The sequence below is a fragment of the Nocardia sp. NPDC059764 genome (assembly GCF_042732555.1).
GTDB lineage: Bacteria > Actinomycetota > Actinomycetes > Mycobacteriales > Mycobacteriaceae > Nocardia.
This window is the reverse complement of record NZ_JBHWHH010000015.1, coordinates 1-54,489: the sequence shown is the minus strand read 5'-3', so window position 1 is coordinate 54,489 and position 54,489 is coordinate 1. Positions and strand designations below refer to the sequence as shown.

Annotated in this window: 54 protein-coding genes, 1 tRNA gene and 1 pseudogene (1 of these 56 only partly in view); 29 read left to right on the top strand and 27 right to left on the bottom strand. The window is 69.3% G+C overall.

Annotated features, from left to right (window positions below; all coding sequences use genetic code 11):
* Positions 1–402 carry the 3' portion of a response regulator transcription factor gene (locus ACFV4K_RS05490; protein WP_357097661.1) on the top strand. 291 nt of this gene lie to the left of the window's left edge, so 402 of the gene's 693 nt are visible here — the last part of the coding sequence; its start codon lies beyond the left edge, outside the window; it ends in the stop codon at positions 400–402.
* Between the two features lie 143 nt (positions 403–545).
* Positions 546–1,775: a sensor histidine kinase gene (locus ACFV4K_RS05485; RefSeq protein ID WP_379272315.1), complete on the top strand. Its 1,230-nt coding sequence runs from the start codon at positions 546–548 to the stop codon at positions 1,773–1,775.
* Here the strand turns inward: ACFV4K_RS05485 and ACFV4K_RS05480 are convergent.
* Positions 1,765–2,289: pseudogene (locus ACFV4K_RS05480) on the bottom strand (GtrA family protein); the annotation flags it as partial. The gene ACFV4K_RS05485 and the pseudogene ACFV4K_RS05480 sit on opposite strands and share 11 nt — an antisense overlap.
* Before the next feature lie 138 nt (positions 2,290–2,427).
* On the opposite strand from ACFV4K_RS05480, the gene ACFV4K_RS05475 reads away from it, so the two are divergent.
* The 5 genes from ACFV4K_RS05475 to ACFV4K_RS05455 all read left to right on the top strand — a co-directional run bounded on the left by ACFV4K_RS05475 (position 2,428) and on the right by ACFV4K_RS05455 (position 6,906).
* Entirely contained in the window at positions 2,428–3,633 is a 1,206-nt protein-coding gene (locus ACFV4K_RS05475) for a 5-(carboxyamino)imidazole ribonucleotide synthase (protein ID WP_379272297.1), read from the top strand.
* Complete coding sequence (purE, locus tag ACFV4K_RS05470; RefSeq protein ID WP_357097664.1) at positions 3,626–4,129, top strand: 5-(carboxyamino)imidazole ribonucleotide mutase; 504 nt, start codon at positions 3,626–3,628, stop codon at positions 4,127–4,129. Before ACFV4K_RS05475 ends, purE begins: the two co-directional genes overlap by 8 nt.
* Positions 4,130–4,164: 35 nt before the next feature.
* On the top strand, positions 4,165–4,860 hold the full coding sequence (locus ACFV4K_RS05465) for a TetR family transcriptional regulator (RefSeq protein WP_379272295.1): 696 nt from the start codon (positions 4,165–4,167) through the stop codon (positions 4,858–4,860).
* Between the two features lie 142 nt (positions 4,861–5,002).
* Complete coding sequence (locus tag ACFV4K_RS05460; RefSeq protein ID WP_357097668.1) at positions 5,003–6,160, top strand: acyl-CoA dehydrogenase; 1,158 nt, start codon at positions 5,003–5,005, stop codon at positions 6,158–6,160.
* Positions 6,161–6,585: 425 nt separating this feature from the next.
* Positions 6,586–6,906: a hypothetical protein gene (locus ACFV4K_RS05455; protein ID WP_379272293.1), complete on the top strand. Its 321-nt coding sequence runs from the start codon at positions 6,586–6,588 to the stop codon at positions 6,904–6,906.
* Between the two features lie 4 nt (positions 6,907–6,910).
* On the opposite strand, the gene ACFV4K_RS05450 is transcribed toward ACFV4K_RS05455, so the two are convergent.
* Both ACFV4K_RS05450 and ACFV4K_RS05445 read right to left on the bottom strand, forming a co-directional pair.
* On the bottom strand, positions 6,911–7,201 hold the full coding sequence (locus tag ACFV4K_RS05450; RefSeq protein WP_379272292.1) for a GNAT family N-acetyltransferase: 291 nt from the start codon (positions 7,199–7,201) through the stop codon (positions 6,911–6,913).
* A gap of 46 nt (positions 7,202–7,247) precedes the next feature.
* Positions 7,248–8,567, bottom strand: coding sequence for an FAD-binding oxidoreductase (locus tag ACFV4K_RS05445; protein ID WP_379272314.1), 1,320 nt, complete (start codon positions 8,565–8,567; stop codon positions 7,248–7,250).
* Between the two features lie 124 nt (positions 8,568–8,691).
* On the opposite strand from ACFV4K_RS05445, the gene ACFV4K_RS05440 reads away from it, so the two are divergent.
* Positions 8,692–9,012 carry a co-chaperone GroES gene (locus tag ACFV4K_RS05440; protein ID WP_357203119.1) on the top strand — a complete coding sequence of 107 codons (321 nt, stop codon included), beginning with the start codon at positions 8,692–8,694 and terminating at the stop codon, positions 9,010–9,012.
* On the opposite strand, the gene ACFV4K_RS05435 is transcribed toward ACFV4K_RS05440, so the two are convergent.
* On the bottom strand, positions 9,013–9,801 hold the full coding sequence (locus ACFV4K_RS05435; RefSeq protein ID WP_379272290.1) for an SDR family oxidoreductase: 789 nt from the start codon (positions 9,799–9,801) through the stop codon (positions 9,013–9,015).
* A gap of 72 nt (positions 9,802–9,873) precedes the next feature.
* Positions 9,874–10,449 (bottom strand): TetR/AcrR family transcriptional regulator, encoded by a 576-nt coding sequence (locus ACFV4K_RS05430; protein ID WP_379272289.1) that lies wholly within the window; start codon positions 10,447–10,449, stop codon positions 9,874–9,876.
* A 41-nt stretch (positions 10,450–10,490) separates the two neighbouring features.
* Between ACFV4K_RS05430 and ACFV4K_RS05425 the strand changes: the two genes are divergently transcribed.
* A complete protein-coding gene (locus tag ACFV4K_RS05425) occupies positions 10,491–11,198 on the top strand; it encodes a polysaccharide deacetylase family protein (RefSeq protein WP_379272287.1) in 708 nt (235 codons plus the stop codon).
* 55 nt (positions 11,199–11,253) lie between these two features.
* Here ACFV4K_RS05425 and ACFV4K_RS05420 read toward each other — a convergent pair whose 3' ends face one another.
* Genes ACFV4K_RS05420 through ACFV4K_RS05410 form a run of 3 tightly spaced genes read right to left on the bottom strand, consistent with a single transcriptional unit; the run spans position 11,254 to position 14,133 of the window.
* Entirely contained in the window at positions 11,254–12,669 is a 1,416-nt protein-coding gene (locus ACFV4K_RS05420; protein ID WP_379272285.1) for an NAD(P)(+) transhydrogenase (Re/Si-specific) subunit beta, read from the bottom strand.
* 4 nt (positions 12,670–12,673) lie between these two features.
* Positions 12,674–12,991, bottom strand: a complete 318-nt coding sequence (locus ACFV4K_RS05415; protein WP_357097688.1) for an NAD(P) transhydrogenase subunit alpha — start codon at positions 12,989–12,991, stop codon at positions 12,674–12,676.
* Positions 12,991–14,133, bottom strand: coding sequence for a Re/Si-specific NAD(P)(+) transhydrogenase subunit alpha (locus tag ACFV4K_RS05410; RefSeq protein WP_379272283.1), 1,143 nt, complete (start codon positions 14,131–14,133; stop codon positions 12,991–12,993). The genes ACFV4K_RS05415 and ACFV4K_RS05410 overlap by 1 nt, the downstream gene beginning before the upstream one ends.
* A 325-nt stretch (positions 14,134–14,458) precedes the next feature.
* On the opposite strand from ACFV4K_RS05410, the gene ACFV4K_RS05405 reads away from it, so the two are divergent.
* Genes ACFV4K_RS05405 through ACFV4K_RS05395 form a run of 3 tightly spaced genes read left to right on the top strand, consistent with a single transcriptional unit; the run spans position 14,459 to position 16,363 of the window.
* The gene (locus ACFV4K_RS05405; RefSeq protein WP_379272282.1) at positions 14,459–14,908 is read left to right on the top strand and encodes an HIT family protein; all 450 of its coding nucleotides are present in this window, start codon (positions 14,459–14,461) and stop codon (positions 14,906–14,908) included.
* Positions 14,905–15,723 (top strand): maleylpyruvate isomerase family mycothiol-dependent enzyme, encoded by an 819-nt coding sequence (locus tag ACFV4K_RS05400; protein ID WP_379272280.1) that lies wholly within the window; start codon positions 14,905–14,907, stop codon positions 15,721–15,723. Before ACFV4K_RS05405 ends, ACFV4K_RS05400 begins: the two co-directional genes overlap by 4 nt.
* A 1-nt stretch (position 15,724) precedes the next feature.
* The gene (locus ACFV4K_RS05395; RefSeq protein WP_379272278.1) at positions 15,725–16,363 is read left to right on the top strand and encodes a Type 1 glutamine amidotransferase-like domain-containing protein; all 639 of its coding nucleotides are present in this window, start codon (positions 15,725–15,727) and stop codon (positions 16,361–16,363) included.
* A 99-nt stretch (positions 16,364–16,462) separates the two neighbouring features.
* Here ACFV4K_RS05395 and ACFV4K_RS05390 read toward each other — a convergent pair whose 3' ends face one another.
* Positions 16,463–17,902 (bottom strand): MFS transporter, encoded by a 1,440-nt coding sequence (locus ACFV4K_RS05390; protein ID WP_379272277.1) that lies wholly within the window; start codon positions 17,900–17,902, stop codon positions 16,463–16,465.
* Positions 17,903–17,962: 60 nt separating this feature from the next.
* Between ACFV4K_RS05390 and ACFV4K_RS05385 the strand changes: the two genes are divergently transcribed.
* Positions 17,963–18,493, top strand: a complete 531-nt coding sequence (locus ACFV4K_RS05385) for a MarR family winged helix-turn-helix transcriptional regulator (protein WP_379272276.1) — start codon at positions 17,963–17,965, stop codon at positions 18,491–18,493.
* Between the two features lie 3 nt (positions 18,494–18,496).
* Here ACFV4K_RS05385 and ACFV4K_RS05380 read toward each other — a convergent pair whose 3' ends face one another.
* The gene (locus ACFV4K_RS05380; protein ID WP_379272275.1) at positions 18,497–19,738 is read right to left on the bottom strand and encodes an MFS transporter; all 1,242 of its coding nucleotides are present in this window, start codon (positions 19,736–19,738) and stop codon (positions 18,497–18,499) included.
* 184 nt (positions 19,739–19,922) lie between these two features.
* Between ACFV4K_RS05380 and ACFV4K_RS05375 the strand changes: the two genes are divergently transcribed.
* Both ACFV4K_RS05375 and ACFV4K_RS05370 read left to right on the top strand, forming a co-directional pair.
* On the top strand, positions 19,923–20,879 hold the full coding sequence (locus ACFV4K_RS05375) for a cupin domain-containing protein (RefSeq protein WP_379272274.1): 957 nt from the start codon (positions 19,923–19,925) through the stop codon (positions 20,877–20,879).
* 200 nt (positions 20,880–21,079) lie between these two features.
* The gene (locus tag ACFV4K_RS05370; RefSeq protein ID WP_379272272.1) at positions 21,080–21,514 is read left to right on the top strand and encodes an acyl-CoA thioesterase; all 435 of its coding nucleotides are present in this window, start codon (positions 21,080–21,082) and stop codon (positions 21,512–21,514) included.
* On the opposite strand, the gene ACFV4K_RS05365 is transcribed toward ACFV4K_RS05370, so the two are convergent.
* The 3 genes from ACFV4K_RS05365 to pdhA form a co-directional block, all read right to left on the bottom strand.
* Positions 21,511–22,902: a dihydrolipoamide acetyltransferase family protein gene (locus ACFV4K_RS05365; RefSeq protein WP_379272313.1), complete on the bottom strand. Its 1,392-nt coding sequence runs from the start codon at positions 22,900–22,902 to the stop codon at positions 21,511–21,513. The genes ACFV4K_RS05370 and ACFV4K_RS05365 overlap by 4 nt on opposite strands.
* A 62-nt stretch (positions 22,903–22,964) precedes the next feature.
* On the bottom strand, positions 22,965–23,948 hold the full coding sequence (locus ACFV4K_RS05360) for an alpha-ketoacid dehydrogenase subunit beta (protein WP_357097707.1): 984 nt from the start codon (positions 23,946–23,948) through the stop codon (positions 22,965–22,967).
* Positions 23,945–25,024, bottom strand: coding sequence for a pyruvate dehydrogenase (acetyl-transferring) E1 component subunit alpha (gene pdhA / locus ACFV4K_RS05355; protein WP_379272271.1), 1,080 nt, complete (start codon positions 25,022–25,024; stop codon positions 23,945–23,947). Before pdhA ends, ACFV4K_RS05360 begins: the two co-directional genes overlap by 4 nt.
* Positions 25,025–25,203: 179 nt before the next feature.
* Between pdhA and ACFV4K_RS05350 the strand changes: the two genes are divergently transcribed.
* The 3 genes from ACFV4K_RS05350 (at position 25,204) to ACFV4K_RS05340 (ending at position 28,016) form a co-directional block, all read left to right on the top strand.
* A complete protein-coding gene (locus tag ACFV4K_RS05350; protein ID WP_379272270.1) occupies positions 25,204–25,704 on the top strand; it encodes an Lrp/AsnC family transcriptional regulator in 501 nt (166 codons plus the stop codon).
* A 63-nt stretch (positions 25,705–25,767) separates the two neighbouring features.
* Complete coding sequence (locus tag ACFV4K_RS05345; RefSeq protein WP_379272269.1) at positions 25,768–26,976, top strand: benzoate/H(+) symporter BenE family transporter; 1,209 nt, start codon at positions 25,768–25,770, stop codon at positions 26,974–26,976.
* 218 nt (positions 26,977–27,194) lie between these two features.
* Complete coding sequence (locus ACFV4K_RS05340) at positions 27,195–28,016, top strand: sulfurtransferase (RefSeq protein WP_379272312.1); 822 nt, start codon at positions 27,195–27,197, stop codon at positions 28,014–28,016.
* A gap of 121 nt (positions 28,017–28,137) precedes the next feature.
* On the opposite strand, the gene ACFV4K_RS05335 is transcribed toward ACFV4K_RS05340, so the two are convergent.
* Positions 28,138–28,854: a class I SAM-dependent methyltransferase gene (locus ACFV4K_RS05335; RefSeq protein ID WP_379272268.1), complete on the bottom strand. Its 717-nt coding sequence runs from the start codon at positions 28,852–28,854 to the stop codon at positions 28,138–28,140.
* 54 nt (positions 28,855–28,908) lie between these two features.
* On the opposite strand from ACFV4K_RS05335, the gene ACFV4K_RS05330 reads away from it, so the two are divergent.
* Complete coding sequence (locus ACFV4K_RS05330) at positions 28,909–29,541, top strand: TetR/AcrR family transcriptional regulator (RefSeq protein ID WP_379272266.1); 633 nt, start codon at positions 28,909–28,911, stop codon at positions 29,539–29,541.
* On the opposite strand, the gene ACFV4K_RS05325 is transcribed toward ACFV4K_RS05330, so the two are convergent.
* Positions 29,482–30,180 carry an HNH endonuclease family protein gene (locus ACFV4K_RS05325; protein WP_379272265.1) on the bottom strand — a complete coding sequence of 233 codons (699 nt, stop codon included), beginning with the start codon at positions 30,178–30,180 and terminating at the stop codon, positions 29,482–29,484. The genes ACFV4K_RS05330 and ACFV4K_RS05325 overlap by 60 nt on opposite strands.
* A 69-nt stretch (positions 30,181–30,249) precedes the next feature.
* Entirely contained in the window at positions 30,250–30,612 is a 363-nt protein-coding gene (locus ACFV4K_RS05320) for a hypothetical protein (RefSeq protein WP_357097719.1), read from the bottom strand.
* Between the two features lie 198 nt (positions 30,613–30,810).
* Here ACFV4K_RS05320 and ACFV4K_RS05315 point away from each other — a divergent pair, with 198 nt between their 5' ends.
* Positions 30,811–33,645 carry a DEAD/DEAH box helicase gene (locus ACFV4K_RS05315; RefSeq protein ID WP_379272264.1) on the top strand — a complete coding sequence of 945 codons (2,835 nt, stop codon included), beginning with the start codon at positions 30,811–30,813 and terminating at the stop codon, positions 33,643–33,645.
* Positions 33,642–34,409: an SWIM zinc finger family protein gene (locus ACFV4K_RS05310; RefSeq protein WP_379272262.1), complete on the top strand. Its 768-nt coding sequence runs from the start codon at positions 33,642–33,644 to the stop codon at positions 34,407–34,409. The genes ACFV4K_RS05315 and ACFV4K_RS05310 overlap by 4 nt, the downstream gene beginning before the upstream one ends.
* 25 nt (positions 34,410–34,434) lie before the next feature.
* Here ACFV4K_RS05310 and ACFV4K_RS05305 read toward each other — a convergent pair whose 3' ends face one another.
* From ACFV4K_RS05305 to ACFV4K_RS05290, 4 genes are read right to left on the bottom strand one after another with little or no spacing between them, the layout of a single operon-like run.
* Positions 34,435–35,973 (bottom strand): flavin-containing monooxygenase, encoded by a 1,539-nt coding sequence (locus tag ACFV4K_RS05305; RefSeq protein WP_379272311.1) that lies wholly within the window; start codon positions 35,971–35,973, stop codon positions 34,435–34,437.
* Positions 35,967–36,500, bottom strand: coding sequence for a hypothetical protein (locus ACFV4K_RS05300; protein WP_379272261.1), 534 nt, complete (start codon positions 36,498–36,500; stop codon positions 35,967–35,969). Before ACFV4K_RS05300 ends, ACFV4K_RS05305 begins: the two co-directional genes overlap by 7 nt.
* A complete protein-coding gene (locus ACFV4K_RS05295; RefSeq protein WP_379272259.1) occupies positions 36,497–37,423 on the bottom strand; it encodes a ferritin-like domain-containing protein in 927 nt (308 codons plus the stop codon). Before ACFV4K_RS05295 ends, ACFV4K_RS05300 begins: the two co-directional genes overlap by 4 nt.
* 22 nt (positions 37,424–37,445) lie before the next feature.
* Positions 37,446–38,282, bottom strand: coding sequence for an SDR family NAD(P)-dependent oxidoreductase (locus ACFV4K_RS05290; protein ID WP_379272258.1), 837 nt, complete (start codon positions 38,280–38,282; stop codon positions 37,446–37,448).
* Between the two features lie 104 nt (positions 38,283–38,386).
* Between ACFV4K_RS05290 and ACFV4K_RS05285 the strand changes: the two genes are divergently transcribed.
* The gene (locus ACFV4K_RS05285) at positions 38,387–39,055 is read left to right on the top strand and encodes a TetR/AcrR family transcriptional regulator (RefSeq protein ID WP_379272257.1); all 669 of its coding nucleotides are present in this window, start codon (positions 38,387–38,389) and stop codon (positions 39,053–39,055) included.
* Positions 39,056–39,072: 17 nt separating this feature from the next.
* Here the strand turns inward: ACFV4K_RS05285 and ACFV4K_RS05280 are convergent, their stop codons facing one another.
* The 4 genes from ACFV4K_RS05280 to icmF all read right to left on the bottom strand — a co-directional run bounded on the left by ACFV4K_RS05280 (position 39,073) and on the right by icmF (position 45,113).
* The gene (locus ACFV4K_RS05280; protein ID WP_379272256.1) at positions 39,073–40,059 is read right to left on the bottom strand and encodes a methyltransferase; all 987 of its coding nucleotides are present in this window, start codon (positions 40,057–40,059) and stop codon (positions 39,073–39,075) included.
* Between the two features lie 71 nt (positions 40,060–40,130).
* Positions 40,131–41,207, bottom strand: a complete 1,077-nt coding sequence (locus ACFV4K_RS05275; protein WP_379272254.1) for an amidohydrolase family protein — start codon at positions 41,205–41,207, stop codon at positions 40,131–40,133.
* A 111-nt stretch (positions 41,208–41,318) separates the two neighbouring features.
* Positions 41,319–41,696, bottom strand: a complete 378-nt coding sequence (locus tag ACFV4K_RS05270) for a hypothetical protein (protein WP_379272252.1) — start codon at positions 41,694–41,696, stop codon at positions 41,319–41,321.
* A 192-nt stretch (positions 41,697–41,888) separates the two neighbouring features.
* Positions 41,889–45,113 (bottom strand): fused isobutyryl-CoA mutase/GTPase IcmF, encoded by a 3,225-nt coding sequence (icmF, locus tag ACFV4K_RS05265; protein ID WP_379272251.1) that lies wholly within the window; start codon positions 45,111–45,113, stop codon positions 41,889–41,891.
* A 124-nt stretch (positions 45,114–45,237) separates the two neighbouring features.
* Here icmF and ACFV4K_RS05260 point away from each other — a divergent pair, with 124 nt between their 5' ends.
* The 5 genes from ACFV4K_RS05260 to ACFV4K_RS05240 are packed head-to-tail and all read left to right on the top strand — an operon-like array spanning position 45,238 to position 50,651.
* Entirely contained in the window at positions 45,238–46,737 is a 1,500-nt protein-coding gene (locus ACFV4K_RS05260) for a CoA-acylating methylmalonate-semialdehyde dehydrogenase (RefSeq protein ID WP_379272249.1), read from the top strand.
* 5 nt (positions 46,738–46,742) lie between these two features.
* Positions 46,743–47,882 (top strand): acyl-CoA dehydrogenase family protein, encoded by a 1,140-nt coding sequence (locus ACFV4K_RS05255; protein WP_379272247.1) that lies wholly within the window; start codon positions 46,743–46,745, stop codon positions 47,880–47,882.
* Complete coding sequence (locus ACFV4K_RS05250) at positions 47,879–48,979, top strand: enoyl-CoA hydratase/isomerase family protein (protein WP_379272246.1); 1,101 nt, start codon at positions 47,879–47,881, stop codon at positions 48,977–48,979. The genes ACFV4K_RS05255 and ACFV4K_RS05250 overlap by 4 nt, the downstream gene beginning before the upstream one ends.
* Positions 48,976–49,878 carry a 3-hydroxyisobutyrate dehydrogenase gene (mmsB, locus tag ACFV4K_RS05245; protein ID WP_379272244.1) on the top strand — a complete coding sequence of 301 codons (903 nt, stop codon included), beginning with the start codon at positions 48,976–48,978 and terminating at the stop codon, positions 49,876–49,878. Before ACFV4K_RS05250 ends, mmsB begins: the two co-directional genes overlap by 4 nt.
* Positions 49,875–50,651: an enoyl-CoA hydratase gene (locus ACFV4K_RS05240; RefSeq protein WP_379272242.1), complete on the top strand. Its 777-nt coding sequence runs from the start codon at positions 49,875–49,877 to the stop codon at positions 50,649–50,651. Before mmsB ends, ACFV4K_RS05240 begins: the two co-directional genes overlap by 4 nt.
* A 196-nt stretch (positions 50,652–50,847) precedes the next feature.
* On the opposite strand, the gene ACFV4K_RS05235 is transcribed toward ACFV4K_RS05240, so the two are convergent.
* Complete coding sequence (locus tag ACFV4K_RS05235; protein ID WP_379272241.1) at positions 50,848–51,900, bottom strand: hypothetical protein; 1,053 nt, start codon at positions 51,898–51,900, stop codon at positions 50,848–50,850.
* 76 nt (positions 51,901–51,976) lie between these two features.
* Positions 51,977–52,519, bottom strand: a complete 543-nt coding sequence (locus ACFV4K_RS05230; RefSeq protein WP_379272240.1) for a MarR family winged helix-turn-helix transcriptional regulator — start codon at positions 52,517–52,519, stop codon at positions 51,977–51,979.
* A gap of 107 nt (positions 52,520–52,626) precedes the next feature.
* Here ACFV4K_RS05230 and ACFV4K_RS05225 point away from each other — a divergent pair.
* A tRNA-Cys gene (locus tag ACFV4K_RS05225) sits at positions 52,627–52,700 on the top strand.
* Positions 52,701–52,744: 44 nt separating this feature from the next.
* Here the strand turns inward: ACFV4K_RS05225 and ACFV4K_RS05220 are convergent.
* Positions 52,745–53,188 carry a hypothetical protein gene (locus ACFV4K_RS05220; protein WP_379272239.1) on the bottom strand — a complete coding sequence of 148 codons (444 nt, stop codon included), beginning with the start codon at positions 53,186–53,188 and terminating at the stop codon, positions 52,745–52,747.
* Between the two features lie 110 nt (positions 53,189–53,298).
* Between ACFV4K_RS05220 and ACFV4K_RS05215 the strand changes: the two genes are divergently transcribed.
* Complete coding sequence (locus ACFV4K_RS05215) at positions 53,299–54,321, top strand: iron ABC transporter substrate-binding protein (protein ID WP_379272237.1); 1,023 nt, start codon at positions 53,299–53,301, stop codon at positions 54,319–54,321.
* Positions 54,322–54,489: the final 168 nt, after the last annotated feature.

The following is a 54,489-nucleotide window of genomic DNA, read 5'->3' as shown; positions in this document are numbered from 1 at the left end:
GCCGACGACTACCTCACCAAACCCTTCGACCTCGGTGAGCTGGTGGCCCGGTTGCGCGCCATGCTGCGCCGGGCGCCCGCGCCCGCGCACGTCGCCGACGATCGGATCGTGGTGGGCCCGTTGACCGTGCTGCCGGGCGCGCGGCGGGCCTCCATCGACGGCCGTCCCCTCGACCTGACCAAACGCGAATTCGATCTGCTCGCCGCGCTGGCCTCGGCGCCCGGGCAGGTCTTCTCGCGGGCCCAGCTGCTGGATCGAGTGTGGGGCTACGACTTCGAAACCCAGACCAAGGTGGTCGATGTGTTCGTCTCCTACCTGCGCCGCAAGCTCGAGGACACCGGCTGCCCGCGCCTGATCCACACCGTGCGCGGCGTCGGATTCGTCCTGCGGACCGAGCCGTGATCCGCAGACCGCGGCTGCGCGGCCGGGTGGCACTGTCCCTGCGCGGTCGGGTGGCACTGTCCCTGCGCGGTCGGGTGGCACTGTCCCTGCGCGCCCGGGTGGCGCTGGCCAGTGCGGCGACGGCCGCGGTGGTGGTGGCGGTCATGTCGGTGGTGCTGTTCGCGTTCGCGCCCGCCGAGGCGTCGAATCAGGTGGGCCGCATCGTGAGTGCGATCGCGCTGGCCCCCGCCGACACCGTGCACCCGCCGGAACCGGGTGTTCCCGCGCAACCGCTCCCGGGCACTCCGGCGCGAATGCCGACCGCCTTGCCCGCGCTGCCGACCTCCCCGTCGCCGGGCCTGCTCATCACCCGCATCGATCCGGGCAATCCGAATGCGGAGTTCTCGCGCACCGTGGCCTTGAACGGCGAGCCGGTCGCGCTGACCGTCCCCACCGCGGTCGCCTCGGATTCGGCCACCCGGCAACGCATCCGGATCGTGCTGATCGGCGTCGCCGGGGTGGCGCTGGCGGCGGTGCTGGGCTGGCTGGCCGCGCATCGCGCGGTGGTCCCGCTGCGCCGGTTGACCGCCGCGACGGCCGGGCTCGGCGAGGGCCTGGCGGTGCAGACCCCGCGCCACCCGGTGGCCAGTGAGACAACGGAATTGGCGCAGGCCATGAACACCATGCTGGGCCGCATCGCCACCGAGCGCCGGCACACCGACGAGGCATTGGTCACCGCCCGCGATTTCGCCGCCACCGCCGCCCACGAACTACGCACCCCGCTGACCGCCATGCGCACCGATCTCCAGGTGCTGCGGTCCATGCCGCTCTCGGAGAGCGAACGCGCGGAGATCCTCGACGACGTGCTGAGTGCGCAGAGTTCGGTCGAGGCCACGCTGCACGCGCTGGAACGACTCGCGGTGGGCGATCTCACCACCGAATCCGATTGGGCGGATCTCGATCTGGGGGAGGTGGTCGACCAGGTGGTGGACGATGCCCGGCGGCAGTATCCCGGGGTGACCATCGTGGCCGACGCGGTCGAGCCGATCCGCCTGCGCGGCCTGGCCGCGGGCCTGCGCTCGGTCGTCGACAATGCCGTCACCAATGCGGTCCGGCACGGCGCGGCCGATCGCGTCGAGATCGCGGCGCGCTCCGAGGGCGATGTCGCGATCCTCACCATCGACGACAATGGCGGCGGCATCCCCGTCGCGGATCGCGAGCGTGTTTTCGAACGCTTCTATCGGTCGAGTGTGACCCCGGGCAGTGGGCTGGGTCTCGCGCTGGTCCTTCAGCAGGCCCGCTTACACGGTGGAACCGCGACAATCGGGGAAAGTCCGGCAGGCGGCGTCCGCCTGACCGTCACGCTCAGCTGTGACCCAGCTGCTCTTCGTTGACCAGGTCCTCGAATTCGTCCTGGAGTTCCTGCATTTCGTCCGGGAAGACCCACTTCTTCATGGACCAGAATCGGAATGCCATTTGCAGCAGGTTGCCGACGATGAAGGCGCTGAAGAAGTCCGCGATGTTCTCGACGGTGAAACTCACATTGGGCTGGCGGAGGTCGAACACGTAGCTCGACACCCACAGCGGTAGCGCGGCCAGGCCGACGCCGATACCGCTGACCAGGAAGAACAACAGCGCTTCGTGGTGCTTCTCGCGACCACCGCGCTTGTCGAACGTCCATTCCCGGTTGAGGATGTAGGACACGATGACCGCGACGATGCCCGACATGATGCGGGCCACCGTGGGCTTGGTGTCCATGATCGTCCATTTCAGGACGTAGAAGATTCCGAGGTCGATGACGAACGTGGTCGCACCGACAATCGCGAACTTCAGGAGTTCGTAATGGCGGTCCGCGAGGTCCCGCAGCGGCGCGGGCAGGCGATTGACCACTTCATCGACAAATGACACGGTGCGAGTCTACGTCTCTGGACTCGGCTGTGTCGGGCCGGTACAAATCGGGGCAGCGACCCTTCGGGAGACTCGCCGATACCTGTCCCGCGACCCGCGGGGGAGCCGCCGGTGGGTGTCATGACAACATAGTGCAGCGTGAGCGCCCGTTCCTTCGATACCTCCGCGATGCCCACCGTCACCATGATCGGCGGCGGCCAGCTCGCGCGCATGACCCACCAGGCGGCCATCGCGCTGGGCCAGCGGCTGCGCGTGCTCGCCGAACGGCCCGACGACCCGGCCGCGCAGGTCACCCCGGACGTCGTGCTCGGCAGCCACCACGATCTGGCCGCGCTGCGCAAGGCCGCGGTCGGCTCGCACGCGCTGACCTTCGACCATGAGCACGTGCCCACCGAGCACCTCGAGGCGCTGATCGCCGAGGGCGTGAACGTGCAGCCGCGGCCGCAGGCGCTGATCTTCGCGCAGGACAAGCTGCGCATGCGTCGCAGGCTCGCCGAGCTGGATGTGCCGATCCCGGCCTACACCGAGGTGAACTCGGTCGCCGACGCCGTCGCCTTCGCCGACGAGCACGGCTGGCCCTTCGTGCTGAAGGCGGTGCGCGGCGGCTACGACGGCCGCGGCGTCTGGATGCCCGCCGACGCCGCCGAGGCCACCCCGATTATCGAGGACCAGCTGGCGCACGGGGTCGCGCTGATGGCCGAGGCCAAGGTGGATCTGAAGCGTGAACTGTCGGCCATGGTGGCGCGGTCCCCGTTCGGCCAGGCCGCGGCCTGGCCGGTGGTCGAGACCGTGCAGCGCGACGGCCAGTGCGCGGTCGTGATCGCGCCCGCCCAGAACCTGTCGTCGGCGAAGGCCACCGAGGCCGAGGCGCTGGCCCTGCGGCTGGCCGCCGAGCTAGGCGTCACCGGCGCCATGGCGGTGGAGCTGTTCGAGACCCACTCCGGCGAGCTGCTCGTCAACGAGCTGGCCATGCGTCCGCACAACTCCGGCCACTGGGGCATGGACGGCGCCTGCACCGGCCAGTTCGAGCAGCACGTGCGCGCGGTCCTGGACTACCCGCTGGGCAGCACCAAGCCGCTGGCCCCGGTCACCGTGATGGCGAACATCCTGGGCGCGCCCGAAGCCCCCGAGATGTCGATGGACGAACGCCTGCACCATCTTTCGGCCCGCCTCCCCGAGGCCAAGGTGCACCTCTACGGCAAGGGCGAACGCCCCGACCGCAAGATCGGCCACATCAATGTCCTCGGCGACGACGTCGCCGAGGCCCGGGAGAAAGCCGAGCGCGCGGCGCACTGGATGTCGCACGCGATCTGGACCGACGGATGGGATCCGCACCATGACTGACACCGCCCAGGTTGGCCTCATCATGGGGTCGGACTCCGACTGGCCCACCATGGAAGCCGCCGCGGAAGCGCTGGCCGAGTTCGGGATCCGCTTCGAGGTGGGCGTGGTCTCCGCGCACCGCACCCCGCAGCGCATGCTCGACTACGCCAAGACCGCCGCGGACCGCGGCATCAAGGTGATCATCGCCGGCGCGGGCGGCGCGGCGCACCTGCCGGGCATGGTCGCCTCGGCCACCCCGCTGCCGGTGATCGGCGTCCCGGTGCCGCTGAAGTACCTCGACGGCATGGACTCGCTGCTGTCGATCGTGCAGATGCCGGCCGGCGTGCCGGTCGCCACCGTCTCCATCGGCGGTGCGCGCAACGCGGGCCTGCTGGCGGCGCGCATCCTGGCCACCGCGAACCCCGAATTGCGTTCGCGCATGGAGCGATTCCAGGCCAATCTGGAAACCCTGGTCCTGGAGAAGGACGAAGCGCTGCGGACCAAACTGCTGGGCTGAGCCACCGGGCTCCCGCGCCGGGCTACCGTTGGCGGATGCCCAACGACCAGCCCGCGCGGCCGCGCGCCGACGCGGATTCGACCGAACGCCGATTGACGGTGGTGGACCAGGCGCTGCGGTTGTTCGCCGAGAAGGGTTACGAGGCAACGACGGTCGACGAGATCGCGGAGGCCGCGGGGATCTCGCGGCGCACCTTCTTCCGGCAGTTCCGGTCCAAGGAGGATGTGGTCTTCGCCGATCACGAGTCGCAGCTGGCGCAGGCGCGGGCCTTTCTGGAGGCCGCGCGCGGGGATGCCTGGGATGCCGTGTGCGAGGCCGTGGTCGAGGTGTTCGAGCGGTTCACGCAGTGGCGTGACCTCGCGGCCCGCCGCTACGGGGTGGTGCGGCAGGTGCCGACCCTGCGCGAGCGCGAGATCGTGACGGTGTTCCGCTACGAGCGGTTGTTCACCGATTACCTGCGCCGGACGCTGCCCGGGACTTCGGATCTGGCGCTGGTGCAGTTCACCGCCGCGGTGACGGCGACCCACAACTATCTGCTGCGCCGCATGGTGCGCGGCGAGTCCGCGGCCAGTCCGGAGGATCTGCGGTCGGCCCTGGCGGCGATCCCGCGTGGGGGAGCGGGCCGCGAGGCCGCGGCGGGTTCGGATCAGATGGTGGTGGCGGTGTTCCCCCGCGATCTGGCGCCTCGGCAGGTCGCGGACCTGCTGGCCCGTCGTCTCGATACGCTGTGAAGTAACCGCTGTGGGGTATTTGACACTGCGTGCCACAGTTTTGTGAGGAAGTACCCGCACGTGGCCGCGATATCGCGGCGTATACTCGGCTTCAAATGGCACTGAGTGCCGCATAAGTTGGCGACGACCAGGAGACAACCCCATGGCGGGCAACCCCGATTTCAACCTGTTCCAGCTCGAGGACTTCCACCATGAGCTGCGCGAGGCCATCCGCGGCCTGTGTGAGAAGGAGATCGCCCCCTACGCGAAGGACGTGGACGGCAACGCCCGCTTCCCCGAGGAGGCGCTGACCGCCCTCAACGCGGCCGGCTTCAACGCCGTGCACGTGCCCGAGGCGTACGGCGGCCAGGGCGCCGACTCGGTCGCCACCTGCATCGTGATCGAGGAAGTGGCCCGCGTCTGCGGTTCCTCCTCGCTGATCCCCGCCGTCAACAAGCTCGGCACCATGGGCCTGATCCTGAACGGTTCCGAGGAGCTCAAGACCAAGGTGCTCGCCGACATCGTCGCGGGCAAGATGGCCTCCTACGCGCTGTCCGAGCGTGAGGCCGGCTCCGACGCCGCCTCCATGCGCACCCGCGCCCGTCAGGACGGCGACGGCTGGATCATCAACGGCTCCAAGTGCTGGATCACCAACGGCGGCAAGTCCGACTGGTACACCGTCATGGCCGTGACCGACGCCGACAAGGGCGCCAACGGCATCTCCTCGTTCATGGTCCACAAGGACGACGAGGGCTTCGTGGTCGGCCCGCTCGAGCACAAGCTGGGCATCAAGGGTTCCCCGACCGCCGAGCTGTACTTCGAGAACTGCAAGGTTCCGGGCGACCGCATCGTCGGCGAGCCGGGCACCGGTTTCAAGACCGCGCTGCAGACCCTGGACCACACCCGCCCGACCATCGGCGCGCAGGCCGTGGGTCTGGCGCAGGGCGCGCTGGACGCCGCGATCGCCTACACCAAGGACCGCAAGCAGTTCGGCAAGGCCATCGCCGACTTCCAGAACACCCAGTTCATGCTGGCCGACATGGCCATGAAGGTCGAGGCCGCCCGCCTGATGGTCTACACCTCGGCCGCGCGCGCCGAGCGTGGCGAGAAGAACCTGGGCTTCATCTCCGCGGCCGCCAAGTGCTTCGCCTCGGATGTGGCCATGGAGGTCACCACCAACGCCGTCCAGCTCTTCGGTGGCGCCGGCTACACCACCGACTTCCCGGTGGAGCGCATGATGCGCGACGCCAAGATCACCCAGATCTACGAGGGCACCAACCAGATCCAGCGTCTGGTCATGTCCCGCCAGATCCTGCGCTGATTCCTTTTCCGGACGGCGTGACGAACACCCGGAGGCGGCACCGACTTTCGTTCGGGCCGCCTCCGGTCGCTTCGGTCCAGGGTTGGGCTGGACCGAAGTTCGCGTCTGGAGGATTGTGTCTCCCGAGTTGTCGAAAACCCCTGTATCGAGGGGGTTCCGGGACATTGACCCGCCTGGTGAAAGTAAATACTTCACACAGCATGGAATCTGCTGTGAATCGCTGTGGACGAATCAGCGGTTGCCCGGATGACGCGCGGGATCGCGGCACGTCGAAAACTCTTCAATAGCTGCAGAATTGCTCCGGGAAACGGTTCGCCCTCGATGTGCGGCAGGGGGGTTCGCCAGGGCTTTTCTTTCCCGCTTCCTCAGGTGAAGCACGGATTCGGGGGCTGTTCGGGCCGGGATGCTGGGGGCACTATGGAGCCATGTCCGGAGTCGAAATCAACGACACCTTCGTGCGGCGGACACTGGCCGATGGGCGGGTGGAAGAGGTCGCGTGGACGGAACTGGCGGAAGTGCGCATCATCACCGCGGCGGACGGGCCGTTCGCCGGGGACGTGTTCTTCGTCCTCATCGGGTCGACCGGTAAGGGGTGCGTGGTGCCCTACTCGGCCGCCGACACCGTGTTCCTGACGAAGTTGCAGTCGTTGCCGGGGTTCGACGACGCGAAGGTGGGGGAGGCGATGGTGGGCAGCGCCGACCGGCATTTCCGGGTCTGGCAGCGGCGGCACCATCGCGCCAACTAGCGAATCAGGCCACCAGGTCGGCGTATTCGGGGTGCTCGCCGATGTACTTCTCCACATACCAGCAGGTGGGGATGATCGAGAAGCCCTCGGTGCGGGCGTCCCGCAACGCGTACTCCACCACCTGCGCGGCCACGCCGCGGCCCCGGAACTCGGGAAAGGTCATGGTGTGCTGGATATCGCGGACCTTGACGTCGCCGTCGACCCGCTCCGCGTAGTCGGCGTAGCCCGCGAGCGTGCCGTCGAGGTAGATCTCGTAGCGGGTCGCGTCGGCATTGTGTTCCAGCGTGGTGCTCATGACCTGTGTGAACTCCCTTGTGATGCGGATTGTTCCGGCGGGGCGGTCACAGCACCGCACCCGGATTGAGTATCCCGTTCGGATCCAGCGCATCCTTGATCCGCCGGGTGAGACCCATCACATCGGGGCCGAGCTGGTCGGGCAGCCACGGTTTCTTCAGGCGGCCGACACCGTGTTCACCGGTGATGGTGCCGCCCAGGGCGATGGCCAGATCCATGATCTCGCCGAATGCCAGATACGCCCGTTCGGATTCTTCCGGGTCCGCCGGGTCGTGCACGATCAACGGATGGGTGTTGCCGTCGCCCGCGTGCGCGATGACGGAGATCAGAACCCGGCGGTTTGCCGCGATCTCCGCGATCCCGTTCACCAGGTCCCCCAGCCGGGGCAGCGGCACCCCGACATCCTCGAGCAGCAGCGGCCCCTTGCGCTCCACGGCGGGGATGGCGAATCGCCGTGCCGCGCAGAAGGCTTCGCCCTCCTCCTGGTCGTCGGTGCGGAAAGCCTCGGTGGCCCCGGCCTTCTCGCACGCCGCCAGCATGAGGTCGGCCTCGTGCCCGGCGTGCTCGCCCGGGGCGTCGGAGCGCGCCACCAGCAGCCCGGCCGCCTGCCGGTCGAGTCCCATCCGCAGCTCGTCCTCGACGGCGTTGATGGCCACCGAATCCATGAATTCCAGCATGGAGGGCCGCAATTGGCCGGTGATGGCCAGGATGGCGTCGGTGGCGGCGGTGAGTGTCGGGAAGCTCGCCACCACCGTGGACTGCGGCGGTTGCGCGGGCAGCAGCCGCAGGGTCAGTTCGGTGATGACGCCTAGCGTCCCCTCGCTGCCCACGAACAGTTTGGTCAGCGACAGGCCCGCGGAGTCCTTGAGTCGCGGCCCGCCCAGCCGCACCGCGGTCCCGTCGGCCAGCACCACCTCCATGCCGAGCACGTAATCGGTTGTGACCCCGTACTTCACGCAGCACAGGCCGCCCGCGTTGGTGGCCGCGTTGCCGCCGATGGTGCAGATCTCGAAGGAGGAGGGGTCCGGCGGATACCAGAGCCCCTTCGCGGCGACGGCCCGCTTCACCTCGGCATTGAGCAGTCCCGGCTGCACCACCGCGGTCCGCGTCACGGTGTCGACGCTGATCTCGCGCATCTTCTCGGTGCTCAGCAGCAGCGCCCCGTCCTGGGCGGTGGCCCCGCCGGAGAGCCCGGTGCCGGCCCCGCGCGGCACGATCGGCACCCGATGCTCGGCGGCCCACCGCACGGTGGCCGCGACCTGCGCGGTGGTGAGCGGTCGCACCAGCGCGAGCGCTGTCCCGGCATCCGGATCCAGCGCCCGGTCCTGCCGATAACCGCCCAGCACATCCGGATCGGTCACCACCATGCCCGCGGGAAGGAGAGCCCGGAGACCGTCGATATCGGAGATTTGGCCCGTCACGGTTCCGAACCTACGCGGTCGGGCGGGCACCGGGGCGGAACCGGACATTCCCGCGCAGTACACTGCCGCGGTGTCCGATGCCAAGCTCGAAATCCACATGCTGCACGACCGCGTCATGGTCAAACTCAGCCCCGAGGCGGGCGAGCGGCGCAGCAGTGGCGGCATCCTCATTCCCGCCACCGCCCAGGTCGCCAAGCGCCTGTCCTGGGGTGAGGTGTGCGGCGTCGGGTCGCACGTGCGCGCGGTGAGCGTGGGCGATCAGGTGCTGTTCAGCGCCGATGACCAGTTCGAGGTGGAGATCCAGGCGCAGGCGTATTACGTACTGCGCGAACGTGATCTGCATGCCGTCGCCAACACCCACCCCGAACACGGCACCGGCCTGTATCTCTGATCAGACCGTTTTGACGATGCCGCCGTCGATGACGTAGTCGGCGCCGTTGATGATGGCGGCTTGCTCGGAGGCCAGGAAGGTCACCAGCGCGGCGACTTCCCGGGCTTCGGCGATCCGCCCCGCGGCGATATTGAACTGGGTGGGCATGGCCGCCAGGAAGTCTTCCTGCGCAAGGCCGTTGGCCGCGGAGAGGCGGGCTCCGAGGCTGTCGGGTCCGCGCCAGATGTCGGTGCCGACCGGTCCCGGTGAGACGGTGTTGACGCGGACGCCCTGCGGGCCGAACTCCTCGCTGAGTCGCTTGCCGAACGTGGTGAGCGCGGCTTTGGCCTCGCTGTAGCCGGCCGGTCCGACCGCGGGCAGGCGGGAGTTGATCGAGGAGACGGTGACGATCGCGCCCCGCCGTTCGATGATGCTGGGCAATGCCGCACGGGTGGTGGCGACGACACCGAACAGGTTGAGGTCGAACAGTTTGCGCCACTGGTCTTCCGGAATGTCGAGGAAGCCGCCCAGAGTCAGCTGATCGGCGTCACCGCCGCCGACATTGTTGACCAGGATATCGATTCCGCCGAGCTCGGCCAGCGCCGTCTCGACGGCGGCCAGTGCGCCCGCGGTGGTGCTCAGATCCGCGGAAACCGTGGCCGCCGCAACCTTTTCGAGTTCCGGGGTGATGGTGCGGGCGACGCCGGCGACCCGAACGCCTTCCTCGGCCAGTGCTTCGGCGACGGCGAGGCCGATGCCCCGGCTGGCGCCGGTGACGAGTGCGGTCTTGCCGTTCAGTCCGAGATCCATGATCGGTACCTTTCTTGAACTGTGGGTCAAAAACTGGGGTAAAAGAAAAGGCCGCAGGGCTGCGGCCCGGGGTCAGAGGGTGGACAGGGCGGTGTCGATGATCCGGTACAGCGTCTCCGCGTCCGAGACCTTCGTGGTGATGCGGAGTCCGCCAACGGTATTCATCAGGAACTCGCTGTACGCGCGGGCGTCGATCTCGGCCCGGACGTCGCCGTCGCGCTGCCCCTGCTCGATGCGGGCGATGAACGCCTCGACCATGTGCTCGACCGCGACGGCCACCGCGGTGGTCGCCTCGGTGTCGTGCCCGCCGAGTTCCATGGCGGTATTGGCCACCAGGCAGCCCCGTCGTACCGGTCGCCCCAGGTCGCTGTCCACGACCAGCCGCATCCAGGCCCGCAACCGTTCCTTGGTGGTGCCGGGCTGGTTCAGCACGTCGTTGGCGAGTTCGGTGCCCATCCGGTCGTAGCGGGCCACGCACAGGTCGAACAGTTCCCGTTTGCTTCCGAAGGCGTTGTAGAGACTGCCTTTCGCGACTCCGGTAGCGTCGGCGAGCTGTGCGGGCGAGGTGTTCGCGTACCCATGGGTCCAGAACGCGTCCATGGCGCGGTCCACCACTGTGTCCGCGTCGAAGCCGCGTGGTCTGCCCATGCGATCGAACCTAGCCGTTTTGAACCTGGAGGTCAATAACTATGGGACGCAAGCTGCTCGTCCGGGGCGCGCTCATCCTGGCCGGGCTGGTGCTGATCTCGACCGGTCTGTACGTGCTCATGAACTCCCGCACCTACCAGGTGGCCGGACGCCTGGTCTCCCGAGTCGACACCACCGAGAAGGTCGTCGCCCTCACCCTCGACGACGGCCCCACCGAGCGCACCCCCGAGATCCTTCAGGCGCTGTCCGACGCGGGCATCTCCGCCACCTTCTATCTCATCGGCAGTGAACTGGCCGCCCATCCGGACGAGGGTCGCGCCATCGCCGATTCCGGCCACGAGATCGGCAACCACACCTACCACCACGAACGCATGATCTTCGTGACCCCCGGGTTCGTCCGCGACGAGGTTGAGCGCACCGACGCTGAGATCGCGAAAACCGGCTACCGCGGCCCGATCACCTTCCGCCCGCCCAACGGCAAGAAACTGATCGCCCTCCCGTGGTACCTGGCCAAACACAGCCGCACCACCGTCACCTGGGACGTCGAACCCGACTCCGGCAAGACCCCTACCACCGACGAGATCGTCACCGAAACCCTGGCGACCGTCCGCCCCGGCTCGATCATTCTGCTGCACACCATGTATCCGGCGGGCGACCCCTCCCTCGCCGCGATCCCCCTGATCGCCCAGGCCCTGCACGATCGGGGCTACCGCTTCGTCACCGTCTCCCAGCTGATCGACAAGTCCTGAAACGTCAACGGCCCGCATTCCTTCCGGGATGCGGGCCGTCGCGATGGAGTCGCGGTTACAGCGCCTTCAGTTCCTCGGTGACCGCACCGACGGACTTCTTGGCGTCGCCGAACAGCATGGAGGTGTGGTCGGCGTAGAACAGCGGGTTGTCGATGCCGGCGAAGCCGGAGTTCATCGAGCGCTTGAGCACGATGACCGACTTGGCCTGGTCGACGTTGAGCACCGGCATGCCGTAGATCGGGGACGTGGAGTCCTCGCGGGCGGCCGGGTTGGTGACGTCGTTGGCGCCGATGACCAGGGCGACATCGGTGCGGCTGAATTCGCCGTTGATGTCGTCCATTTCCTTCATGGCGTCGTAGGAGACCTCGGCCTCGGCCAGCAGCACGTTCATGTGGCCGGGCATACGACCGGCGACCGGGTGGATGGCGTACTTGACCTCGACGCCCTTGGCCTCGAGCAGGGCCGCCATCTCCTTGACCGCGTGCTGGGCCTGGGCCACGGCCATGCCGTAACCCGGGACCACGATGACCTGGTTGGCGTAGGCCATCTGGATCGCGGCGTCGGCGGCGGAGGTGGCCTTGGCCTGCTTCTGCTCGCCGCTGCCGGACGCGCCGGGAGCCGTTCCGCCGCCACCGAATCCACCGGCGACGATCGCGGGGATGGACCGGTTCATGGCCTTGGCCATCAGGTTGGTCAGGATGGTGCCGGACGCGCCGACGATCATGCCCGCCACGATCATGGCGGTGTTGTTCAGCGCCAGACCCGCGGCCGCGGCCGACAGACCGGTGAGGGCGTTGAGCAGCGAGATCACCACGGGCATGTCCGCGCCGCCGATGGGCAGCACGACCATCAGGCCGAGGATGCCGGCCAGCACCAGCAGGCCGATCATCCAGTACTGCGGCACACCGTCATTGGTGGCGCCGATGCCGATGACCACGGCCGCGGCGATGGCGCCCGCGAGCAGCAGCAGGTTCAGCGGCTGCTGCAGGCGGCCCACGGTGATCGGGCGGCCGGACAGCAGTTCCTGCAGCTTCGCGAACGCGATGCAGGAGCCCCAGAACGAGACCGAGCCGATGATGGCGGCGAACAGCGAGGCGATCACGATGTGCACCGACGGCTGCTCGTGCACCTGGGAGAAGCCCTTGGTGTCGAGGAACTCGGCCCACGCGATGAGCGCGACCGTGCCACCGCCGACGCCGTTGAACGCGGCGACGAGCTGCGGCATGGCGGTCATCTTGGTGAACTTGGCGGGCGGCACGCCCAGGCCGATGCCGACCACCAGACCGGCGACGATCAGGATCCAGTTGTTGGTGTGCCGGATGGAGATGAGCGTCGCGACGACCGCGATGCCCATGCCGACCGCGGCGATCCAGTTGCCGCGCACCGCGGTCTTGGGGCCGGTGAGGCCCATCAGACCGTAGATGAACAGCGCGAACGCGGCGATGTAGAGAACGTTGACCAGATTGTCCATGGGGTTACTCGCCCGCCTTCTCTTGCGCAGCAGGCTTCTTCGCCTTGAACATGCCCAGCATGCGGTCGGTCACGACGAAACCGCCGATGACGTTCAGGGTTCCGAACACCACGGCCACGAACAGGATGATCTGCATCAGGACCGAGGGGTGCTCGATCTTGCCGAAGACCACCAGCGCGCCGAGCACCACGATGCCGTGAATGGCGTTGGTGCCCGACATCAGTGGCGTGTGCAGGGTATTGGGCACCTTGGAGATCACGGCGAAGCCGACGAACCCGGACAGCACCAGGATCGCGATGTTCGCCAACAATTCGGTGTACATCAGGCTTCCACCTTCTGAGGGCTCTGCTCGCTGCGCTCGCGCGTGACGCAGGAGTCCGCCAGCACCTGATCCTCGAAATCGGGTGCCAGCGCACCGTCCTTCAGCATCAGTTCGAGCAGGGCGGCAATGTTCTTGGAGTACAGCTCGCTGGCGTGCTCCGGCATGGTGGCCGGCAGGTTCAGCGGCGAGGCGATGGTGACGCCGTGGCGCACAACGGTTTTGCCGGGTTCGGTCAACTCGCAGTTACCGCCGGTCTCGCCGGCCAGGTCCACGATCACGCTGCCGGGCTTCATGCCCTCGACGGCGGCGGCGGTGACCAGGCGCGGGGCCGGGCGGCCGGGCACCAGCGCGGTGGTGATGACCACGTCGAAGCCCTTGATGGCGTCCTCGAGGGCCTGCTGCTGCTGAGCCTTCTCGTCGTCGGTGAGCTCGCGGGCGTACCCGCCCTCGCCGGCGGCGTCGATGCCGAGGTCGAGCCACTGCGCGCCGACCGAGCGCACCTGGTCGGCGACCTCGGGGCGAACGTCGTAACCGGTGGTACGGCCGCCGAGGCGCTTGGCGGTGGCCAGGGCCTGCAGACCGGCGACACCGACACCGAGGACCAGCACGGTGGCCGGCTTCACGGTGCCCGCGGCGGTGGTCAGCATGGGGAAGAATCGGGTGGATTCCGACGCGGCGAGCAGCACGGCCTTGTAGCCGGCGACATTCGCCTGGGAGGACAGCGCGTCCATGACCTGGGCGCGGGAGATGCGCGGAATCGCTTCCACGGCAAAGGCCTGCACGCCCGCGGTCTTCAGCGCACCGATCTTGGTGTCGGCGTTGCGGGGCGCGAGGAACCCGATGAGGGTCTGGCCCGGCGCGAGCTTGCCGATCTCGCCGTCATTGGGCGGCGCGACCTTCACGACGACGTCGGCGCTGTACGGATCGCCCAGCGTCGCACCGGCTTCGGTGTACGCCTCGTCCGGAATCAACGCGCCCAGACCGGCACCGGCCTCGACGATCACCTCGACACCCTGCTTCAGCAGGGCCGGAATGATCTTCGGCACCAATGCGACGCGTCGTTCGTCCGGGTTCGTCTCGCGAACCACTCCGACGCGCGCACCGCGGGGCGCAGCGGTCTGTGCGCTCTGCGTTGTGTCCACTTGTCAAACTTCCTTCTCGTGGTGAGTCCAGGCCACCTGTCGGTTCCAAGCCGTGTCACCGGTTGAACGGTGGTCCGAACTTACTGTGCAGTAAGTTCGTGAGAATTCTCGCAACTGTACCTGGTTCGCGGTGAGCGTAGCGGAGATGCCCATCACATGGTGTGGCGAGAAAACCGGACAACTCCGTGCTCGGCCGGGGTTCTCCCGGCGTCGAACACGATCGAATCCCTGATGCTACTGGTCAGTAGCTCTGGGTCCGGTTGTGCCCGTATCGAGGTCGAGTAGGGGGTGTCGCACATCACCTGTACGCCGTAATGTCTGCATGGTGAGTGGCTGCATCTTCTGCCGGATCGTCGCGGGCGACGCACCCGCGACCAAGATCTTCGAGGACGACCATCTGGTCGCCTTCCTCGACGTCCGGCCGATCACCCGGGGGCACACCCTGGTGATCCCCAAGCGGCACGCGACCGATCTCGACGAGCTCGACCCGGAGATGGGCGCCCACCTGTTCGGCTTCGGCCACCGCCTGGCCAAGTCCATGCGCCGAGCCGGCCTCACGGCCGACGGTGCGAATCTACTCATCAATGACGGCAAGGCCGCCTTCCAGACCGTTCATCACGTGCACCTGCACGTGATTCCCCGCCATCACGGCGACACCCTGCGCTTCGCGAAGGGCTTCGTGCTGCGCCGCCCACACGACACCGAGCGCACCGCCGCGGCACTGCGAGCCGGATTGGACCGGCTCGCCGACGAGGAGAGGGAGACCACCGCATGACCGACACGGTGCCGGACCGCGCCGAGATCACCGCGCTTTTATCCGACCAGTGGGACGCCCTCACCCGGCTGGTGGACGGGCTGGACGAAAACCGGTGGCGCACGCCGTCGCCGCTGCCCGGCTGGACGGTCTTCGACGTCCTGGCCCACGTGATCGGCACCGAATCGATGCTGCTGGGCGAGCCGACCCCCGACGCCGAGGTGTCCGGGGCGCACATCCGCAACGAGATCGGCACGCTGAACGAGAGGTGGATCGAGTCCCTGCGCCCGCTGGCCGGCGCGCAACTGCTGGACCGCTTCCTCGACGTGACCGGTCGCCGGGTGAAGGCGCTCGAGCAGACCACCGACGAGATGTGGGGCGGATTCGTCCCGACGCCGGTGGGCATGGCGCCCTACGGCCGGTTCATGCGCATCCGCCTGTTCGACTGCTGGATGCATGAGCACGACATCGCCGACGCCCTGGGCGTGGCGGTCGAGGAGGGCGGCAGCCGCGGCGCGGTCGCCTATACCGAACTGCTGACCACACTCGGCCGGGCCGCGGTGAAAGGCGCGGGCGCGCCGGACGGTTCGCGCATCACCTTCGAGCTGACCGGTCCGGTGCCGCAGACCTTGCATGTGGCGGTCGTAGTCGGGCGGGCGAGCCTGGTCGGGACCCTGGACGGTCCGGCCACGACCGTGGTGACCATGGACTCCGGCCTGTTCGCCCGCTTGCGCGGGGGCCGCACCACCGCGGACGCGCACGCGGGGGAGATCTCCATCGCCGGTGACATCGACCTCGGCAACCGCCTGGTCCGCACTCTCGCCTTCACCATCTGACGTGCGACTGTTCCTGTCCAGCTACCGTTTCGGCGCACACCAGCAGCGGTTGCTCGAACTGACCGGTGCGCCCGGCCGGGTGGCCGTCATCGCCAATGCCTGCGATGCCTGGCCCTCGGCCTGGCAGAGCGCCGTCACCAGCGATCTGGTTCCGCTGCGCCGCTTGGGTTTCCAGCCCGAAGTCGTCGACCTGCGCCAGTATGTCGGCCGCCCGGCCGAGGTAGAGCAGCGGCTGCGCGACTATCCGATGGTGTGGGTGCGCGGCGGCAATACCTTCGTGCTGCGCGCCCAATTCGCGCGCAGCGGAGCCGATCTCGCCCTGATGAAACTGCTCGCGGAGGATGCCCTGGTCTACGCGGGCTACAGCGCGGGGGCCTGCGTCATGACCCCCGACCTGCACGGCATCGAAGCCATGGACGACCCGGAGGAAGTCCGCACCGCCTGCGGTGTGGAAGCTCGCTGGGACGGCCTCGGTTTGGTCGATCACCGCATCGTCCCGCACCTGGACTCACCGACCGACCCGCAGGGGTTGTCCCGGAAACTGGTGCGCGACTACGTCTCCGACGGCGTCCCGCACTGGGCGCTCACCGACGATCACGTGGTGGTCGTCGACGGCGAACGCACCACCGTTCTGACTTAGATACGAAAAAGCCTGCGCACAACGAGGAATGCGCAGGCTTCTTCGGCTACCAGGGCGAAGCCGGCCGCGGGGAGGCGGAGGCCCGAGCTACGAGAGTTGTCAATTCCCCTTGTGGCGCAGCCCGTGGCCGAGAGCCACGGCCGCCGCGCCGAACGCGCCGACGGCCAGCGTCGCGAAGCTCGCGACGTACGCGCCCTCGGTCGGCACGGCGTGTGCGCCCAGCTTCAGCACGTGGGCGGTCAGGATCGAGCCGGTGATCGCGCCCGCGATCGAGCCGCCCGCGGTCCGCACCAGTGAGTTGATGCCCGACGCGATGCCGCTCTCGCTCATCGGCACGTGCTGCACGGCGAGGGTGCCCAGCGCCGCGTAGCCGATGCCGAAACCGATGCCCTGCAGCGCGTTCGCGATGACCATGTCGTAGCCGTGGCCGTGCGAGAAGGCCAGCCAGCCCATCGAGAGTCCGGCGAAGGTCGCGCCGATGGCGAGGGTGTAGGCGGGTCCGATCCTGGCGGAGATGCGGCCGGTGTTGAAGGAGAAGAAGGTCATCAGCGCCGCGCTCGGGATGCCGTAGAGGCCGACCGACAGCACGGTCCCGGACAGGCCGTAGCCGACCTTGTCCGCGGGCGTCTGAATGAAGTTGGAGACCAGCGAGAACGCGCCGAACATGGAGAAGCCGAGCAGCGCGGAGGCCACGTTCGCCGACAGCGACTGCGGGCCGACGAGCAGCTGCAGGCGCACCAGCGGCTGTTCGACCTTCAGCTCCACGAACACCCAGACGGCCGTGAGCACCGCGGCGGCCGCGAACATGCCGATGACCGAGGCGGAGCCCCAGCCCCAGCGCGGGCCCTCGCTGATGCCGAGCAGCAGGCAGATCAGCAGCGCGGCCAGCAGGGCCGCGCCGATGAAGTCGGGCTTGCCGCCGTGGCGCACGCCATTGTTCTTGGCGCTCACCTGGATCAGCACGGTGGCGACGACGCCGAGACCCGCGGTCAGCCAGAAGACCGGGTGCGGGTTGGTGGTGTGGTCGGCGATGACACCGGTGGCCAGCAGGCCGATGGTGCCGCCGACGCCCATGGTGCCGGACACGACTCCGATTGCGCGGACCAGTCTTTCGCGCGGGAAGGTGTCGCGGATGATGCCGATGGCGAGCGGGATCATGGCCGAGGAGATGCCTTGCAGCGCCCGGCCGATGATGTAGACGGGCAGCGTGGTGGCGAAGGCGCACACCACCGAGCCGACGATGAGCACGCCCATGGTGACCATGACCATCGGCTTCTTGCCGTACATGTCGCCGAAGCGGGAGAGCAGCGGCGTGGCGACCGCGCCGGAGAGCAGCGCGGCGGTGAACAGCCAGGTGACCCCGGCGACGTCGGTGTGCAGCTGCACGATGAAGCGCGGCAGCAGCGGAATCACGACGGTCTGCTGCAAGGACACGACCAGACCGGCCGCAGACAATGCGAGCAGGGTGAGGCCGAGGTGGGCCTTCGAGGGTTCGACGGGTTTCGACACGTCGACCTGACCGACAGCGGTCGTAGTCATGGGAATGGTCCTTTGGTTTACTTACCAAAATTAAGTAAATGGGTTTCGTAAGATAACCACATGCCGCGACCGGAAGCCATTCCCGCCATCGAAGTTGACGCAGCTCACATCGTCGAACTGGAACGCGCGCTGGCCCGTGTCGCCTACCTGCTGACCCGGGTCCGCCGCCACGACAAGGCCATGGTGCAGTGCGGGCTGACCATGGACCGGGCCAGCGTTCCGCTGCTGCGCCTGCTCGCCGACGCCCCCGAACCCATGCGGCTGGGCGAACTCGCCGCACGACTGGATGTGGAGGCCCCGCACGTGAGCCGCCAGATCCAGCGGCTGGAGAAGGCCGGGTACGTGGAACGCGTCCAGGACCCGGACGACCGCCGCGCCCAGCGGGTCGGGCCGACCGCGTCGGGCCGCCGGGCCGTGGAGGCGGTGCGCGAGGTGATGCGCGGCTGGATGGCCGAAGCCCTCGCCGACTGGACGCCCGAGGACATCAAGGCCGTCGCCGTCCTCAATCACCGCATGGTGGACGCCTTCCTCGATCACGCCGAGGCGATCGGCGACCTGGGCGCCACTGCCCGCGACCGTCCGTCGGCCTGAGCCTTAGTCGCTCGCCGGCGCCGGAACCGGCGCGGCGACCGCGCGGGCACCCCACGCGCACAATGCCATCGCGACCAGCGGCACCGTCATGGCCGCGGTCAGCGGCACCAGCTTGTCGAGCCAGCCGATGACGGCCGGACCGGCCAGCAGGCCCACATAGCCGAGCCCGAAGACCCGCGACATATCGGTCGCGGCCGTCGCCGAGCCCAGATTGCCCGCGGCCGTGAACACCTGCGGGACGCCGCCGGACAGACCGATCCCGCACAAGGCCCACCCGGCCACGGTCAGCGGCAGCCACCCGGACAGCACGACGACCCCGAAACCGATGGCCGCCAAGGCCGTTCCCCAGCGCAGCACGCCCACCCGGCCGAGGCGGCCGCTCACCCGGTCCGCGCCGAACCGGCCGATGGTCATGGTCAGGGAGAACGCGGTGAAGGCCAGCGCGGCGGCGCCCGCGTCGACCCCGAGCCGATCGCGGACCTGCAGCGCGCTCCAGTCCGCGGCGACGCCCTCGGCCATCAGCAGCGCGAACGCGATCAGACCCAGGGCCACGACCTTCCGTCCCAGCCGCCGGGAGGGCTTGCCGTCCGAGGGCGTCGCATCGGTGGCCGGAAGATGCTGGGCCGCCGCCGGATCCACGTACGTGCCCGGCACGTCGTTCGCCGCCGGAGCGGTGTGCGGGAGCAGGGCGGGGATCGCCACAACCGTGACGGCGAGGCCGACCGCCGTGGTGAGGGTGAACGTGGCGGGCAGGGACCAGTGCGCGTGCTGAGCGGCCGCCCCGAAGGCCGAGCCGAGGAATCCGCCGCAGGAGAAGAAGGCGTGGAACGCGGACATGATGGGCCGGGCGTAGGCCCGCTCGATATGGACCGCTTGCGCGTTCATGGACACGTCCAGCGCGCCGTTGGCGAAACCGAAGGCGCACAGGAACAGTCCGAGGGCGACGGGGGAGGCGGCGTGGGCCGGGCCGAGCAGGGTCAGGGCCAGCAGCGTGACGGCCGCCGCGGTGAGCGTGCGGCTGCCCACCCGGTCCGCCGGCGGCCCCGCGGTCTGCATGCCCACGATGGCGCAGGCCGCCATGAGCAGGATCAGCATGCCCAGCACGGTCGGGGAGACGCCGGTGCGCGCGGTGACGGCGGGGATGTGCACTATCCATACGGCCGAGAGCATCCCGTTGAGCCCGAACACCGCGAACAGTGCCAGGCGCGCCTTGCGGAGGCGGGGAGTGGGCGTCGCAGCGGCCATCGGTACGACGCTACCGGGTGCACACCCGGCGTCTCACCGGTTCTCGCGGCTGTCCGATATCACCTCCGGACGTCCATTCTGACCGGATTGCCCAGACTCCTCGGATCATCCGGATCCTGGATTCGGACCTGCCTGCGGCCGAACATGGTTGAGAAGCGCGCGGGCATTTGCCATCGTCTTTGTCATGGATGCGTTGGCCAGTCTGCTCGAAGGACCACGGGCGCGAGCGGCATTCGTGATGCGCTCGTCGTTCGACCCACCCTGGTCGCTACGGATCCGGGACGAGGCCCCGCTGACCGTGGTGGCGGTGGTGCGGGGCGGCGGCTGGGCGATGCCGGAACCCAAGGGCGGCAAGCACGCTCCGCCGCGACAGCTGCGCGCGGGCGATATCGCCATCTTCCGGGGGCCCGATCACTACACGATGGCCGACGACCCGGGCACGCCGCCGCAGGTGCTCATCGAACCCGGCAATGTCACCACCACGATGGACGGCGAAGTCCTGTGCGAGGCATTGAGTCTGGGCGTGCGCAGCTGGGGCACCAACGCCGACGCCCAGACCGTGCTGGTGACCGGCACCTATGAGCACGAGTCCGCGGCCAGTCGCCGGCTGCTGCGCGCGCTGCCACCGGTGGCGGTGCTGAGCCGCAGCGAAATCGATTCCCGGGTGCTGGATCTGCTGGTCGACGAGGCCGCCAAGGATCTGCCCGCGCAAGGGGTCATGCTGGACCGACTATTGGACCTGCTGCTGATCGCCGCGCTGCGCGCCTGGTTCTCCCGCTCCGACGCCCCCGCCTGGTATCACGCCTACGGTGACCCGCTGGTCGGCAAGGCCCTGCGCCTGATGCAGCACAATCCCGCGAATCCGTGGACGGTCGCCTCGCTGGCCGCCGAGGTTGGGGTTTCCCGGGCCGCGCTGGCCCGCCGCTTCACCGAACTGGTCGGCGAGCCGCCCATGGCCTTCCTCACCGACTGGCGGCTGGCCCTGGCCGCCGACCTGCTCCAGGAATCCGACGCCACCCTCGAGGCCATCGCCCGCCGCGTCGGCTACGGTAGCGCCTTCGCCCTGTCCACCGCCTTCAAACGGCACTACGGCATCAGCCCCCGCGACCACCGCGCCACTCCCGACGCGCGCTCCGCCTGACCATGGGAAGCCGTCCGCGGAAGGAACGGCTACAGTTCGACTTCGGCATTGCCTCAACTCGAATGTTCGCGGCCGTCCCGATTCTGGACTGCGGCTCGATAGACCTCCGCCTTGGAGCGGGGGAGCGAAGCGGAGGAGCGGAGGAGGGAAGAATCGGGACCAGGGGCCGCGAACCCGCCCGGAGCGAAGCGGAGGGCAAGATGACTGAGTATCCCGTGCTCTGGCCGGTGCCGACGCGCTGGGCCGACAACGACCACTACGGGCATGTGAACAACGTGACGTACTACTCGTACTTCGACACGGCCGTGAACGCCTGGCTGATCAGCGCGACCGGCACCGATATCCGGGATCTGCACGCGATCGGCGTGGTGGCCCAGACCTCCTGCAAGTTCCTGGGGTCGATCAGCTTCCCGGACATGCTGCGGGTGGGCATCCGGGTGGCGCGGCTCGGCAATTCCAGCATCAACTACGAGCTGGCCATCTTCCGTGATGGCGGCGACCACCTGGAGCTGGTCGCCACCGGCACCTTCACGCACGTCTACGTGGACGAGCAGACCCGCAAACCGGTGCCGATCCCGGCGGTCATCCGGGCGGCCGCCGAGCCGCTGGTGGTCCCGGAGCCCGCCGCGGACTAGACCCGGCTCAGCAGGGTCAGCGGATCCTCCAACAGGGCGGCCACGCTCGCCAGGAACCGCGACCCCTGCTCGCCGTCGATCATCCGGTGGTCGAAGCTCAGGCCCAGACTGGTCACCCAGCGCACGGCCAGTTCGTCGCGATACACCCACGGCCGCTTGCGGATCGAGCCCAGGCACAGGATCGCCGCCTCGCCCGGATTCACCAGCGGCACACCGGTGTCCACGCCGAACACGCCCACATTGGTGATGGTGAAGGTGCCGCCGGTCAGGTCGGTGGGGGTGGCGGTGCCGCTACGCGCCTTGCCCGCGACCCCGGCGATCTCCAGGCACAGGTCGCGCAGCGTGAACCCTTGCGCGTCCTTGAGATTGGGCACCAGCAGCCCGCGTTCGGTGGCGACCGCGAAGCCCAGGTTCACGTAGTGCTTGGTGACGATCTCCTGATTCGCCTCGTCCCAGCGGGCATTGATCTCCGGGAACTCGGTGAGCGCCGCCAGCGCGGCCCGGGCCACCAGGGCCAGCGGGGTGAGGGTGAGCCCGGTGAAGCTGGGCGTGGTGCGCAGATGCTCGAGCAGCTCCATGGACGCGGTGAAATCCGTCGTCACGAAGGTGCTGGCCTGCGGGATGTGCTGGGCGCTGGCCACCATGGCGGCGGCGGTGCGCTTGCGGATGCCGCTGATCGGCGTGCGGGTCTCGCGTTCGGCGGGGACCGCGCGGCCGCCGCCGAGCGCCGGGTGCATGGGCGTCACCTCGGGCGCGGCCTGGTTGGCGGGCAGCGCGGTGCGGGTGGCGGGCGGCGGGGTGTGGATCGGAATATGGCCTGTGCCTATGGATTCCGGCCGCATGCCGTGCAGATCGTCGAGGGTGACCGCGCCCTGCGGTCCGGTGCCGATCACGGTGCTCAGGTCGATCCCGATCTCGCGGGCCAGCTTCCGGGCGGCGGGCGTGGCGGCGGCCCGTCCGGCGGGTGCGGAACTGCCGAGTCCCTCCGCGCCGTCGTAGCCCATGCCGCGCGCGGTCGCCGCGCGGGCCGCGCGGCGGGAGATCGGCTCGGCGTCGGGGCCGTAACCGACCAGCACGGATTGCCGTTCGGCCGGAGCCTCCGGGGCTTTCACCGCGGCGTCCGTGGATTCCGTGGCGCCATTGGTCTCGGCGGGCGCGGCCACGCCGATGCGGATCAGCGGTGCTCCGACCGGCACGGTGTCGCCGGGCTGGGCCAGCAGTTCCAGCACCGTGCCCGCGTACGGGCTGGGTAGCGCCACCTGGGCCTTGGCCGTCTCGACCTCCGCGATGACCTGGTTGAGCGTGACGCTGTCGCCGGGCGCGACCGCCCACGCCACCAGTTCCGCGTCGGCCAGGCCCTCGCCGAGATCGGGCAAACGGAATTCCATGACCTGCTGCTGACTATCCACCGGGGTTCCTCCGTGCGGTAACCATTCGTGTGGCGAGCGGGTTAAGCGGCGAGCGTGCGGTCGACCGCGGCGAGAATGCGATCGGGGTCGGGCAGGTGGTGCCGCTCGAGCTTAGCCGGGGGATAGGGGATGTCGAAGCCACCGACGCGCAATACGGGCGATTCCAGATGGTAGAAGCAGCGTTCCGTGATCCGGGCCGCGATTTCGGCTCCCAGCCCGGCGAATACGGGCGCCTCGTGCACCACGATCAGCCGCCCGGTTTTCCGCACCGAGGCCTCGATGGTGTCGAAATCGATGGGCGAGAGGCTGCGCAGATCGATCACCTCGATCGAATGTCCTTCCGACGCCGCGATATCGGCGGCGGTGAGCGCGGTGGCCACGGTGCCGCCGTAGGCCACGATGGTGGCGTCCTCCCCGGCCGCGCAGATCCGCGCCTGGTCCAGCGCGATTCCGCCGTCGTGGTCGAGCCGTTCGACATCCACCTCGGCCTTGTCCCAGTACCGGCGTTTCGGCTCGAAGAAGATCACCGGATCGTCGAGGGCGATGGCCTGCCGGATCATCAGATAGGCGTCCGCGGGATTGCTCGGCGACACCACCCGCAGTCCCGCCGTGTGCGCGAAATACGCCTCCGGCGATTCCGAGTGGTGCTCCACCGACCCGATGCCGCCGCCGAACGGAATGCGAATGGTGATGGGCGCGACCACTTTTCCACGGGTCCGGGCGTGGATTTTCGCGACCTGCGAGACGATCTGGTCGAACGCGGGATACACGAATCCGTCGAACTGGATTTCACACACCGGCCGCAATCCCCGCAATGCCATTCCGAAAGCGGTTCCGATGATTCCGGATTCGGCCAGCGGAGTATCGATGACGCGGTTGTTGCCGAAATCCTTCTGCAGCGTGTCGGTGACCCGGAAGACGCCGCCGAGACGGCCGATATCCTCACCCATGAGCACGACCTTGGGATCGTCTTCCAGGCTGCGGCGCAGCCCGTGGTTGATCGCTCCGGCGAACGTGGTCTTCATCGTCCGACTCCCTCCAGGTAGGCCGCGTACTCCCGGCGTTCTTCCTCGATCAGCCGATGCGGGGTGGCGTACACATGGTCGAAGAGCTGGTCGGGGTCCGGGTCGGGCATGGTGAGGGTGGCGGTGCGCAGCCGGGCGGCGACGTCGTCGGCGCGTTCGGCCACCGTCGCCTCGAAGGCGCTGTCCCACAGGTTCTCTCGTTCCAGCAGCCGCCGCATCCGGTCGATCGGGTCGCGGCGCTGCCAGAGTTCGAGTTCGGCGGCGGTGCGGTAGCGGGTGGGGTCGTCGGCGGTGGTGTGCGGGCCCATCCGGTAGGTGATGGCCTCGACGAAGCTGGGTCCGCCGCCCGCCCGCGCGTGCTGCAGCGCCTGCCGGGTCACGGCCAGCACGGCGAGCGCGTCGTTGCCGTCGACCTGGACGCCGGGGATGCCGTAGCCGAGGGCGCGATTCGCGATCGGGGTGGCGCTCTGCACCCGGACCGGCGCGCTGATCGCCCAGTGGTTGTTCTGGCAGAAGAACACCACCGGGGCCGACCAGGTGGCGGCGAAGCCGAGCGACTCGGCGATATCGCCCTGGCTGGTCGCGCCGTCGCCGAAGTAGGCGATGGTGGCGATCTCCGCGCCCTCGAGGTGCGCGGCGTAGGCGTAGCCGGTGGCGTGCAGTCCCTGCGAACCGACCACGATGGCGGGATTGGTCATCTTGACCGCGTCGGCGTCCCAGCAGGAGTGCGCGGCGCCGCGCCAGAGCCGGGTGAGGTCCTCGGGCGCGACGCCGCGGCAGTAGGCGACGCCCGCCTCGCGGTAGCTGCAGAACACGTAGTCGTCGGATTCGAGGGCGTGGGCCGAGCCGATCTGGGCGGCTTCCTGGCCGAGCAGCGGGGGCCACAGCCCGAGCTGGCCCTGCCGTTGCAGGGCGGTGGCCTCGGTGTCGATGCGCCGGGCCACGACCATGTCCGTATAGAGGGCGCGCAGGCGCGGGCCGTCGATATCGGCGATCAGCGGGGCGTGCGCCCGATCGTGGACGCGCTGTCCGTCGGGCTGGATGAGCTGGACCGGATAGGTGTTCTTGTCGGGCATGGGTATCGCCTCCTGACACCGGGTGACATCGCTTCGGCCGCGGGATTGTGTCCGTGTGGCAAACCAATGTGTGTCCTGTACCACAAGCATCCTCCGCATGGCGATCTGCGCAAGTCTGACGCGCAGAACTGAGCAGAATGCACGGTCGATTCGCGTTTGTCGGTGTCATACTGATCCCCATGAGCAGCAGGGAGTCCAATCCGGCGCCGCTGGACGCCACCGATGCCCGGTTGTTGCTGGAGTTGGTCGCGAACCCGCGCGCGACCGGTGTCGAACTGGCCGCCCGCCTGGGGCTTTCCCGCAATACCGTGCAGGCCAGACTGGCTCGCTGGGAGGCGAGCGGGGTGCTGGCCGGCTTCGAGCGCCGGGTGGACCCGCGGGCGCTCGGCTACTCCCTGGCCGCCTTCGTCGCGGTGGTGGTGGACCAGCATCGGCTCGACGCGGTGGCGGCCGAACTCGCCGAGATCCCGGAGGTCACCGAGGTCTGCGGCATGACCGGGCCGACGGATCTGACGGTCCGGGTGGTGGCCGCCGACGCGGAGGATCTGTACCGCGTGGCGGGCAGCATCCTGAAGATCCCGGGCGTGGAGCGCACCAATATGGCGCTGGTCATGCAGTCGCTGGTCGGGCCGCGCATCACGCCGCTGCTGGAACGGCTGGCGGCCGGCGGCCGCGCGTAATTCAGTCCAGTTTCGGCTGATTGGCCGCAGACCCGCGGGTGACTGGACCGCGACGATAGCCCCATGAGCACCAGCGTCACTCCCGCCGCCGAGGTCGAGAGCCCACCGACGGCGGGTCCCGGGCAGCCGATCGGAGCCGGAATCGTCACCGCGCTGGTCGGTTTCACCAGTTCGTTCGCGGTGGTGCTGGCGGGTCTCACCGCCATGGGAGCCACGTCGGCGCAGGCGGCGTCGGGTCTGCTGGCGGTGTGCGTGACCCAGGCGGTCGGCATGCTGGTGCTGAGCCGCCGGTATCGGATGCCGATCACGCTGGCCTGGTCCACACCCGGCGCGGCCCTGCTGGCGAGCACCGGGGCGGTGGCGGGCGGCTGGGCCGCGGCGGTCGGCGCGTTCGCGGTGGCGGGCGGACTCATCGTGCTGACCGGATTCTGGGACCGGCTCGGCGCGCTCATCGCCGCCATACCGGTGGAGATCGCACAGGCCATGCTGGCCGGGGTGCTGCTGCCGCTGTGCCTCGCGCCGGTGAAGGCGCTGCCGGTGAGCCCGGCCGTGGTGGTGCCGGTCATCGTGACCTGGCTTGTGCTGCAACGCTTCGCGCCACGCTGGTCGGTGCTGGCGGCCTTCGCGGTCGCGGCGATCGGGTCGGGCATCGACATCGCGGTACGGCACCGGAGCCCGGAGTTGTCCGCCATGCTGCCCCGAGTGGAATGGACTGTGCCGCACTGGAGTTGGCAGGCCATGATCGGCGTCGCGGTGCCGCTGTACGTGGTGACCATGGCGGCGCAGAACATTCCGGGCACGGCGGTCATGCGCACCTTCGACTATCGGGTGCCGTGGCGCGCGGCCATGACCGTCACCGGTCTGGGCACCGTGCTGGGCGCGTCCGCGGGCGGGCACGCCATCAATCTGGCGGCTATCAGCGCCGCGCTCTCGGCGGCCCCGTCCGCGCACCCGGATCCGAAGCGCCGCTGGGTCGCGGCCTACACCGCGGGCTGCACCTATCTGCTGCTCGCGCTGGCCTCGGGCGCGCTGGTCGCGCTGGTCGCCGCCGCTCCGAAGGGTGTGCTGGAAACCGTTGCGGGACTTGCCCTCATCGCCACCCTCGCGAGCGCGCTGACCGCCGCGCTCACGCCCGCCACGCATCGGTCCGCCGCCGCCCTCACCTTCCTGGTGGCGGCCTCGGGCATCTCGATGCTCGGGATCGGCGCGGCCTTCTGGGCGTTGGTCGCGGGTCTGGTGGTCCGCTGGTTCCTGCCGCCCGCCACCGCCTGAGGCGCGGGAGAGCGGACGCTGTTGCTGGACGCCGTTCCGCGAGCGGCGAACCCGGGCGCGGCGGTGGACGGGCGCAGGAGCTGATCGAGGTTGCGCATCCGAGCCGGCCGCCCTGCGGTTCGGTGGACCGCCGTGCGGCCCGGCCGCGGGTGGCTAGGGTGGGGTGGTTCGCGTCACGAGTGGTGGATCGGCGAGGAGGAGTTGGCTTGAGTTCGGTGCTGATTTCGGTTGCGGAGCTGGCGGACCTGCTGGAAGCGGGCGGGAGCCGGGTGCGATTGCTGGATGTGCGGTGGGCGCTCGGGGATCCGGACGGGCCGCAGCACTATCTGGACGGACATATTCCGGGCGCGGTCTTCGTCGATCTGGAAACCGAACTCGCCGATCCGCCGTCGGCCGTGCACGGCCGCCACCCCATGCCGGAATTGCGGCATTTGCAGAAGTGCGCGCGCAGTTGGGGCGTCTCCGACGGCGACACCGTGGTGGTCTACGACGCGACCGGCGGCATGGCTGCGGCCCGGGCCTGGTGGCTGCTGCGCTGGGCCGGGCTGGCAGATGTCCGGATCCTCGACGGCGGGCTGCCCGCCTGGGAGACGGCCGGGGGCAAGGTCGTCAGCGGTGACGAACCCGACCCGGAACCCGGCACGGTGGTGCTGTCTCCCGGCCACATGCCGACCATCGACGCCGATGGCGCGGCCGGCTGGCAGGGGTTGCTGCTGGATGCCCGCGCGGGCGAGCGCTACCGCGGCGAGACCGAGCCCGTCGACCCCCGCGCGGGCCACATTCCGGGTGCGGTGAGCGCGCCCACCGCCGAGAACCTCACCACCGCCGGACATTTCCGGCCGCTCGCCGAATTGGCCTCCCGCTTCGCGGGTTTCGGCTCCGGGCCGGTCGCGGTGTACTGCGGCTCCGGGGTCACTGCCGCCCACCAGGTGGCGGCGCTGGCCGTCGCGGGCATCGATGCCGCGCTCTACCCGGGCTCGTGGTCGCAGTGGTCCAACGATCCCAAGCGCCCGGCGGCCACCGGGCCCGACCCCGCCTGATCGCCGCCGACCCCGCCGGACCGGATCGGATCCGGCAGGTCCGAGCGATCCCCGCCGGCGCCGACGGACCGGACACCGGTCCCGGCAGCAGCCGCCCCGCCGCGCCCGGCCGTGCCTGTGCTCAGCTGGGTTTGACGGCGGTGAGAACACCGGTCGCGAACGGTCCGGTGCGGAATTCGATTGCCGTGAAACCGATCTCGGCCAGCGGATCGCGATAACGGCGGACGTCCACGGCCGCCAGGGCATTGCCGGGTTCGTGCTGGGAGTGCCCGTGGTCATCCGCGCCGTGCCTGTGACCGCCTCGGTGCGCGGCCAGCCCGGCCATGGCGCGGATAGCCAGCCCGCGCAGGCCCGAGGTCGCCGGATGGGTGTCGGCCAGCAGCAGCCGCCCGCCCGGGCGCAGCACCCGGAAGAAGCCTTCCAGTGCGGTGATTCGGTCCGCCTCGGCGATGTGGTGCATCGCGAAGGTGCAGGTGGCCACGTCGAACGAGGCGTCAGGGTAGGGCAGGGATTGGGCCGCGCCCAGTTCGAACACACAGTTCGCGGCCGCGCGGGCGGTGGCGTACTCGATCATCGGCGCGGACGGATCGACGCCGACCACCCGCCCGTGCGGCCCGGCCTGGCGGGACAGCTCATTGGCCAGCCGTCCCGGACCGCACCCGATATCGACGGCGTGATCGCCGGGACGGATGCCCGCCGTGGTGGCGAAGTACCGCGCCAGGCTTCCGGCGCGGCCGAGGAAGTAGACATCGGAGAGCAGGGTGTAGCCGCGTGGCCAGGTGATCAGGCCCCCGACCGACCGGGCTTCGATATCGGACACTTGCTTGTTCTGGGTCATGCGTTACATCATCGAAGGATGGGAAACCCCAGGCCAGGAGCAATTTCCTCGGATATGTACGTTTCAGGACACGAGGCCGGTATTCGTCCGGAAACAGTTCCGGGCCCGGTCGACGACCGCCGGGTGCGTCGCACCCGCGCGGCCCTGCACCGGGCGCTCATCGAACTCATGCTGACCCGCCCGTACGCCCGAATCACGGTGCGGGACATCATCGATCGCGCCGATGTCGGCCGCTCCACCTTCTACGCGCACTACCGCGACAAGGACGATCTGCTGCTGGTCAGCTGTATCGAGCATGTGCGGGCCGAGATTTCGGCGCAGGTGGCCCGCCACCCGGACCCGCCGCCGCTGCTGCCGATCGAGATCCTGTTCCGTCTGATCGACGCCCACCCCGAGGTGTACCGGCCGCTGGTCGGCCCGCGCGCCAACGCCACAGTGCTGCGGTCGATCCGGCAGATGTACGCCGAACTGCTCACCGAGCATCTGGCCCCGCTGCTGGGCCCCGACCCCGCCGCGGCGTCCGTCACGATCACCTTTCTTTCCTGGGGGCTTTACGGATTGCTCGAATCGGTCATGGATCCGGCCCAGGAGCTGACCGCCGAACAGGCGTACCGGCATTTCGCCGCGCTATGGGCAGCCGCGGGCGACGCCCGCGAGGGCCGCGCGGTCGGCGGCGGTCACGGGTAGCCCGTACCGGCCGGCGGCGGTCAGATACTTGCCCGCGTAGAAGCAGCGATTCGCCCGCGCGGGCGGCAGCCAGTCGCCGGGCGTGCGATCGCCCTTGTCCTGGTTGGTCTTTCCGTCCACCGCGAGCAGGTTGTAGTCGACATCGTTGGCGAACCGCACCCGCCGCGCGACCGGCCAGCCCGCTGCGCCCAGATCCCACGCGGCCGCCAGCGGATACACGTGGTCGATCTGCACGGCCTTGGCCGCCGCCCGCTCGAACGCGATGCGCCGCCCGGTGTACGGATCGTTCAACGCCCCCGCGACCACCACGCAGGCATCGCCCGGCCGCAGGACCACCTCGGTGAGCTGGCGTGCCAGCACGCTGTTGCGGCTGTCGCACCCGTCGTGCCCGCCCGGCCCGTCGTGATCGTCGGTCCAGGCCGGACCGAACACACACCCCTGCCCGCCGCCGCATCCGCGCTGGTAGCCGCCGGGTCGCGGCCGCGCGGGCACGGTGACCACGGCGGTGAGCAGGCGTTCGAGCTGGACGCGGGTAGGACTGCCCGGCGCGGGAGTCACCTGCCCCACGGTCCCGCACCCCAGGACCGTGAACAGGATGACCACCGTGCCGAGCAGCGAAGTCGCGCCTCTGAGCCCCACGGCATCAGGTGTATCGCTACCGCCCGCCGGAGCGGGCCGTCACTCGAACTTCGCACCCCCGCGGCGGGGTCACAGCCAGGCGTGCGCCAGGATGTCGTCGGCCGCCGTTTCCGACAGTTGTGGCGGAAAGCGCGTGGCCGCAATGGAATCCACGTGCGCGCCGTCGTGTCCGATGAGCCACGAGCCGCCCCGGTCCTCGCACTCGGCGATCTTGGCGAAGACGGTGAGCAGGAATGTGATGGAGTCGCGCGGATCCGGGGTCCGGGCGAGTCGCTGCGACTCACCGGGCCGGGACAGATCCAGCCACACCCCGGACTGCCCGTCCAGGCGCATCCCCACGATCTTGCCTGCATCCACGAAGGTGAATTTCCGCCGTTCCCACGAAGTCGTGGGCGTGAAGGCCTGCTCGAGCACTTGGAGCAGAATCGTCATCTTCACGGCCTCCCTACGGTCTCGAAAGTGCCACGGCCCCGGATTGGGTCGCGGTGATGTCGGGTGCGCACACAGGTGTCACCGACATGCGGTGACCTGCGGATTTATCCAGTATGTGCCGTATCCGATCAGAAATAAAGAGGGACCTGACTCGCGGGTAGCGCGGGCCCTGTCGGGGCGGGCTGCTTGGATGGTCGGATGCTGCACGGACTGTGGACGCCCGGGTCCGGGTTGGTGCTGTGGCACGACCCGGACGGCTTCGTGCTCGCCGACGAGACGGAGAAGCTGCCCGAGCCGCTGCGGTCGGTGGTGCGGGCGGCCAAGTGGCGGCACTGGGCCGAGGTCACGCTGGCGGGGGAGTACGGCACGGAACGGGCCCGGGTGCGCGCGCACGCGCTGGCCCCGGAGGCGGCGGCCCGGGTGCTGCTGGGGGAGCTGCCGCCGCACTGGCCGGTGGCGGGGGATCTGCGCTATCTGGGGCATGTGGCGGGTGGGATCGAGCGCTGGGTGCGGGCGGGGCGGATCGTGCCGGAGATCCGGCGCGACGACGGGGAGTGGTGGGCGCGGTGGCGGCTGGTGGGCGGGCAGCGGCAGCGGGCCTGGCTGGCCGAGCTGGCCGTGGCCATGCCGTCGGCGCTGAAGGACCGCGGCAGGCCCGCCGACATCCTGGAGAACCTGGTCGCCGAACTGACCGATCCCATTGCCCGGAAATGGATTTCGGCACGCGACCCCGAAATCGGCTCCGCGCCCGCGGATTCGGTGTCGCATCCGCTGTTGAGGGCCCTGCTGGACGCCACACCGCTGGAGACCGGCTCGCATCGGGTAGCGGCGGTGCTCGAGGACTGGCGGACCAGCCTCACCGCGGGCGAACCGGATCTGGTGCTGCGCCTGCTGGAACCCGACGGCGACGAGCCGGGTGAACTGTGGCGGCTCGAGGTCTGCATGCGCGTCGAAGGTGAAGCGCCGCAACCGGTGCTGCTGCCCGGCGATCCGGTGCTGACCCGGCTGGCCGGGGAGAAGCTGGCCGCCGCCAAGGAGGTGTATCCGCGCCTGCGGGACCTGCCCGGCGACCCGCGCAGCATGGACCTGTTCCTGCCCACCGAGGTGGTCATGGACCTGGTGGCGCACGGCGCGAACGCGCTGGCCGCCGCCGGGGTGCGCCTCATGCTGCCCCGCGCCTGGCGGGTCGCCGCGCCGACCATAAAACTGCGGGTGCAGAGCCCGGCCGCCACCGAAACCGCCGTGGGGCTGAAGGGTTTGGTGTCGTTCCGGTGGGAGCTGGCGCTGGGAGACACGGTGCTGACGCCCGCGGAGATGGCGCGCCTGGTGGACGCGAAATCGGATCTGGTGCGCCTGCGCGGCGACTGGGTGCAGGCCGACCATCGCATGCTCGCCGCGGCCGCCGACTACGTCTCGGGCCGCACCGACGGCACCGAGACCACCATCGGCGGCCTGTTCGCGGAGCTGTCCGCGCACCCGGTGATCGGCGTGCCGCTGGACGAGGTCACCGCGACCGGTTGGGCCGCGGAACTTTTCGACGGTGAACGCGCCACTGAGCCCGTCCCCGACCCGGTCGGCCTGAAGGCCCAGCTGCGGCCGTATCAGCAGCGCGGCCTGGCCTGGCTGGCGACCATGAGCCGCCTGGGCTGCGGCGCGATCCTCGCCGACGACATGGGCCTGGGCAAGACGGTGCAGGTCCTGGCCCTGCTGGCGCACGAGCGGGAGACCGCCGTCGCGCCGCCCGGACCCACCCTGCTGGTGTGCCCGATGTCGGTGGTGGGCAACTGGCAGCGGGAGGCCGAACGTTTCGCCCCGGACCTGCGGGTGCTGGTGCACCACGGCCCAGCCCGCCGCTCGGGCGCGGAACTGGATGCGGCGGTGGCGGATTCGGATCTGGTGGTCACCACCTACGCCCTGCTGGCTCGCGATGTGGAGGAGCTGAAGCGGCAGGACTGGCAGCGGGTGGCGCTGGACGAGGCGCAGCACATCAAGAACGCCGGGACTCGTCAGGCGCGGGCGGCCCGGCTGGTCCCGGCACGACATCGCCTGGCGCTCACCGGAACCCCGGTGGAGAACCGCCTCGAGGAGTTGCGGTCGATCCTGGATTTCGCCAATCCCGCACTGCTGGGCAAGGCGTCGGAGTTCCACGCCCGGTTCGCGGTTCCGATCGAGCGTGAGCACGACGAGAACGCCGTCACCCGGCTGCGTGCCATCACCTCGCCCTTCGTGCTGCGCCGGGTCAAGACCGATCCGGCGGTGATCTCGGATCTGCCGGAGAAGATCGAGATGACGGTGCGGGCCAACCTGACCGTGGAGCAGGCGGCGCTGTATCAGGCTGTCCTGGACGATATGTCGGCCAAGCTGAAGGCCGCCGAGGGCATGGAACGCAAGGGCGCGGTGCTGGCCGCGCTGACCCGGCTCAAGCAGGTCTGCAACCACCCGGCCCACTACCTGAACGACGGTTCGGCGGTGCTGCGCCGCGGTCAGCACCGGTCCGGGAAGCTGGCGCTGGTCGAGGACATCCTGGAATCGGTGATCGCCGACGGGGAACGCGCCCTGATGTTCACCCAGTTCGCGGAGTTCGGAAAGCTGCTGGCCCCCTTCCTGTCCGAGCGTTTCGGGGCCGAGGTCCCGTTCCTGCACGGCGGGGTGGGCAAGCAGGCCCGCGACGCCATGGTGGAGGACTTCCAGGGCGGCGACGGCCCGCCGCTGATGCTGTTGTCGCTCAAGGCCGGCGGCACCGGCCTCAATCTCACCGCCGCCAATCACGTGGTGCACCTGGACCGCTGGTGGAATCCGGCGGTGGAGAACCAGGCCACCGACCGCGCCTTCCGGATCGGTCAGCGCCGGGATGTGCAGGTGCGCAAGCTGGTCTGCGTCGACACCATCGAGGAGCGGGTGGACGACATGCTGAGGGGCAAGAGCCAGCTGGCCGATCTCACCGTCGGCGCCGGCGAGCACTGGATCACCGAACTCGGCGACGAGGAGCTGCGGGAACTGTTCGCGCTGGGAGCGGAGGCGGTCGGCGAATGAACGAGGTCATCGACTTCGGCGGGTACGGCAAGCGCCGCCCGGTGCGCGGCGGGGTGCCCGCGCGCAGCCGCCGCGGCGCCGCCTTCGCCCGGACCTGGTGGGGCCGTGCCTTTCTGGACGCCGTCGAGCAGGTCGCCGATGCCGGGCGGCTCTCGCGCGGCCGCTCGTACGCCCGCACCGGCCAGGTGATCAACTACCGGCTCGAGGAGGGCATGGTGACCGCGGAGGTGCAGGGCAGTCAGCCCCGCCCCTTCGTCTCCGTGCTGACCATGCGGACCTTCGACCGCCACCACCTGGAGGAGCTGGCGGACGCGGTGCGCGAGTCGCCGGGCATGCTGGGCGAGATCGCGGCGGGCACGCTGCCTCGGGCGCTGGGCCCGCTGCTGCTGCCGACGACGGTGTCCGAACTCGACTTCTCGTGCAGCTGCCCGGATCACAGCTGGCCCTGCAAGCACGCGGCCGCCATCTGCTACGTGGTGGCGGAACGGCTCGACGAGCACCCGACCGATCTGCTCACCCTGCGCGGGATCCGGCTGGACGACCTCATCGGCGGCCTGCTGCAGAGCGAGACCCTCGACTGCGGCGACCTGTACGGCGAGCACGCGGCGCTGCCCACGCTGCCGGACCCCGAATTCCATCCGGCCCCCGACGATCTGGACCCGGTGCTGCTGCGCCAGGCCCTGCGCATGACCGCCGAGGACGAGCAGTCCGTCGCCGCCGGGCTGCGGCAACTGCGCGACCTCTACCGATCGCTCGACCGCTGAGGGCCGCTCCCCGGCCCGCTCCGGGCTAGGCCGTGGCCGTCCGGGTGGCGGGCCGATCATCGGTGCGGCGTCCGCCGGGCGCCTCGAAGGTGTAGTCGTCCAGGTCGAAATGGGCTGCCCGCCAGGCGGCTTCGGGCGTGCTCATGGCCCGCAGCGGGACGTCCCCGTTCTTGTCGAAGTAGTAGGAATTGGCCAGCGTGCGACTGTCCTGCCAGAACACCTGGGTGCCGCGCCGCGACATCATCTCCTGGAAGTACCGCTCGTTGGCGGCGGCGGTGACCTCCACCCGGGTGGCGGCGTGGCGGCGGGCCTGGCGGAGCAGCCGCAGGATGTGGGTGGTCTGCATCTCGATGAGCGTGAAGTAGGAGGCTCCGTTGTAGCCGTAGGGCCCGATGATGGTGAAGAAGTTCGGGAACCCGGGCACGCTGACGCCCTCGTAGGCCTGCAACCGGTGGGTGTCCCACCAATCCTCCAGTCGCAGTCCGCCACTGCCGTGCAGGTCGAAGGTGGGCATATTGCCCGACTCCATGACCTTGAACCCGGTGGCCATGATGAGCACGTCGACCTGGTGGTGGCGGCCGGTGGTGCGCAGACCGCTCGCGGTGATCTCGGTGATGGGATCGGTTTCGAGGGTGACGTTGTCGCGGTTGAAGGTCTTCAGATAGTCGTTGGAGAACGACGGCCGCTTACAGCCCAGCGCGTAGTCGGGGGTGAGTTTCGCGCGAATCTCGGGGTCCCGCACCTGATCCCGCAGGTGCGCGAGCCCGGTGCGCTCGCCGAGCTTCACGATCGGCAGCACCTTGTAGTAGTGCGCCGACAGCGGGAAGGTCAGTTCCACGAACGCCTGGCTGATCCAGCGGGTGAGGAACTGGCCGCCGGGCAGCCGCATCAGTGCGCGGGCCACCGGCGGCATGGGCGCGTCGGGCCGTGGCAGGCACCAGATCGGGGTGCGCTGGAAGACCACGAGTTCCGACACCAGCGGCGCGATCTCGGGAATGATCTGGATGGCCGAGGCCCCGGTCCCGATGATCCCGACCCGCTTGCCGCGCAGGTCGATGTCGTGATCCCAGCGCGCGGTGTGCATGGTGACGCCCCGGAACCGTTCCGCCCCCGCGATGTCCGGCAGTTTCGGGCGGGTCAGCACCCCGGTCGCGCCGATGAGGAAGCGGCAGGTCAGCTCGTCGCCGTCGCTGGTGCGCAGCCGCCACAGGTGCAGGTCGTCGTCGAAGTCGGCGCGTTCGATGGTGGTGCCGAACCGGATTCGCGGCCGCAGTCCGTACTTCTGCACGCACCGCTCGGCGTAGGCCTTCAGCTCCCGGCCCGGCGCGTACACCCGCGACCACGAGCTCTGCTTCTCGAACGAGTACTGGTAGCTGAACGACGGAATGTCCACGGCGATACCGGGATAGGTGTTCCAGTGCCAGGTCCCGCCCGGCCCGTCGGCCTCGTCGATCATGACGAAGTCGTCGAATCCGGCCTTGCGCAGGGCGATCGCGGTCCCGATCCCCGAGAATCCGGCTCCCACGATGACGATCTGATGATCGACCACGGTCCTCGTCACGATGCGTCCTCCGCGTAGATGATGCAGTCCACCCGATGCTCGACACCGTCCACGGTGCGAATCCCGAGCGGCGCCGGCCGGGCGATGGGCCAGCTGATGAGCGTGCAGTGGGGCTGCCGCAGCGCCCGGTAGTAGCGACTGTGCACCCGCACCCCGGCGGGCTTGTCGGGGGTGAGTTGCCGGCGCTGCCACGAATCCCCGATCTGCACCCGCAGATTCGCGGCGGCCACGCGGCGCAGCACGGCCTGCCCGGGGAGCGCGGCGAGCAGGTCCGCGGGCGCCAGGCGCAGCAGCGCGGGCAGGCCGGGCAGCGGCGGGGCGGGCAGGATCCACAGCGGGTCGTGCTGGAAGACGGTCACCCGGCGGGCTCGGGCCACGACCGGCGGCACCACCCGGGCCAGGGCCGGGCCGCCGCCGACGATCGCGACGTGCAGCCCGTCGAGTTCCCGCTGATCCCGCCAGTGCGCGCAGTGCACCGTCGGCCCGGCGTAGGGGGCCCGGCCGGAACCGTCCCGGATCGGCGCGGTCATTTCGCCACCGGCTCATAGGTGAGGGCCTTGGACCAGGACGGCGTGCGGCGGCGCAGCAGTCGCCCGGGGATGCTGTCGATGGCCTTGTTCAGGGCGTCGTTGAGGCCCTGGATCGGTTGCAGGCGATTGATGGTGGCCATGCCGTGCAGACGGACGACGTGGTAGAGCGGCAGCCGCTTGATGTCGGGGCTGCGTTCCCCGGCCTTCTCGTAGCGGCGCACGGCATTCCAGAGCTTCTCCTCGTCGAGCCCCATGGCCATGATGTTGGTGGACATGCGCGACAGCAGCGGGGTGTACAGCAGCGCCCCCATCAGCAGGTTGGGGCGCAGCGCGAACCCCGCCGTCTCGATGGCGATGCGCCGCATCGGTCCCGCGCCGAGCTGTTCGAGCACCTGGAACCCGACGGCCAGGTGCCGCGACTCATCGCTGTTGATGTGCCGGAACACCTCGTGGCACAGGGGATCCCGGACCTCGTCGAGCAGGAACTTGACCAGCGCGCCGTCGAGCGCGCACTCCAGGGACGGGATGACGGTGCCCAGCACGGGCAGCGACAGGTGGTCGCCGTACCGGTCCAGCCACTGGATGACGAGCTGAATGTTCTTGTTGGGCAGCGGCATCGCGTCGCCGTCGAGCATGCCCCAGCGGCGCATCAACGCCAGTTCGGCATTGGCGTGCTTCTGCTCCTCGGCGTGGAAGTGCCGGTAGATCTCCTTGAGCGGGCCGTCTGGCGCGTGCAGCGTGAGGGCGGCGAAGCCGCGCGCGCCCACGTGCTCGATCCACACCAGGTCGGCCATGAAGGTGGTCAGCGCCGGACGTTGCTCATCGGTGATGAGCTCGGCTCCCGGTGCGTCCCAGTCGATGTCGGCCAGCGCCCACTGCCGGTCCCGGACCACGGTGAGCATGTCGGAATACGCGAACGCCATTGTTCTGCTCCTCGCTGCATGGCTACCGCACCAGCCGCTCCAGTAATCCGGCGGCGCGGGTGTAGGTTTCGGGCAGCAGTCGCTTGGACTGCCAGATCGCCTTGGCCTCGAGCTGCGGGACCACGTAGAGCTGACCGTGGTCGACGGCGTCGAGGGTGGTGCGGGCGATGGCCGCGGGCGGGCGTCCGGTCCAGCGCAGCAGGCGGTCGCCCCACAGCTGCACGGTCTCGTCGCCGATCGAAACGCCCTCCAGGATATTGGTTCTCACCCCGGTCGGGCAGAGCACGGTGACGGTGACGCCGGTGCCGGACAGCTCCGCGGCGAGCGTCTCCGACAGCGCCAGCACGCCGGCCTTGGACACGTTGTAGGCGGCCATGCGCGGCGCGGACCCGAAGGCGGCGGCGGAGGCGACGTTCACGATGGACCCGTGCCCGGCGGCGCGCAGCCGGGGCGCGAAGACGTGGCAGCCGTGGATGACGCCCCACAGGTTCACGTCCAGCACCTGATGCCATTCCTCGGGCGGGGTCTCGCCGATGACGGTGCCGCCGCGGCCGATGCCCGCATTGTTGACCACCAGGTCCGGGCTCTTGCCGAACCATTCCTCGGCGGTGTTCGCGAGTGTGGTGACCTGCGCCAGGCTGCTCACGTCGCAGCCGGTGTCGAAGGCCTTGCCGCCGATGTCGCCGACCAGTTCGGCGGTCTCGCGGGCGCGGCCGGGGTCGAGGTCGGAGCAGACGACGCGCCCACCCCGCTTGCCGATCTCGATGGCGAAGGCGCGGCCGATGCCGCTGCCCGCACCGGTCACCACCGCGTCCGCCTGTCGAGTGCGGTGGGTTCCGCCGAAAGGATTGAGTCGCATGGGAACTCCCGGGAGCGTGCCATCCGGGCAGTCAAGTGGTGGCGTGTGCCACCACTGGCCGCACCTGCCACCAATTAGGCTCCGGATGCGCTATTTTGTCAACTATGGACGTGCCCGCGACGGCGACGACCGACCTGTCCGCGACACCCGCTCGGCGTGGCGGGACCTGGGGTGGCCGCACTCAGGAGCAGCGCCGGGCCGAACGCCGCGAGCGGCTGATCGCGGCGGCCCTGGACATCTGGCTCGAGCACGGCTGGGCCGCGGTCACCATGCGCGGCGTGTGCACCCGCGCGGGCCTCAACGACCGCTACTTCTACGAGCACTTCGCCGACCGCGACGACCTGCTGGGCGCGGTCTGGGACGAGGTCGGATTCCAGGTGCTGAGCGAACTGTCGGCCGTGGTCGCCGACAATCTCGCGCACCCCGCGCTGGGCATCCTGCACCTGGCCATCGCCCGCGCCGTGGAACTGCAATCGGAGGGCCCGGCCCGCATCCTGTTCGGCGATCACTCCGGCAGCCGCGTGCTCGAACAGCGCCGCACCGCCCTGCTCACCGAGGCCACCGACCTGCTCATCGCCACCGCCCGCCCGTACCTGCGCCCGGGCGTCGACGAATCCGATCTGCGCATGGGCGTGCTGATGAGCATCGGCGGCTTCATCGAACTGCTGACCGCCTGGCGGGCCGGGATCATCGAGGCCGATGCCGCCCGCATCGTCGATCACGTCAGCCACGCGGCCGATCTGCTCGGCGCGGAATACCTGGCTCTGCCCTGACCGATGCCCGGCCGCCGCTATTTGACCGCCCACACCATCGATTCGGGCCCGGCGAGGTGCTCGGTCTGCGGGTCGCGGAAGCCCGCGTCGGCGAGCCAGCCGCGCAGGTCGGCGGCGGTGTAGTCGAAGCCGCTCGGCGTCTCGATCAGCATGTTGAGGCTCATGAGCAGGCCGGGCAGATTGGTGCGGCGGTCGTCGTCGATGAGCGATTCGTAGACCAGGATCGCGCCGCCCTCGGGCAGCGCGCGGTAGGCCTTCTCCAGCAGCATGCGCTTGGTGTCGAGATCCCAGTCGTGCAGGATGTGGCCGAAGACCAGCACGTCGGCCTCGGGCAGTTCCTCGGCGAAGAAGTCCCCGGCCTGGAAGCTGCTCCGATCCGCCACCGGCGCAATGTATTCGGTGAAGATCGGTTCGACGGGGGCCAGGTCGTAGCCGATGCCGTGCAGGTGCGGATTGGTCTCCAGGACGGTGCGCAGCAGCGCGCCCTGGGCGGTGCCGATATCGGCGACGGTCTTCCAGCGCTGCCACGGGAAGACCTCGGCGATGACGTGCGCGCCGGGCAGTGACAGCCCGGTCATGGCGCGCTGAAAGTCGTAGAGCCGCTCGGGGTCCCGGTACAGCTCGGTGAACAGGTCGCGGCCCTCGCGGGCCTCGTTCTGGGGTAGCCCGGTGCGCAGGCCCTCGGTCAGGTGGCCCCAGAAGGGGTACAGCCGCGCCGCCGCCATCTCCAGGAAGCCGCCGATGTACTCGCTGCCGGTGCTGTCCAGGTAGGTGGCGGTGTCGGCGGTATTGGCGTACCGGTCGTCGGTACGCCGCAGCATCTCCATGGCGACGAGCGCGTCGAAGAAGTCACGGGCGGACCGCGGGTGCAGGCCGAGTTCGCGCCGCAGCTGCTCGGCGGTCAGCTGGCGATGCCCGAGCACCGTGAACACCCCGAGTTCGACGGCGCTGAGCAGGGTCCGGGACTCCCAGAAACCCATTCCGATCCGCAGGATCCGCTCCATGGCGCATCACGATAGCCAGCGCGCCGCCCCGGCACGGCTGGACCCGGCAAATCCGGAGCACCCGAACCGGGTCAGAGCATGTCGAGTCCGTAGATCCGTTCGGCATTGCGGCGGAACACCTGCTCGATGGCCTTGTCGTCGGCCCCGTGCCCGGCCAGCGCGGTGGCCACCGCGTTCGCGGCGTTCGGGATGCTCGTAATCGGCTTGTCCACCGGGAAATTCGAGCCCCAGATCAGCCGGTCCGCGCCGAAGACGTCCAGCGCGTGCTCCAGCATCGGCGAAATCCTTTCCACCAGTACCGGAACCGGCGTCGGCTCGCCGCGCCTGGGCACCGGGTGGCCGAGGATGGGCATCATCAGCCCGCTCACCTTGGACACCACATTGGGGTGCGCGGCCAGCGCGGTGAGATCGTCGCGCCAGCGCAGGAAAAGCTCACGCCGCTGTCCCGGAGTCTTCCCGGTCTCGCGCCCGACCGGCCCGAAAATACCCGCGGGCGTGGCGAGATGGTTGAGCACGATGGTGGTGTCCGGATACCGCTCGGCCAGCGCCGTCACCTCGGGCAGCTGTCCGGAGTACACCCACGCCTCGAAGGTGAGCCCGCGGTCGGCCAGCGCGCCGAACCCGTTGAGGAACGCGGCGGAGGTCAGCGTGCCCGGCGTCTTGCGGGTCGCCCGCACATCCCGGTCCGGGTGGTATTCGACGCGGGACCGCACGCCCCGGAACCGCGGGGACGCCGCCTGGTGCGCGTCCAGCAGTTCGGCGAATTCGGGTGCGGTGGGGTCGGCCGCGCCCATGATCGCGCCCAGGGCGGGGGTGTCCACGCCCCACGGCAGGCTCGCCACCCACCGGGTCTCGTCGACGGGCCCGAGCGGGCCGTTGCCGACCCATTCGACCTCGATGTGCACGATCGCCTCGACCGGCACGTCGCCCGCGTCGGTCTGGTAGTCGCGCGGCAGATAGGGGTGCATGACCGGCGTGGGGTCCCCGGCGAACTCGCGATCGCGGCGCGGGGCGAGCCGGGTGGCCCAGTCGATCGGCACCGGTACGTACCGGAACAGCTTCGCCAGCGCGCTGAACTCGCGCGGCGTGGTCATCGGATCCCACTGGTGAATATGCGCGTCCACCACGGTCATTCCCGCAAACTCCATGGGGTGCCTTCCGTCGGGGCCAGCCTGTCCGGATTGTTCCACAGAGACGGCCGTGCCGCGCTCGCCTGAGCGAACGCGGCACGGAGTTTGCCCGGGACGTGGGGTGGTGCGTTACGGCAGCACCTGCGGGATGGCGTCGGGATTGAGCAGGCCGATCAGCGCGCCGATGCCGCCGCCGATCAGGGCACCCAGGGCGGAGCCGCCCAGCGCGCCGGGGATGGAGCCGACGACCGAGCCGAGGGCCGCGCCGCCCGCGCTGCCGGTGAGGGCGCCCGCGGCCGCGCCGTTGAGGGCCGGGTCCGGGAACATCGCGTTCGGGTTGGTTGCCACCGGATCCAGCGGAATGCCCTCGGAGACCGGGGTGACCTGGATCGGCGCGCTGTCCGGGGCCTCGGCGCTCGCCGCGCCGGCGAACAGGGTGGCCGCCGCCGCGAGCGACATCGTGACGGTGGCGAGCTTGGCGGTGGATCGCATGGTCGTTCTACGCATGATCGTCTTCCTGTCAGCCGCAATCGAACCGAACAGTTCCGGTATAGCCGAGAAATTGCTGCCAATCGGAAATTGCCATACACCCTGGGCGGTGTAGGTACTCGCCAGTGCGGGGTCGCGGGCGAAAGTAATAGCGCCCCGCTATATTTCGAGATATAGCGGGGCGCTGCCGGTCAGCGGGTGAGGGTTTGATCAAACGTTGCGGCGATACTGGCCACCCACGGTGAAGAAGGTGTCGGTGACCTGCTGCAGCGTGCACACCCGCGCGGCGTCCATCAGCACCTCGAAGGCGTTCTCGTCGCTCGCCGCGGCCGCCGCGAGCCGGGCCAGCGCGGCCGGGGCCTCGTCGCGATGCCGCTCGGTGAATTCGCTGACCCGTCGCAGCTGAGACTGTTTCTCGGCCTCGGTGCCCCGGGCCAATTCCAGTACCCGGTGTTCTTCCTCGTGCGGATTGCGGAAGGTGTTGACCCCGATGAGCGGCAGGCTCCCGTCGTGCTTGCGGCGCTCGTAGAGCATGGACTCGTCCTGGATCCGGCCGCGTTGATACCCGGTCTCCATGGCGCCCAGCACCCCGCCGCGTTCGCTGATCCGCTCGAACTCCCGCAGCACCGCCTCCTCCACCAGATCGGTGAGCTCGTCGATGACGAAGCTGCCCTGCAGCGGGTTCTCGTTCATCGCCAGGCCCCACTCCCGGTTGATGATGAGCTGGATGGCCAGCGCCCGGCGCACCGATTCCTCGGTGGGCGTGGTGACCGCCTCGTCGTAGGCATTGGTGTGCAGGCTGTTGCAGTTGTCGTAGATCGCGATCAGCGCCTGCAGGGTGGTGCGAATGTCGTTGAAGCTCATCTCCTGGGCGTGCAGCGAGCGCCCGGAGGTCTGCACGTGGTACTTCAGCTTCTGCGACCGTTCGCCCGCCCCGTACTTGTCGCGCATGGCGATCGCCCAGATGCGCCGCGCCACCCGGCCGATCACCGAGTATTCGGCGTCCATCCCGTTGGAGAAGAAGAACGACAGGTTGGGCGCGAAATCGTCGATGTCCATGCCGCGCGCCAGATACGCCTCCACGTAGGTGAAGCCGTTGGCGAGGGTGAAGGCCAGCTGGCTGATCGGGTTCGCCCCGGCCTCGGCGATGTGATAGCCGGAGATGGACACCGAGTAGAAGTTGCGAACGCCGTTGCGCACGAACCACTCCTGGATGTCGGCCATCATTCGCAGGCTGAACTCGGTGGAGAAGATGCAGGTGTTCTGGCCCTGATCCTCCTTGAGGATGTCGGCCTGCACGGTGCCGCGCACGGTGGCGAGGGTGCGGGCGCGCAGGTCCGCGGCCTCCGCGTCGGTGGGTTCGCGGCCCTGTTCGGCCGTGAACTCCTCGCGCGCTTGATCGATGGCGGCATTGAGGTAGTAGGCCAGGATGGTCGGCGCGGGCCCGTTGATGGTCATGGACACCGAGGTGCTGGGCGCGTCCAGATCGAATCCGGCGTACAGCGCCTTCATATCGTCGAGCGTGGCGATGGAGACCCCGGACGTGCCGACCTTGCCGTAGATGTCGGGCCGCTCCGCCGGATCGTGCCCGTACAGGGTCACCGAGTCGAATGCCGTCGAAAGTCGTTTGGCGTCGGCGTGTTCGGACAGCACTTTGAACCGGCGATTGGTGCGGAAGGCGTCGCCCTCGCCCGCGAACATGCGCGCCGGATCCTCGTTGTCCCGCTTGAACGGGAACACCCCGGCCGTGAACGGGAACCGTCCGGGCAGATTCTCCGACCGCAGGAACCGCAGCAGCTCACCGTGATCGGTGAAGCGGGGGAGCGCCACCCGCGGAATCGAGCTGCCGGACAGGGTCTCCCGGCGCAGCGAGGTCCGCAGCTCCCGGTCCCGGACCTGCACCACCTGCTCCTCGCCGCGATAGGACTCCGCGACGGCGGGCCACTCCGCCAGCAGGGCGGCGTTCTCGGGCGCCAGCTCCCGCTCGGCCCGGGCGAGCAGATCGCGCACGGATTCGTCGTCCGGCAGTTCGGCGAGCACCTGCTCGACGCGCTGCACCCGCTGCGCCGCCTCGATCTGCCGGGCGGTCGCCGCGTGGTAATCCCGGACCGCCTCGGCGATCTCGGCCAGGTAGCGCACCCGTGCGGGCGGAATGATCTGCGCGAACCGCGTCGAGGCGCGGGTTTCCACCCGGGGCAGCACGCCCTCCTGCAACGGCAGTCCGCGCTCGGCGAGCAGCCCGGTCAGGTGTCGGTAGAGCGCCGTCACCCCGTCGTCGTTGAACGTGGCCGCGCTGGTGCCGAACACCGGCATGTCCTCGGGCAGGGCATGGAAGTCCTCGCGATTGCGCACCAGCTGCCGCGACACGTCCCGCAGCGCGTCCTCGGCCCCGCGCCGCTCGAACTTGTTGATGGCCACCACATCCGCGAAATCGAGCATGTCGATCTTCTCGAGCTGGGAGGCCGCCCCGAACTCCGGCGTCATCACGTACAGCGACACGTCCACGTGCTCGGCGATGGCCGCGTCGCCCTGCCCGATGCCGGGGGTCTCCAGGATCACCAGATCGGATCCCGCTGCCTTGCAGGCGATCAGCATGGCGTCGATATTGTTGGGCACCTCGCGCTCGCCCCGGGTGGCCAGGGACCGGAAGTAGACGCGTTCCCCGTCCAGGGCGTTCATCCGGATCCGGTCGCCGAGCAGTGCGCCGCCGCCGCGTCGCCGGGTGGGGTCCACCGCCAGGATCGCGACCCGCAGCTTGTCCTGCTGGTCGGTGCGCAGCCGCCGCACGAGTTCGTCGGTGAGAGAGGACTTTCCGGAGCCGCCGGTCCCGGTGATGCCGAGCACCGGCACCCGCCGCGCCGCCGCCGCGGCGGTCAGGGCGGTCAGGTCGGCCTCCGGCAGCGTCCCTTGTTGCAGGCAGGTGAGGGTGCGGGCCAAGGCCGCCCGATCCCCGCTGAGCACCGCGTCCACCGGGGCCGGCGTGCGCGAAAGATCCTCGTCGCACGCCGAGATCAGCTGATTGATCATGCCCGGCAGTCCGAGCCGCTGCCCGTCCTCGGGGGAGAAGATGATCACCCCCGACTCCCGCAGGCGCGCGATCTCCTCGGGAATGATCACCCCGCCGCCCCCGCCGAAGATCTTCACGTGCCCGGCCCCGGCCTCTTTCAAGGCCTGCGCCAGGTACTCGAAGTATTCGATGTGCCCGCCCTGGTACGAGCTGACCGCCACCCCCTGCACGTCCTCGGTGACGGCCGCGTCCACGACCTCGCGCACGGCCCGGTTATGCCCCAGATGAATCACCTCGGCTCCCTGGGCCTGGAGGATTCTTCGCATGATGTTGATGGCCGCGTCATGGCCATCGAAGAGCGCAGCGGCGGTCACGAACCGCACTGGATTAACCGGGACATGCAGATCTGGAATGCCAATCCTCCGCACGGAGAGCCTGTAGGTGCTGTGAATTATCCCACAGCCAATACTTGGATGTCCAACTATAGGATCGCCACATACCGCGCAATCGGCGCGCAAGCTTCGAGACAGGCTGAGAATTTTGGAGACGGGCATGGTTCGCGAACTCACGCATTTCATCGACGGCAAGCACGTAGCGGGAACGTCCGGCAAGTTCGGGGATGTCTTCAACCCCAGCACCGGTCAGGTCCAGGCGCGGGTGCCGCTGGCGAGCAAGAGTGAGGTCGAGGCGGTCATCGCGAACGCGGCCGCCGCGCAGCCCGCCTGGGCCGCCACCAACCCGCAGAAGCGGGCCCGCGTGCTCATGAAGTTCCTGACGCTGGTGCAGGACGAGATGGACTCGCTGGCCGCCCTGCTCTCCGCCGAGCACGGTAAGACCATCGCCGACGCCAAGGGCGACATCCAGCGCGGCCTCGAGGTCATCGAATTCGCCGTCGGCATCCCGCACCTGCTCAAGGGCGAGTACACCGAGAGCGCGGGCACCGGCATCGACGTCTACTCCATGCGCCAGCCGCTCGGCGTGGTCGCGGGCATCACCCCGTTCAACTTCCCCGCCATGATCCCGCTGTGGAAGGCCGGCCCGGCTCTCGCCTGCGGAAACGCCTTCGTGCTCAAGCCGTCCGAGCGCGACCCCTCGGTGCCGCTGCGCCTGGCCGAGCTGTTCCTCGAGGCCGGACTGCCCGCGGGCATCTTCAATGTGGTCAACGGCGACAAGGAAGCCGTCGACACCCTGCTGAACGACGAGCGGATCAAGGCCGTCGGCTTCGTCGGCTCCACCCCGATCGCGCAGTACATCTACGAGACCGCCACCGCCAACGGCAAGCGCGCCCAGTGCTTCGGCGGCGCCAAGAACCACGCCATCGTGATGCCCGACGCCGACCTCGACGATGTGGCCGACCAGCTCATCGGCGCGGGCTACGGCTCCGCGGGCGAGCGCTGCATGGCCATCTCGGTGGCGGTGCCGGTCGGCGAGGAGACCGCGGATCGCCTGCGCGCCAAGCTCGTCGAGCGCATCGGCAAGCTGAACGTCGGCCTCTCCGACGACCCGGGCGCCGACTTCGGCCCGCTGGTCGGCCGCGATGGCGTGGACCGCGTGAACAACTACGTGCAGATCGGCGTCGACGAGGGCGCGGAGCTCGTCATCGACGGCCGCGGCCTGGTGGTCGAGGGCGGCGAGGACGGATTCTTCGCCGGCGCTTCGCTGTTCGACCGCGTCACCCCGGAGATGCGGATCTACCGGGAAGAGATCTTCGGTCCCGTGCTGGCGCTGGTTCGCGCCAAGGACTACGAAGAGGCGCTGCGCCTGCCCAACGAGCACGAGTACGGCAACGGCGTCGCCATCTTCACCCGCGACGGCGACACCGCCCGCGACTTCGCCGCCCGCGTGCAGGTCGGCATGGTCGGCATCAATGTCCCGATCCCGGTGCCCATCGCGTACCACACCTTCGGCGGCTGGAAGCGGTCCGGCTTCGGCGACCTGAACCAGCACGGCCCGGACTCGATCCGCTTCTACACCAAGACCAAGACGGTGACGCAGCGCTGGCCTTCCGGCATGAAGGAGTCCAACGCTTTCGTCATCCCGACCATGGACTGACGCGAATGTTCCTATTGGACGAGGCTGAGAAAGCGATCGTCGAAACCGCCCGCTCGTTCGCCGACGAAATGCTCGCGCCCAACGCCCTGGAATGGGATGAGCGCAAGCACTTCCCGGTGGACGTGCTGCGCAAGGCGGGCGGGCTCGGCCTGGGCGGCATCTACGTGCGCGAGGACGTGGGCGGCTCGCAGCTGCGGCGGCTGGACGCCGTGCGCATCTTCGAGCAGCTGGCCACCGGCTGCCCGTCGGTCGCCGCCTACATCTCCATCCACAATATGGCGACGTGGATGATCGACACCTACGGCACCGAGCCGCAACGCAATCGGTGGCTGCCGGGGCTGACGTCCATGGATCTGCTGGCGTCCTACGCGCTGACCGAACCGGGCGTCGGCTCCGACGCGGCGGCCTTGAGCACCAAGGCCGTTCGCGACGGCGACGACTACATCCTCAACGGCGCCAAGCAATTCATCTCCGGGGCCGGCTCCAACGACGTCTACGTGATGATGGTGCGCACCGGAACCGAAGGCGCGCGCGGCATCTCGGCGCTCATCGTCCCCGCCGACACCCCCGGTCTCTCGGTGGGGCCGAACGAGAAGAAGATGGGCTGGAACGCCCAGCCCACCCGGCAGGTCATCCTCGAGGACGCGCGCGTTCCGGCGGCCAACCTGCTCGGCGCGGAGGGCGACGGCTTCCGGATCGCCATGAACGGGCTCAATGGCGGACGGCTGAACATCGCCGCCTGCTCGATGGGCGGCGCGCAGGCCGCACTGGACCGCACGGTCGAGTACCTGGCCCAGCGCAAGGCCTTCGGCTCCCGGCTGCTGGACAACACCGCCCTGCAGTTCCAGCTGGCCGATATGCGCACCTCCCTGGAGGCCGCCCGCACCCTGCTGTGGCGGGCCGCCGCCGCCCTGGACGCCGACGCCCCCGACAAGGTGGAGCTGTGCGCCATGGCCAAGCGGTTCGCCACCGACGCCGGGTTCGAGGTGGCCAACCAGGCCCTGCAACTCCATGGTGGCTACGGTTACCTGGCCGAATACGGCATCGAGAAGATCGTCCGCGACCTGCGGGTGCATCAGATTCTCGAGGGCACGAACGAAATCATGCGGGTGGTCGTCGCCCGCTCGGTGGTAGGAGCAGCATGAGTGACGCGGTCAAGGAACCCGAGGTTCTGGTCGAGAAGCGCGACGGGCTGGGCCTGATCACCCTCAACCGGCCTCGCGCCATCAATGCGCTCAATCACCCGATGGCGCTGACCATTCTGGACGCACTGCGGGCCTGGGCAGACGACGACGAGGTGCGCGCGGTCGTGCTCACCGGCGCGGGGGAGCGCGGGCTGTGCGCGGGCGGCGATATCGTCGCCATCCACAACGACGCCGAGGCCACTGTCGCGCAGGGTGATTCGCCGCAGGTCGCGGCCGACTCCCCGAGCGGCGTGTTCTGGCGCGACGAGTACATCCTCAACGCCCTGATCAAGCGCTACCCGAAGCCGTACGTCGCGATCATGGACGGCATCGTCATGGGCGGCGGCGTCGGCCTGTCCGGGCACGCCTCGCACCGCATCGTGACCGAGCGGTCCATGGTCGGCATGCCCGAGACCGGCATCGGCTTCATTCCCGACGTGGGCGGCACCTGGCTGCTGGCGCACGCGCCCGGCGAGATCGGCACCCACATCGCGCTCACCACCGCGCGCATGTCCGCCGGGGACGCCATCGCGGCCGGATTCGCCGACAGTTTCGTTCCGTCCGAACACCTTCCGGCGCTGCTGGAGGCCCTCGCGACGGCCGACGTCGAGGTGGCCATCGCGAAATTCGCCCAGCCCGCCCCGGTGTCGGAGTTCGTGGCGCAGCAGGACTGGATCGACGCCTGCTACAGCGCCGACACCGTCGAGGAGATCGTGCACCGCCTCGAGATCGACGGCCGCGCCGAAGCCGCCAAGGCCGCCGCCGACGTGCTGTCGAAATCCCCGGTGGCCCTGAAGGTCACGCTGCGCTCGCTGCGCGACGCGCGCCGGGCCGCCGACCTCGAGACGGCGCTGAACCAGGAATACCGGGTCTCCGTCGCCGCCCTGAACACCCACGACCTGGTGGAAGGCATTCGCGCCCAGGTCATCGACAAGGACCGCAACCCGCAGTGGTCGCCCGCCACCCTGGCGGACGTCACCGCCGCCGACGTCGACGCCTACTTCGGCGCGCTCGGCGATCGCGAATTGGGTTTGGCCGCACCGAAGGACGAGCAATGAGCACACACACCAAGGTCGCGTTCCTCGGACTCGGCCACATGGGCGGGCCGATGGCCGCCAACCTGGTCGAGGCCGGATACGACGTCCTCGCCTTCGATCCCGTGCCCGCCGCGCAGGACCAGGCCCGCCGGGACGGCGCGACCGTGGTCGGCACCGCGGTCGAAGCGGTCTCGGCCGCCGACATCGTCATCACCATGCTGCCCAACGGCCGCATCGTGCTCGACCTCTACGGCGACATCCTCCCGGCCGCCAAGCCGGGCACCCTGTTCGTCGACTGCTCCACCATCGACGTCGGCGACGCCAAGCGGGCCGCGGAACTCGCTGTGGCAGCGGGACATCGGGCTCTGGACGCTCCGGTCTCCGGCGGTGTCGCGGGTGCGGCGGCCGGGACCCTCACCTTCATGGTGGGTGGCGCGGACACCGACTTCGCCGCGGCCCTGCCGCTGCTCGAGGTGATGGGCGGCAAGGTCGTGCACTGCGGCGGCGCGGGCGTCGGCCAGGCCGCCAAGATCTGCAACAACATGCTGCTGGGCATCTCCATGATCGGGCTCTCCGAGGCGATCGTGCTGGGCGAGAAGCTGGGCCTGACCCACGACAAGTTCTTCGACGTGGTGTCCACCGCCTCGGGGCAGTCGTGGGCGCTGACCTCGTATTGCCCGGTGCCGGGACCGGTTCCGACCAGCCCCGCCAACAACGACTACCAGCCCGGCTTCGCGACCGCGCTCATGTCCAAGGACCTGGGGCTCGCCGCCAACGCGCTGCGTGCCAATGGCGTGGACGGACAAATCGGTCAACTGGCGGCGGAGATCTACAACCGCTTCAACCAGGACGAAGCGGGCAAGGACTTCTCGGCTATCGTCACCGATATCCGCAAGCGATCTGAGGGAGAGACGGCGTGACCGACTTCGAGACCATTCTGCTGGAGCGCAAGGGCCGCGTCGCGCTCATCACGCTCAACCGGCCGAAGGCCCTGAACGCGCTGAACTCGCAGGTCCTGTCCGACATCTCGGCGGCGCTCGACGAGCTCGAGAACGACAACGAGATCGGCGCGGTCGTGCTGACCGGGTCCGAGAAGGCCTTCGCGGCCGGCGCGGACATCAAGGAGATGCAGAACAAGTCCTACATGGACATGTTCGTGACCGACCACTTCGGTGGCTGGGACCGCGTCGCCGCCTTCCGCAAGCCGCTGATCGCCGCGGTCGCCGGCTACGCCCTCGGCGGCGGCTGCGAACTCGCCATGATGTGCGACCTGCTGCTGGCCGCCGACACCGCCAAGTTCGGGCAGCCCGAGATCAAGCTCGGCGTCATCCCCGGCATGGGCGGCTCGCAGCGCCTCACCCGCGCCGTCGGCAAGGCCAAGGCCATGGACCTCATCCTCACCGGCCGCAATATGGGCGCCGAGGAGGCCGAGCGCGCGGGCCTGGTCTCGCGCATCGTGCCGGCCGCTGAACTCGTCGCCACCGCCATGGAGGTCGCCGAGACCATCGCCGCCATGTCGCTGCCGTCGGTGATGATCGCCAAGGAAGCCGTGGACCGCTCCTTCGAGACCACCCTCGGCGAGGGTCTGCGCTTCGAGCGTCGCGTCTTCCATTCGCTGTTCGCGACCGACGACCAGAAGGAAGGCATGACCGCCTTCGTCGAGAAGCGTCCCGCCGACTTCACCAACAAATAAGCGCGACACCAACTCTCGAACTCTCGTGCCCCGCTGCCGACGGCAGCGGGGCACGGTGCTGGATGGGGTGGGTGGTGTCACCGGGATCCCGTGCGAGATGTGGGCCGCGGCGCCTGGATTGCCTGTGGGGGTGCGGCGTCAGCGCTGTGCGGGCGGTGTGGCTGCGCGGGCGGAGATCGTTTGCGGCCGTGCGGCGTCAGCCGTGTTTGGGCGGGCCGACCACTTCGACGGTCGGGGGCTTGCCGTCGGGGTGGCCGCCGTGGTCCCGGTTCATGGCCAGTCCGCCGACGATGGTGCCGCCGAGCGTGGCGGTAACCGCCACCGCCGCAACGAGTTTGCGGCGGGAGACGGGGGAGACGGGGGCTTCGACGGGCGGCGCGCCCGGGGCCAGGTGCACGCTGCGGATGCTGCGGGCCGACGGGCGTTCGGCGGCCAGCAGGACCGCGCCGCGGGTGGAGACGAAATCGGGCTCCGGGTCGTAGATCATCGGGTAGCCCAGCTGGAGTTTCAGTTCGTCGCGGATGCTCTTGTTGCGGGTGCAGCCACCGAGCAGGGCCAGACCCGCGGGCCGGATGCCGGTCTCGTCGATCATGTGTCGGACGAACGACGCCGAATGATGGATGCCCGCCTCGACCAGTTCGGCGAAATCACTGCGGGTGACCACGGTGCGCTGCCCGGAGATCGGGTCGCAGACGGCCAGTACGCGTTCGGAGGCCAGGGCTTCCTTCTGACGGCGGATGTCGGCCAGGTCCAGGGTGACGCCGCCGCGGGTGAGCAGCCAGCGCAGCAGGGCGTCGTGGCCGTCCCCGCCCAGGACGGTGCTGCGCTTGGTGGCGAGGACGGCATCGTTCCGGCAGTCGATCTGGGTGAGAGTCAGCCCGGACGCGCCGAGGTCGTACAGCAGGATCGAGCCCTCGGTGGGTAGCTTCCGGGTGAAGCGCAGATATCTGAGCTGAGCCACCGGCTCGTCGATGACGGTCAGGCGATTGCGGCCCGCGGCGGTGCGGACGGCTTCGGCATGGTTGGCGCTGCGGCAGGTGACCGCGATACCGGTGATGAACTCGTCACGCTCGGCCGCCGACTTCCGCATCAACCGGATGGCCTCGAAGACCGCCTCCGCCATGCTCCCGCCGCCGGCCCGGCGTAGGACCTTGCACCGGTCGATGGGAGGCAGGTGCGGCTGGTCTGAATGGGTGAGCATGGCGCGTGCGCCAGCAGCGCCCGCCGACACCCCGAGGACCAGCACCATGGCAACAATGGTGAACCTTTTGCGAGCCGAAGCCAAGACTATGACGCAGGAAATTGGCTGCTGGGTCGCTGGGTGGTTACTGGCCGGCCCATCGGGTGGGCGAGCTACCGGGGTCGAAGTCGCCCGCGCTCTGCCGGAACTCCGCCAGCAATTGCAGCAGCAGCTGCAATCGTTCCGGCGCCAAACCGGTCTCGGCGAAAACTCGCCGGTTCAGTTCGGTGGTGGCCTTGGCCACCAATTCTCTTCCGGCCCCGGTGATTTCGATGAGCGTTGCCCGCCGGTCACTGGGATGTGGCACACGCTTCACCAACTGGGCCGCCTCCAGCCGGTCCACCGTGTTGGTGACCGACGTCGGATGCACCTGCAGCCGGGCGCTCGCCATCGCCATCGGCAGCGCACCGGTTTTGCTGAAACTCAGCAACATCAGTAGCTCGTATCGCGAAAAGGTCAAACCAGACGGCTTCAGCGCTTCGTCCACCCGCGCCATCACGATCTGCTGCGCCCGCACCAGTGAGGTGACCGCCGCCATCCCGTCCGCGACCTCGCCCCAGCCGTGCTCGGTCCACTGGCGGTGCGCCTCCTCGATCGGATCGAGCGGCAGCGGACGGGGACGCGACATGCCCTGATCATCGCATGTCGCGAAGCGCTCGGGCCGCCCCATAGCAATCACGGTGATTCAAACCCTCGGCCCCGGACCCGAACCGGCGCACTATGGACCTCGCCGATGCGGGTGTGACCGAGTGGCCAGGTGGCGGTCTGCAAAGCCGTGTACGCGGGTTCGACTCCCGCCGCTCGCTCCATCGGAGAACGTCTTCCGGGCAATCCGCCCCGGGAGGCGTTCTCGCTATCTCCCGTCGGTCGAGCAGACCTTCCACACGCCGTCCTCCTTGCGCAGGTGCTCATTGGTCGACCGCTTGCTGTCGGCGGCGCCCGGCATGGTGAGGGTGCCCAGGGTGACCGCGGTGGCGCGCTCGCCGGTGATGGTGATCCCTTGCACCGCATCGACTTTCATCGAGACTTTGCCCTGGTCCATGGCCTTCTTCTGGGCTTCGGGCAACGCGTCGTACTGGGCGCGATCGCCCGTGCAGGTCTTGCCGACGGCCTGCGAGGCGCCGCCGGTGGAGAGAGTGCCGTAGAAGTCACGCAGCGTTGTCTCGATGCGCTTGTCATCGGTCGTGCCGGAGTCCTTGCCGTTCAACGTCATCGCGGTGGCGATGCCGCCGCCGACGAGAACCGCGGCCGCGATGCCGATGCCGATGGTGAGAGGGGTGCGCCTGTGCCGAGTCATCGAGGGGCAGATTACAGCGATTCGGTTTCGTCGGCGGGGTGGCGTTTCCGCCCGTGACATGGGACGGTACGTTGGTTAGGCAAACCTCAGCGTCGAGTGGAAGGACGGTCATGACGGCGGCTCGATGGAAACTGGTGTCCGGTGCATTGGCGGCGATCGCGGTGCTCGGCGCGACCACGGCATGCTCCAACTCGTCCGACGAGGACAACGAGATCCTGGTCTACAACGCACAGCACGAATCCCTCACCAAGGAGTGGATCGACGCGTTCACCAAGGACACCGGCATCAAGGTGACCATCCGCAACGGCGGTGACACCGACCTGGGCAACCAGATCGTCGCCGAGGGCAAGAACTCCAAGGCCGACGTCTTCATCACCGAGAACTCCCCGGCCATGGCGCTGGTCGAGAACGCCGGCCTGTTCGCCGACGTCGACAAGGACACCCTCGGCCAGGTGCCCGAGCAGTTCCGCCCCTCCACCGGCAAGTGGACCGGAATCGCCGCGCGCTCCACCGTTTTCGTCTACAACACCGGCAAGCTCCCCACCGACCAGCTGCCCAAGTCGCTGCTGGACCTGGCGCAGCCGCAGTGGAAGGGCCGCTGGAGCGGCGCCGCCGCGGGCGCGGACTTCCAGGCCATCGTGGCCGGGCTGCTCGCCCAGAAGGGTGAGGAGGCGACCCTCTCCTGGCTCGAGGGCATGAAGGAGAACGCGGTCATCTCGCAGAACAACACCACCGTCATGAAGGGCGTCAACTCCGGCCAGTTCGACGGCGGCGTGATCTACCACTACTACTGGTTCAAGGATCAGGCCAAGACCAAGGAGAACAGCAAGAACACCCAGCTGTTCTACTTCAAGAACCAGGACCCGGGCGCCTTCGTCTCCCTCTCCGGTGGCGGCGTGCTGAAGTCGAGCAAGCACCAGAACGACGCCCAGAAGTTCCTGAACTACATCACCTCCAAGAAGGGCCAGGAGGTGCTGCGCGACGGCGACTCCATGGAGTACCCGGTGGCCTCCGACGTCGCCGCCAACCCGGCGCTGCCGCCGCTGGCCTCGCTGGACGCGCCCAAGATCGACCCCTCGAAGCTGGACTCCAAGAAGGTCACCCAGCTGATGACCCAGGCGGGCCTGCTCTAAGTGACCGCTCGGACCGCTGTACCCACCCGGGCCACCGGGTCGACCCGGGGGGCCCACGCCCGCCCCGGGCGGCCCCGGGCGCGGGGGACCCGCCCCCCCCCGCGCAAGGTGGGGGGGGCCCGCGGGGCCCGGGGGGACAAAGGGTGCCCCCACGGGTACACCCGCGGG

What these genes read in the sequence shown, in the direction of transcription:
- ACFV4K_RS05250 (WP_379272246.1), top strand. Translation starts at nt 47,879, where the DNA reads ATGAGTGACGCGGTCAAGGAACCCGAGGTTCTGGTCGAGAAGCGCGAC.
- ACFV4K_RS05255 (WP_379272247.1), top strand. Translation starts at nt 46,743, where the DNA reads ATGTTCCTATTGGACGAGGCTGAGAAAGCGATCGTCGAAACCGCCCGC.
- ACFV4K_RS05350 (WP_379272270.1), top strand. Translation starts at nt 25,204, where the DNA reads ATGAGCAGCAGGGAGTCCAATCCGGCGCCGCTGGACGCCACCGATGCC.
- ACFV4K_RS05345 (WP_379272269.1), top strand. Translation starts at nt 25,768, where the DNA reads ATGAGCACCAGCGTCACTCCCGCCGCCGAGGTCGAGAGCCCACCGACG.
- ACFV4K_RS05430 (WP_379272289.1), bottom strand. Translation starts at nt 10,449, where the DNA reads ATGGGCAGACCACGCGGCTTCGACGCGGACACAGTGGTGGACCGCGCC.
- ACFV4K_RS05235 (WP_379272241.1), bottom strand. Translation starts at nt 51,900, where the DNA reads ATGGTGCTGGTCCTCGGGGTGTCGGCGGGCGCTGCTGGCGCACGCGCC.
- ACFV4K_RS05310 (WP_379272262.1), top strand. Translation starts at nt 33,642, where the DNA reads ATGAACGAGGTCATCGACTTCGGCGGGTACGGCAAGCGCCGCCCGGTG.
- ACFV4K_RS05300 (WP_379272261.1), bottom strand. Translation starts at nt 36,500, where the DNA reads ATGACCGCGCCGATCCGGGACGGTTCCGGCCGGGCCCCCTACGCCGGG.
- ACFV4K_RS05320 (WP_357097719.1), bottom strand. Translation starts at nt 30,612, where the DNA reads ATGACGATTCTGCTCCAAGTGCTCGAGCAGGCCTTCACGCCCACGACT.
- ACFV4K_RS05385 (WP_379272276.1), top strand. Translation starts at nt 17,963, where the DNA reads ATGCCGCGACCGGAAGCCATTCCCGCCATCGAAGTTGACGCAGCTCAC.
- ACFV4K_RS05365 (WP_379272313.1), bottom strand. Translation starts at nt 22,902, where the DNA reads ATGGAATTCCGTTTGCCCGATCTCGGCGAGGGCCTGGCCGACGCGGAA.
- ACFV4K_RS05330 (WP_379272266.1), top strand. Translation starts at nt 28,909, where the DNA reads ATGTACGTTTCAGGACACGAGGCCGGTATTCGTCCGGAAACAGTTCCG.
- purE (WP_357097664.1), top strand. Translation starts at nt 3,626, where the DNA reads ATGACTGACACCGCCCAGGTTGGCCTCATCATGGGGTCGGACTCCGAC.
- ACFV4K_RS05380 (WP_379272275.1), bottom strand. Translation starts at nt 19,738, where the DNA reads ATGGCCGCTGCGACGCCCACTCCCCGCCTCCGCAAGGCGCGCCTGGCA.
- ACFV4K_RS05465 (WP_379272295.1), top strand. Translation starts at nt 4,165, where the DNA reads ATGCCCAACGACCAGCCCGCGCGGCCGCGCGCCGACGCGGATTCGACC.
- ACFV4K_RS05335 (WP_379272268.1), bottom strand. Translation starts at nt 28,854, where the DNA reads ATGACCCAGAACAAGCAAGTGTCCGATATCGAAGCCCGGTCGGTCGGG.
- ACFV4K_RS05460 (WP_357097668.1), top strand. Translation starts at nt 5,003, where the DNA reads ATGGCGGGCAACCCCGATTTCAACCTGTTCCAGCTCGAGGACTTCCAC.
- ACFV4K_RS05455 (WP_379272293.1), top strand. Translation starts at nt 6,586, where the DNA reads ATGTCCGGAGTCGAAATCAACGACACCTTCGTGCGGCGGACACTGGCC.
- ACFV4K_RS05280 (WP_379272256.1), bottom strand. Translation starts at nt 40,059, where the DNA reads ATGGAGCGGATCCTGCGGATCGGAATGGGTTTCTGGGAGTCCCGGACC.
- ACFV4K_RS05425 (WP_379272287.1), top strand. Translation starts at nt 10,491, where the DNA reads ATGGGACGCAAGCTGCTCGTCCGGGGCGCGCTCATCCTGGCCGGGCTG.
- mmsB (WP_379272244.1), top strand. Translation starts at nt 48,976, where the DNA reads ATGAGCACACACACCAAGGTCGCGTTCCTCGGACTCGGCCACATGGGC.
- ACFV4K_RS05315 (WP_379272264.1), top strand. Translation starts at nt 30,811, where the DNA reads ATGCTGCACGGACTGTGGACGCCCGGGTCCGGGTTGGTGCTGTGGCAC.
- pdhA (WP_379272271.1), bottom strand. Translation starts at nt 25,024, where the DNA reads ATGCCCGACAAGAACACCTATCCGGTCCAGCTCATCCAGCCCGACGGA.
- ACFV4K_RS05260 (WP_379272249.1), top strand. Translation starts at nt 45,238, where the DNA reads ATGGTTCGCGAACTCACGCATTTCATCGACGGCAAGCACGTAGCGGGA.
- ACFV4K_RS05400 (WP_379272280.1), top strand. Translation starts at nt 14,905, where the DNA reads ATGACCGACACGGTGCCGGACCGCGCCGAGATCACCGCGCTTTTATCC.
- ACFV4K_RS05215 (WP_379272237.1), top strand. Translation starts at nt 53,299, where the DNA reads ATGACGGCGGCTCGATGGAAACTGGTGTCCGGTGCATTGGCGGCGATC.
- ACFV4K_RS05285 (WP_379272257.1), top strand. Translation starts at nt 38,387, where the DNA reads ATGGACGTGCCCGCGACGGCGACGACCGACCTGTCCGCGACACCCGCT.
- ACFV4K_RS05445 (WP_379272314.1), bottom strand. Translation starts at nt 8,567, where the DNA reads ATGGTGGTGACCGATCCGGATGTGCTGGGCGGTTATCGGCAGGACCGG.
- ACFV4K_RS05415 (WP_357097688.1), bottom strand. Translation starts at nt 12,991, where the DNA reads ATGTACACCGAATTGTTGGCGAACATCGCGATCCTGGTGCTGTCCGGG.
- ACFV4K_RS05485 (WP_379272315.1), top strand. Translation starts at nt 546, where the DNA reads ATGTCGGTGGTGCTGTTCGCGTTCGCGCCCGCCGAGGCGTCGAATCAG.
- ACFV4K_RS05420 (WP_379272285.1), bottom strand. Translation starts at nt 12,669, where the DNA reads ATGGACAATCTGGTCAACGTTCTCTACATCGCCGCGTTCGCGCTGTTC.
- ACFV4K_RS05230 (WP_379272240.1), bottom strand. Translation starts at nt 52,519, where the DNA reads ATGTCGCGTCCCCGTCCGCTGCCGCTCGATCCGATCGAGGAGGCGCAC.
- ACFV4K_RS05435 (WP_379272290.1), bottom strand. Translation starts at nt 9,801, where the DNA reads ATGGATCTCGGACTGAACGGCAAGACCGCACTCGTCACCGGCGCCAGC.
- ACFV4K_RS05390 (WP_379272277.1), bottom strand. Translation starts at nt 17,902, where the DNA reads ATGACTACGACCGCTGTCGGTCAGGTCGACGTGTCGAAACCCGTCGAA.
- ACFV4K_RS05270 (WP_379272252.1), bottom strand. Translation starts at nt 41,696, where the DNA reads ATGCGTAGAACGACCATGCGATCCACCGCCAAGCTCGCCACCGTCACG.
- ACFV4K_RS05370 (WP_379272272.1), top strand. Translation starts at nt 21,080, where the DNA reads ATGACTGAGTATCCCGTGCTCTGGCCGGTGCCGACGCGCTGGGCCGAC.
- ACFV4K_RS05275 (WP_379272254.1), bottom strand. Translation starts at nt 41,207, where the DNA reads ATGGAGTTTGCGGGAATGACCGTGGTGGACGCGCATATTCACCAGTGG.
- ACFV4K_RS05450 (WP_379272292.1), bottom strand. Translation starts at nt 7,201, where the DNA reads ATGAGCACCACGCTGGAACACAATGCCGACGCGACCCGCTACGAGATC.
- ACFV4K_RS05360 (WP_357097707.1), bottom strand. Translation starts at nt 23,948, where the DNA reads ATGAAGACCACGTTCGCCGGAGCGATCAACCACGGGCTGCGCCGCAGC.
- ACFV4K_RS05290 (WP_379272258.1), bottom strand. Translation starts at nt 38,282, where the DNA reads ATGCGACTCAATCCTTTCGGCGGAACCCACCGCACTCGACAGGCGGAC.
- ACFV4K_RS05220 (WP_379272239.1), bottom strand. Translation starts at nt 53,188, where the DNA reads ATGACTCGGCACAGGCGCACCCCTCTCACCATCGGCATCGGCATCGCG.
- ACFV4K_RS05295 (WP_379272259.1), bottom strand. Translation starts at nt 37,423, where the DNA reads ATGGCGTTCGCGTATTCCGACATGCTCACCGTGGTCCGGGACCGGCAG.
- ACFV4K_RS05375 (WP_379272274.1), top strand. Translation starts at nt 19,923, where the DNA reads ATGGATGCGTTGGCCAGTCTGCTCGAAGGACCACGGGCGCGAGCGGCA.